Genomic DNA, 57671 nt, shown 5'->3' with positions numbered 1-57671 from the left:
TGGTCGCGTAGCCAAATTGGTCGGCTGGGTAGGATGCCGGCAAGGCTTCAGCCGCGGATTTCAATTCAGAAATGATGAATGCACGAAGCTCTTCATAGGAGTTTTTACCTACATAGGCTTCTTCCAAGGTTTGAAATTCCGTAATCAAGGGAGCATCCTCATAGTGAACCGCCAAATTGAAATAGAACAGTGCTCTAAGAAACTTGGCTTGACCGATCAATGCAGCTTTGGACTGAGGGGTGATATTAGCCTCTGGAATATTGTTGATGTTTTCAATTGCAATATTTGCTCTTGCAATTCCCCTGTACAAAGAGTTCCAAAAAGAACTGAAATAACTGAACGCAGGATCTGCTCTACCCTCCACAAAGTTTCCCGGACCTTCAAATTTGTAATTGTTGAAAGCGTTGTCCGCAAAACCATCGTGCTGAGGAATACCTGCGATGTTATTCAAATTGCCACCATACAAAACCCGGTCCTGCAAGGCATCATAGATCCCGTTGATTCCCAACAAGGCATCCTTTTCATTTTGCCAGAAATTATTTTCTGAAAGCTGGGTCAGGGATCCTCTTTCCAGATAATCTTCCGAGCAAGAGGCCAAAACCAGGATACTGAGTATATATATTAACTTCTTCATCTTGATTAAAATTTAATGTTGACACCTGCGGAAACGACCTTGTAAAGCGGCGCAGTCTGATCTGTACCTCCTCCTCTTTGTCTCTCCGGATCAAAATTATTCACTTTGGTAAAGGTCAGGAGGTTCTGTCCACTGATGAAAACCCGAGCCTTTTGCATGAGTGCCTTTTGAGAAATGCTCAACGGAAGGGTATAGCCAATTTCCAGGTTTCTCAGTCTCAGGTAAGACATGTCCTCGATGTAGAATGAGGAAATGACCGCGTTGTTCACCCCACCCAATCTTGGTAGCGTTTCGGAAGGATTTTCCGGAGTCCATCTGTTGATCCAATAGGACAAGGCATTGTTTCTGTCTCCTTCCATCGGTGTTTGACCATTGCTGTTCAGCAGACGGTCGATTTTACCAACTCCCTGGAACACCACGTTCATATCAAATCCTTTGAACTGGAAATTTGCGTTCATGCCATAAATCCACTTCGGGAACGGATTACCGATCACGGTTCGGTCAAAGGCATTGATTACCCCGTCAGGAGTACCCTCAGGACCGGAAAGATCCGCATACTTCAAATCACCCGCTGCTGTCAAGTTGCTGCCAAACTGCTTTGGAGAACTGTCAACTTCTTCTTTGGACTGGAAAACCCCAATTGCCTGATAGCCATAGTAGGCATTGAATGGAACACCGATTCGGATGATCGTACTGTTACCGATCGTCTCAATACCTCCAGGTCCCAAGTCGGTTACGACGTTGTCGGCCATTTTGGTAACGTTACCGGAAAGGTTCATTACCAACTTCCCGATCGTGTGACGGTAGTTAAGCGAAAGCTCCAATCCGCTGTTTTCCATTCCCGCAGCATTGACAGCAGCCAAGTTGGTCACCCCGATAGAGCTGGGGATTGGGAAATTGGTATACAAAATATCAGAGCTGATTCGCTTGAAGTAGTCCGCAGTCAAGCTCAGCTTGCTGCTGAAAAACGATGCATCCACACCGATGTCATACTGCTCAATGGTCTCCCAGGTGATGAACGGGTTTGCCAAAGAAGTCAGGGCAACAGCAGGTACAATGACACCATTGCCCAAGGTATAGTCGAGACCGGTGTTGTAGGTTTGTTCGTAGATGTAATTACCGATTCGGTCATTACCGCTGACTCCCCAGCTGGCTCTCAATTTCAAATCGGTCAAGGTCTCAGATCCATCCAAGAATCCTTCCCTGGCGATATTCCAACCGGCAGATAGGGAAGGGAATGTACCGTAGCGATTGTTAGAACCGAATTTGGAAGATCCGTCTCTTCTGACGTTGGCTTCAAAGAGGTATTTCTCCTCGTAGTTGTAATTCACTCTGGCAAAGAAAGACTGCCAAGCTTCTTCAGCTGCGCCTCCACTTACTGAAGGATTAACTACTCCTCCACCATTAAACTCCTGAATGGCATCAGAGGGGAAGCCCTGAAGTGATCCTGAAAATCCGTCGGTCTTATCATAGATGACCGAGTAACCTAGAATGAAGCTCAGGTTGTGCACATCCTTGAGGGTCGTAGAATACCTCAGGATGTTTTCATTCATTAAGCGGTAGTTGTAATCCAGCGTGTTGGTCAAGCTGTTCAGGTCATTCTTTGCAACCACATTACCAGCCCAATCTCTGGTGGTCAGGGTAGGTCGGAAATTTGAAATGTTTGCATAATTGATGATTACACTTCCACTGGTCTCGAAAAATAAGCCGTCCAAGATTTTGGCACTCAATCCGATTCGCTCACTGAGGTTGATGTTGTCACTGTTGTAATCTCCATAATATCCGGTCTGCAATACGTTATTGATCGGATAAGAGAAGTTCACTTTTTGATAAGCGCCATCCACAATTCCCAATTCTCCATTAGAATAGTAAACCGGCACTACCGGAGAAGAGCGCTGGAACTGATTGATAATTCCGGTCTCGCCGGTAATTGCAGAAGCACCTCCACTGGGTCCTTCAAATCTGGACCAGAATCCATTGGTCACGTTAGTTACCGTCAACCAATCATTTGGTTTGATGCTTAGGTTGATACCAAGGTTATATCGGTCAGTTTTGAATTTTCCTTTTACTACCGCATCCTGGGTTAAAAATCCCAGGGAGATTCTATAGGTGGTCTCATTTGTCCCACCGGAGAAGGACAGGTAATGGTTTTGAATTGGGGCATCCTGAAGCGCCACATTTGACCACTTGGTATTTGACCATTGATCCGGATTGGTGCCGTTTCGGATTGCTTCAATATCTGCTTCAGAGAATCTAATTGCAGTATTTGGGCCGTTTACGTTTCGGTCACGCTCGTTTCTCAAAAGCGCATAGTTTACAGCATCAAGATACTCAGGAATCACAGTGACCCGCTGCATACCGAAGTAGTTGTTGTAATCTGCTGAAAACTTACCCTTGGTTCCTTTTTTGGTAGTTACCACCAAAACCCCATTGGCACCTCTTGCTCCATAGATGGCAGAAGCGGAAGCATCCTTCAAAACCGAAATACTTTCGATATCAGAGGGCGCCAAGTTGTTGAATTCTGATAATCCATCGTATTGGATATTGTCAATCACCACCAAAGGATTGGTGCCGCCGAATGTCCCGATTCCTCGGATGGTAATCGCGGAACCATCGGCTCCCGGGAGACCGGAGGACTGAGTTAATTGAACCCCGGAAAACTTACCGTACATCAGTTGTGCGGAGTTGGTTACTGGCTGGTTTACTGCCTCGTCAAATTTTAGGGTTTCGACAGATCCGGTTAGGTTCAGTTTTTTCTGCTCGCCATAACCCACCACCACAACTTCCTGCAGCAGGGATTCGGACTCAGATAGATTCACATTGATGACGGATTGATTCCCTACCTGGATTTCCTGTGTGGTAAATCCCACCAGGCTGAACACCAAAATTGATTCTGACGACTTCACCGAAATGGAAAAACTTCCATCCAAATCAGTCACCTTACCATTGGTCGTACCTTTTTCCAACACCACTACACCGGGAAGTGCTTCCCCATCGAGAGATGTCACTTTGCCCGTGACGCCGACAGCCGATTGCCAGGCCCAGGAAAAGCCCATTGCATGGAAAAACAGCAATCCCAGCAAGAGCATTTTTTTCTGAGATAGGATTAGGCATTTCACCCTATCAAGCGTGTATCCTTTTCCAATTTTAATGTTCATGAAAGGAAGATTTTGAGTTATTGATAATTTTCTTTTGACCAAAATTGATGGCTATTGAATGATTTTGCGGGGGGTGAATCGGGCATGATGCGGGGTAAATCAGCCATAAATAAAAAAAGCACCCCATTGGAGGTGCTTTTTAGGGGAGTTGGAAAGCTATTCGGTTCGCTCCAGAATTTTCGCCTTGTATTCGGAAGGCAGACATCCAAATTGCTGCTGGAAGGACTTTTTGAAATGTTTGTAATCATTGAAGCCCACTTCCAGCGCAACCTGGCTCAGTTTCATATTGGTCTGAAGAATCATCTGGGCAGCATGCTTGAGACGTACGGATCGGATAAATCCTGTGATCGATAAACCAGTCAGAGATTTGATTTTTCGGAAAAGCGTTGACTGACTCATAAACAGCTTGTCTACCATGATTTCAATTCCAAAACTTTCATCCTGCAGATTTTCATTGACCAACTGAATAGCCTTTTCGATAAACTGAGCATCCATATCAGACTCCTGAACTTGCTGGGAATCGGGTTCAAACCGCACTTTGTTCAGGAAGTATTCCCGAAGTTTGGAGCGGTTTTCCAGGATGTTGGATACACGGGTTTTTACAATACCCGGATTGAATGGCTTGGTGATGTAATCTTCTGCACCGGTCTTCAACCCTTCCATTTCATAGGCCATGGAAGCTCGGGCCGTAAGCAGGATGACTGGAATATGAGAGGTAGTAATTTGATTTTTAATCGCTTCGCAAAGTTTGATCCCATCCATTTTTGGCATCATCACATCGCTGATGACCACATCCGGCAGCTCTCGGTTGATCAAATCCAAGGCGGCAAGCCCATCTTCGGCTTCGAGAATGTAGTACTCATCTTCTAGCAAATTCCGGAGATACTTCCGGATGTCATCATTGTCATCTGCTATCAAAATGGTGGCCCCCTTTTGTTCCCGCTCCATATTGACGGCTTTGCCTTGCTCAAGGATATCCTCATTGAAAAAGTCAAGACTCATTTCTTCCTTTTGAACTTCATCCGGATTTCGTCCTTGGATTTCGTCCAACGGGAATAAAATCTTTACCACCGTACCCACATCCTTTGTGCTGTGGATTTTGATTTCCCCTTGGTGCAAATCCACGATATTCTTTGAAAACGCCAAACCTATTCCGCTCCCGGATAGATTGGCTGTCTCGGCATTTTGCACCTGATAGAAGCGGTCAAACACTTTCTCTGATTCTTCAGGGGTCATTCCTATTCCAGTATCCGAAACGGAAACCGACAGGTAGCCCTGATCACTTTGAATTTTCAGGGATATTTTCCCCTTCTGACGCGTGTATTTGAAGGCATTGGAAAGCAGGTTGTACAGCACGATTTCCATCTGATTGCGGTCAAACTCCATGGGAAAAGACTCTACCTCCGACTCAAAATGGTAGTCAATATGCTTTTTGGCAGCCATGTTTTGGAAACTGACAAAGACCTCCTTGGCAAAACCTATAAAATCCGAGTAGGTCTTATTCAACTTCAACAGCCCATGTTCTGACTTTCTGAAGTCCAAAAGTTGATTGATCAGTCGGAGCATGCGCTTACTGTTTGACTCCACCAACCGGAGCTTTTCACGTACAGACTCGCTAAAATCAAACTGTTCCAACAGCTCTGTCACCGGACTCAAAATCAAGGTGAGCGGTGTACGGAACTCATGGGAGATATTGGTGAAAAAGTTGATTTTGGCCTCGTTGAGCTGGTGTTCCTTTTCTTTTTCGATCTGGATAATCTGGAGCTCTGCCCGAAGTTTGGCCTGACGGATCGAGATGTATCGGAACAAAAACAAAATCCCTCCGAGTACCAACAAATAAATCAGGAAAGCATACCAGGAGAGCCAAGGTGGCGCCTGAATCTGAATCAGCAGACTTCGCGCGGGACTCCAGTCCTGATTGTTGCGGCTGGCACGGATCAGCAGCTCGTATTCACCCCAAGGCAAGCCCGTGAAACTAATCTGATTGAGACGGCCGAGGTTCACCCATTCCTCATTCAGCCCTTTGAGCATGTAGGAATAGACGATGTTTTCCGGGCCGAGGTAGTCGTTGGCCGAAAAGGACAAAGACAGGTGGTTTTGGGAATAGTCCAGTACAATTTTCTCCGTTTTTTGGATGGAATTTTGAAGGATTACCTCCCCGTTTACCTCATCTCCTACCTGCAGCACCTGATTGTTGACGATCAGCTTGCTCAACACGACCTGAGGCACATGAAATTCCTCGCTGATTTGGTCAGGCTCAAAAGAAACCATCCCATTGGATCCACCAAAATAGATCTTCCCTTGGGGATCCTGAAACGAGGACGCGACGTGAAAGGAGTTGATCAACACCCCGTCTTCACGATCGTAATTGATGAAATTTTGCTGTCCCTTCTTAAACTTGGTAATCGAAGTCGTGGTGCTCAGCCAGATATTTCCGGCAATATCCGGCTCAATGGCACAGATGAAATCATTGATCAAGCCATCCTTTTTGTCAAAAAATCTTTTCATGATAAGGTGGCTTCCATCCACTTCAAGTTCAGCCAGTCCATTTGGGGTACCCAAATACATGAAATCTCCTGCCAAAAGTAGGTCATTGATGATCAGACTGTTTAGCTTATCTCCCAACAAGTCCTTGTGGGAAAGTATCCGATTTTGCTTCTCATCAAAACGATTGATTCCTGAATACGTGCCGATCCAGATTTCGCCTGATTTTCCTTCTCTGATCTTGCTGATTCGGTTGTTTTCCAGTGGATTTTCCAAACTTCCTTCCTCAAAAATCTTCCAGTTTTTAAGAGTTGGGTAGGTAGTAAAATCCACCATTTTCAAACCTGACTGTTGGGTACCTACCCAAAGTCGGTTTTTGGAATCGTGCAGGATAGCTGTGATTTTCTGACTGGGAAAATAGCGTTGGGCAGAACCGAAATTTCCGTTTTTCACCACATAGAGACCGTTTCCAGTCCCAACAAATAAGAATTCTCCCTTCTCATACAGGGTATGGATTTTGGATTTGAAGACCTGATTTTCTCCTTGGAAATCACTCCCAGAAGTTCCTGAATACAATCCTTCCACCAGGGTTCCCAGGTAGGTTTTACCCGACTGTGAAATCAGCAGGGAGGTGATGTTTTTGTCGGAAATGGTTTGCTTGGCAGAAAGTGAGGCAAATGAAAAACCCTTGTTGGGGTACAGGATCAGAACACCTCCATGAGAAGTTCCCAACCAGGCAATGCCATTTTCATCGAAATCAATGCTGAGGATGATCGAATAGTTGATGTTGTCTTCCGTGACTCCCTGCGGGTTGGTATTGACCCGGCGGAAATTCTGGAGATTTTCGTCGCTGATAAAAAGCCCGTCCCCCCAACTGCCTATCCATAACCTTCCCTGCTTATCCAAGCCGAGACTAAGTATATACCTTGCCTCGAAATTGGTTGGTTTGCGCTCAATTTTCTGGGTTTCAAAGTCGAATCCCGTGAGAACTGTTTTCAGCCCCTCATTTCCAATCATCCAGATCTTGTTTCGAACGGGATCTTCGATGAGGTTGTAGTGCACTCTTCCCGTCTGAAATCGGATCAATCTGCCCTCGGATGGATCAAATTTCATGAGTTCGATCCCAGTCAGAAACCAGATGTTGCTGAATCTGTCGCGGATGATATTGAAGACGGGTTGCTTGAAAGGAAAATGTTTTTCGACTTTCTCGGTGACAGGATCAAGCAAAAAGATCCCATCACTCCAGGTTCCAACCCAAATATTACCATCGGTTCCCTGGTTGATGGAAATAACCCGAAGCGCACTTTCTGAATATTCCTCAAAAGCAGCATTCAGGGATTTAATGGTGTTTTTTCCAGGGTCCAACACAGAGAGTCCCCCGCCTTTGGTCCCGATCCAGATCAGATTGCTCTGGCCCTTAAAAAGTGTTTCGATGTTTTCATTTTTCAGACCTGGGTATTCCGGCCCCGGCCTGTATTCGGAAAAGTCGTACCCGTCGTATTTGGTGATTCCTCCTTCGGTGGCAAAGTACTTGGTGTTGAATTCATCGTTGACCACCCGAGTCACGTAATTGCTGAGCAATCCTTTCCTGACATTGAGTACATCAATGGAAAAATCCTCCTCCATCTTTCCTTGAAAGGAAAATAGCGGGCCAGAAACCAGAAAGAATACCAGGGAAACACTGAAAATCCGCATGACTTCAGGTAGGTTATTTGGGTATGGGAATAAGTTATGGCTTTTTCAAAAGCCACGCTTCAAAGACTGGGTGAGCTGCAATTTGCCAAGCAAATTTCAATCACCATAATCTGTTTGATGCGAGGTAAATTAAGCTTCCCAAAAGCAGTTTATAGGGGTGAAATCGGTCAGCTTTCTTGACGAATCAGTCAGGGTTTTTTCACCTCAGGTCAAAAATGATCAAAAAAAGAGGGCTGATCCAAGACCAGCCCTCCAACAATTGAAACAGGTGATTAACTACTGCACTATCAACTTTTTACTTTGCCAAATCTGACCTTGCTGAACCAGGACAATGTACATGCCTCTTGCCAAACTTTTGGTCAGCCCAAGTTCCTCGATGGAGCCATCGGAAATAACCTGGGAGTGAATCACCTTTCCGGTCAGGTCAGTGATTTGAACCTGTGCTGCTCCCGGCTGATCAAATAGTGTGGGAATTTCCAATGTAATTGGGTTGCCCGCCTGAACAGGATTGGGATAAACTCTGAATTCTCTTGCTTTTTGCTCTGCTTGAATAGCAGTAGGAGAATCAAATACGCGGAGATTTTGTCCGTCTGTTGTTTCTTTGATCACGATTTTGTCCAGGAAAGGTGCATCAGTTCCAGTAGGTCTAAACTCAAGGGTATTGTTCCCCATCTTGAGGTCCATTTCGTAGGTTTTTACAGCGGTAACTCCACCATTAGAACACCATTCCCCTGAATCCGTGAAAGTTTCTGTTACAAAACCTGCCCCATTTAAGGCGTATCGAATACTACGATCAACTGCGGACATGTAGTGAACCTCCACCAGGTATTTGCCAGCAAACGGCACATTGATTCCGCTGAATTTCACTCCATTGGAAGTTGCTTTTAACATGTTGATCATTTGACCATTGGAAGAGGTGCCACAAGTGACCAACGTATTAGCACCAATCTGTTCCGCCAATTCCGCTTCAAAGGAAAGTCCTACAAACGGTGCTTTTTCCAGCTTGATTTTGTCAATAAACGGCGCGTCCCCAATGAATGGAGTGATGTCTATCGAATTTAGCCCTTCCTTTAGAGTGACCTCCACTTTGTAGACACCCGGTACACCATTATTAAAACACCAAGCCCCAGACGATTGGACGGTTTTTTGCCCTTGAGCCACACCATTGACCAAGAGACGAAAGCTTCGGATTACCGCACTCATGTATGAAATATTCAGCACATAAGTGCCGGCTTCCTGCGCCACAATTTGGTCAAAGCGAATACCATTCGTATTTATGTTTCGCATGTTGACCTGCTTTCCATTAGAAGAAGTACCACAATCCACGACGAATGCCGTTCCTAAAAGCGTGGCATGCTCTGCCTCAAACTCCAGCTTTTCCTTCACCAAAATCACATTGGGATCGATGGATTCGGGAAGCTTTCCTTTGCTGGCAATTGCGATTCGATCTATGGGCACATTTCCACTTGAGGAAGCCAGTCGAATCTGATGTGAACCCGCGGTCAGGTAGTAGGAGAATTTGCGCTGCTCGCCTTCGTAGCTGTGATACACCTTTTTCCAGTACCATTCAAAAAGTTCATTCCCAAGGCCCTCCCACTTACGGAATGGCTCCCCGTCCACAGATACCCAGAGGCTGTATTCTTCCGCTTCGTATCCCTGCACTTTAGCCCAAAGCTCATATTCATCCGCTTCTTCCACAGTCACATTGAAGGTCAAAACGCCTTTGCTCCCTGTCGGAGGATTGACAGATTCCTGATCATCAAGCGGGCTGGAGAAAAGTCCACCTTGGGCTTTTGCCCCTGCCAAAATCTCCCAACCAGGACCTTGCTGAGCCATTTCAGCTTCATAGAAGTCAAGGATGTCGGTTTTTACCAAGCCCCAAGTGATCGCAGAAGGGGTACATGCTCCGAATTCCTGCACGAAAGACTCCAAGTCGGTCGGTCCGGTGGTAATCACTACCTGATCAATTAGAATATTGGCATTGGGGAATTCCAAAGTCAAGCGGTGAGTTCCTTTGCCCAAATCAAAAAACCGGGGAATTTGGAACCAGGTGAAAGCACCACTGGTCAGAGGAGTAATTTGGGCCAAATCATTTCCATCCATTCCAATCCGGATAGAACCAGCCCCGATGGATTTGGCTCTAATCCAAACCCGATATTGACTTCCTTCAGTCAGATCAAACTCGAAATGGACTTGTTTGGCAATCGTGCTTGCTCCTGTTTTACTAGTATTTCCTCGGATGTATTGACCATTGGAGGCGGTCTCATCCGCCAAGACATCCCACTGATTTCCCAAATACTTGCCGCATTCCGCTTCAAAAGCCAAGGAATTCACCGGCTTCTGAATAAAGGGTTGATCCATTCCTTCCAGGTTATTTGGAGCGGCATAAGTAGCCATTGGTATGGAAGGAGTAGACTCATGGTCCAGAAACAACTGCCCAATTACCGTCAAATTACCAGCATCATCCAGATAATCAGACTTTCCAGGATTGTTTGCCGGATTGGCATTATTTGGATTAGGCTGGAAATACGCATAGCGCTCCACATAATCCAAGCTTTCCAGATATGGTAAAGCCAATTTCAAAAATGCCTCCTGAGTGGCAGTGCTCCGGTTAGGATTCGCGTTGAATTCGGTGATCCAGATCGGCAACTGGTAAATGCGGTACACATTCGCCAAGTACGCTTTGAATCGGTTGAAAATCTCCTGTGCGCTGGCATTGGGTGTATTTGCAGGACCACTTCCCCAATCATACCAGTGAACCGCCACAAAGTCAAAACGTACGTCCCGCTGCTTGGCGATGCGGTTAAATTCCAACAACCAGCCTGTCGGACCTTCTTCTCTAGGTGCCGGGGAACCCAAACGAACACCGGTCCCCATCAACGCTTCGTAGTATGCCACTGCAACAGCCGGCTGACAAAGGTTGTTGAACTGACCGGATTCCCCGTTACAGTTGTCCGATTCATTAAATCCCAAAACATGTGTGGTGGTTTTTTTACCGATAATCTGATTAATACCAGCAGGCAAAGCAGCACCAGATCCCCAAGTCATCGGAACATAATCATAATTCGGAGTAGGAACACCGGTCGCACTCCAGCTGTAAAACCAGCCTGCATCCAATTGAGGATAGATTCCTCCGGTACCTTTCTTGGTCACCCAGTTCCAGGGCACAACACGGATAAAGCTCACATTTCCCTGCAAAGCGGCAGGCAAAGCTCCCACTTCCATGTCTTCCTCTGAGGCAATGTATACCTTACTTTTCCCTGTACCGTCCGGATTATTGGCAAAAGTGGCCATAAATCCACGCTTCAGGACAAATGACTGAACCGAATTGTCGCCGGTGGGAATCGCTGCGCCGCGATGAATTACATCTTCAGTCACATTCGCAGATGCACTCTGCAAATCCATTTCGGAAAACACCTGAAGCGGAGCAAAAGAGGCGTCCAAAGGACGAATAATCGCACCTTTCTGATAGTATTGGTTAATTCTGAAATTCACGCCAAGCGTACCGGAAGTATGGGACAAATGGAATTGAGTCAATTGGGATTGCAATTCCTGAGGATTCACCTGCTTCAGATATACCCAGGAGGCTGCATCCAGAAAGTTGAATGTTACTGTGGAAGAAAAATCCTCCCCACCCACATGAACAGTACTTTCGCCATCTAGTGAAACTACCCCTTGGGAAATTTCACCTTGCTGAGCATCCAGGGTAGAATTGACCAGTGTCAGCCCTTTTTCCGCACAACCAAATACAATCGCTCCAGTGGCGGAAACCTTCGCATCGGAAATGATTAGATTCATTCCGATCGCTTTTCCGGGATCTAGGGTTCCCGCGCTGGGCTTTTTGTCCTTGCTTAAATCAGGCACATTCGGACAAATGGTGTAAGGCTGTTTGTTGGCCCCAGGCAAGCAAACCGGATTGGATTCGCCAGCCTGACCTGGAGAAGTTGGGATCTGATTGGTCTCCCTCCAGTTGTTTTCATTGAAAAAGTCATCATTTTCTTCCCCCGTCCAATAGAGGTATTGGGTGGAAGAATTGCAGGGGTTAGCTTGGGGCTGCGGCTTGACCTCTCCACTTTTTCCCTGAAAAGAAAAAGCGGACAGCACCAACCCCAAGTAAGACAGAAGAAAAAGTCCTGTCTTGAGTTTTGGGTAAAGTTTTTTCATGGTCCCTTTGGGTTAGTTTAAGGATTTTCAACAGTCCCAAATCTAGTTCCCACTTATCCTCTACTCTGGGCCAAATCATTCAACTCACTTGTCTAATCTGTCTATCACCAGTCAAGGAATCTTCTTCTTAAGCCCTCCGGAAAGAAAGGGATTCTCCGGCCTAGGGGTGAATTCATTCAAAAGGGGGCCTAGATCATTCAGATTGCCCCTCCATTTCGTTTACCATTAGGCATTTAAAAAAAGTCAAAGTAGTATTCGGAAAACAAGACCCTGAGCAGAAATGAAATTTATCCAGTCCTTTGGTATCAGTTTGCTTTTGATAATGCTATCCTGGCAAATCCAGGCCCAATCCGACACCCGTCCCAATGTGGTGTTCTTCCTTGTGGATGATTTAGGTTGGACAGATCTGGGGAGTTTTGGAAGTGAATTTTACGAAACTCCAAATTTGGATCGATTGGTCAAGTCGGGGATCAAATTCACCCAAGCCTATACAGCCTCTCCGGTTTGCTCCCCTACCCGCGCGAGCATTATGACCGGAAAATACCCTTCCAAGATGTATAATACGGATTGGTTTGGCGCACCTCAGCCAGACGAGATTCAGGGGCATTGGACCAAAAACAAACCACTCAAGCCTGCACACTACGAGCCCAATTTGACTTTGGAAGAAATCACGATGGCTGAGGCATTCAAGGCATCTGGCTATGCTACCTTTTTCGCAGGAAAATGGCATTTGGGTGAAGAGGAAAGTCATTGGCCCGAGCATCAGGGCTTCGACATCAACAAAGGCGGAACCGACAAAGGGGCTCCATCCACTGGAAACAAATACTTTTCCCCCTACAACAACCCGAGACTGGAAAACGGACCCGATGGCGAATACCTTCCGGAAAGATTGGCTGCTGAGACCTCTCAGTTTATACGCGAAAACAAGTCCAAGCCTTTTTTCGCCATGCTTTCGTTCTACTCAGTCCATACTCCTTTGATGACGACCAAAGCACTGGAGGAAAAATACCTAAAAAAACGGGCCGCGATGGGATTGGAAGACAAGTTCGAACCAGAAGGAGCCAACAAAAACCGCATTACTCAAGCCCATGCCATCTATGCAGGAATGGTCGAAGCCATGGACCAAGCCGTTGGGAAAGTGGTGGATGAAATCGAAGCTCAAGGTCTGACTGAGAAAACCATCATCGTATTCTTCTCCGACAACGGCGGCCTCTCCACGGCAGAGGGAAGTCCAACTTCTAATTTGCCACTGCGTGCTGGTAAAGGATGGCTTTACGAAGGCGGCATCCGGGTACCTATGATCCTATCTTGGAAAGGAACAGTGCCAGCAGGTAAGGAAATCCACGCTATGGTGATCTCCAATGACTTTCTGCCGACTTTTTTGGATCTAAGTGGAAACGGAAAAGCCTTGGAAACCATTCCGAATCTGGATGGTAAAAGTCTAAAGACCTGGATAATGGATCCGGAAAAGGAGATTAAACGAGAAGCACTCTTTTGGCATTATCCACACTATGGAAATCAGGGAGGAAATCCGGGTTCGGTGATCCGTGAAGGAGACTGGAAATTGATCTACTTCTATGAAAGTCAGAACGTCGAGCTCTACAACCTGAAAGAAGACATCGGCGAGCGAAACAATTTAGCTGCTACCCAACCGGAACTGGCCGAGAAGATGAAGACCATGCTGTTTGATTGGTTGGTGAGCACCAAGGCAGCTTTCCCAAGGCCTAATGAGGCTAAGGCAAAATGAAAGTTGAATTTTAAAGAAAGGCTAAAATCTGAATTTGGCGAACTCCCCCTTCTCAAGGGGGCGGGGGGATTTCCGCTTTACTGATTTTCCGAAAGCAGCATTTTCCTTATCCTCTATATCTTCCAGCTTTTGGAGAAGCAGGACAACTTGCCAGAAAGTTAAACCTCCAACACCGTTTCCCACAACACCAAACCATTTGCCGGGGCAGGAGCGATTTTCTCGCATCCCTCAGGATTTTTGAGCCGTTGACTTAGCTGTTCCAGGGTGATTTCTCCTCTTCCGGCTTTCCAGATCGCATTCATCATGATCCTGACCTGATGGTGAAGAAAGCCATTGCCAGTGACTTCGAAATAGAAAATCTCTTTCGGAAAGTACTGCCCCTGAAACTCATTCGACGGATAAATCCCTGCGGAAAAAATCTCCCGGAAGTAATCCGTTTTATTTGGAGAGGGAGTGCAAAAGGCTTTGAAATCATGAAGACCGACAAAAAGCTGAGTCGCCTCTTTCAGTTTTTCCAAATCCAACTTTCCTGGAATGCGTACCAAATAAGCCGAAGCAAAAGGGTGAAAATCATCCGAGTTGGAGAAGTAATACCGGTAGGTTTTCCTTTTCACGGCTTGGATCAAATTGAACTCTCGAGGAACTTCCTGCACTGAATCCAACCGAATCTCTCCGCCTAGATGAAGGTTGAAATCGGGCAGAAGCCCTTCCAAATCCACTTTTTCCCGGAGGAAAATCTGAACAAATCCAGAGCGGCAACTTACCCCGGCATCCGTTCGGCTGGATCCCAGAATCTGAAAATCCTCGTGACCAAAAACAAACCGCAGGACTTTTTCAAGTTTCCCCTGCACAGTGGGTTGCCCCGGCTGGACCGCCCAACCCTTAAACCTCGCCCCGAAATAGCTGATTGAAAACAAGAAAGTGAACGAACGGGATTGCATGGATAGGCTGAAAAGAAGTGGGTGCTTTGAATCCCCTCTTAGGTTGAGTATCTTGAGGGAACCCAAAAATAAGAACCATGAAGATACTACTTTGCCTTTTGGTAACTTTTACCAGTTTTCAGGCATTTTCCCAATCCGCACCTTCCAAAGAAATTCAAATCAAAATGGCCCTCTTGGCAGCTCCGGAAGATCAGCGAGCTGCCGCAACCGTGTATGGCTATGATGCAAAAGGTGAAGTCATTTTACTCCGTCAAGGCACTAACCAAACCGTCTGCCTCGCAGATGAATCCAGCCGAGCGGGTCTGGGCGTGTCCTGTTACCACAAGAGTTTGCAACCTTTTATGGCCCGAGGTTGGCAACTGAGAAAGGAAGGGAAAACTGCGGATGAGATTTTCAAGATTCGGGAGGCTGAAGCGAAAAGTGGCAAACTCAAAATGGGAGACCCCGGTAGCTTACTCAATGCATTGACTGCGGAAGAAGCAGATGTCAATTGGACTACCGGAGAGGCAAAAAACACCTATACGCGCTCAGTTGTCTACATTCCTTGGGCGACAGCGGAAAGCACCGGATTGCCCTTGAAACCTGCCGGACCTGGCTTGCCTTGGATTATGGATCCGGGCACGCATCGGGCGCATATTATGATCAATCCGGCGAGGGACTAATGCCTACAATACTTTATATACTTGGTTGGAGGCTTTTCTTTTATTCCAATGAAGGTAATGAACCAATTCACGTTCATGCCCAAAAGGGTGATATGGAATGTAAGTTCTGGATTGATGAAGAAATTATGGATATTCGGGAAGAGATTGGTTATAATTTGACTCCAAAAGCCAGAAAAGAAATAAGAAAAATAATTTTCCAAAACTTCGATTTAATCGTTCAATCTTGGAAAGAATACTTCAAAAAGTAAAATCATGGTAGATGCGCACCAAATTTCTGACATCAGGTTTGAGGAAAACAAAATGATCATTTTGTTAGATCACAGGGTGTTAAAAGTAAATTTAGAGGAAGTTTCATCGAAGCTACTTTTGGCATCTGATGTAGAAAGAGCTTTTTACAAAATTTCTCCATCGGGCTATGGAATTCACTGGCCTCTGATTGATGAAGATTTATCTGTTAAAGGATTAATGCAAAAAGTGAATGATCCTAAATGACTTAAATCCAAGAAAAAGTTAGGCGACAACACCTCACACGTTGAAAATGTCCGAACTCAGGTTTTCATATTTTTTATACTCTTCTCTACAGTGATTGAAATATATGTTTGCTTTCTTTTAAAGAAGAAAAGGAAAAAAGGGGTACATCAAAATCTGGTACTTGAAATCGAGTCCATTCTAAAGTCAATAAAAAAACCACCTCATCCCTGAGGTGGTTTCTTCGTTTATAGACGGGAAAATTATCCCAAAATCTTGGCTGCCAGCCAATCCCCAACTTCGGAGGTCTTGTAGGCTTTGCCACCTTCGGCAATATCTTCGGTCACGATTCCTTCTGCTAAAGAAAGATTGACCACGTCGCTGATAAGTTTGGCTTCCTCAGCCAATCCAAAGGCATAATCAAACATCATGGCTGCGGAAAGAACTGTTCCAAGCGGATTGGCGATATCCTTGCCTGCTGCCTGAGGATAGGAACCGTGAATCGGTTCGAAAAGCTTCACCTTTGACCCCAAGGACGCGGAAGGCATCAAGCCCATGGAACCCGAAATCACGGATGCCTCGTCAGTCAGGATGTCGCCGAATAGGTTTTCGGTAATGAGGACATCGTATGCCTTTGGCCATTGGATCAGTCGCATCGCTACAGCATCGACAAACTCATATTCCACTTTGACATCAGGATATTCCGGAGCCAATTCCTGTACGGTTTCTCTCCAAAGTCTGGAAGTCGCCATCACGTTGGCTTTGTCAACACAGGTCAGGAGTTTTCTTCTCCTTTGCGCAGCTTCAAAACCCATTCTGGCCAATCGAACGATCTCCTCCTTGCTGTACACATTGGTATCAAAAGCTTTGGTACCTTGTTCGTTTCTGCCTCTTGGCTCACCGAAGTAAATACCTCCGGTCAATTCCCTGAAAAAGACCAAATCCACCCCATCTACTCGGTCAAGCTTCAACGGAGACTTATGAACCAAAGAAGGGAAAGTGAAAGTGGGTCTGACATTGGCAAAAAGTCCAAGCTTTTGTCTCATTCTGAGCAAACCTTGCTCGGGGCGGACTTTGGCTTTGGGATCGTTGTCATACTTAGGGTCACCAATCGCTCCGAAGAGAACTGCATCAGAAGCGGCACATATCTCATGCGTGGCATTGGGATAAGGGTCTCCTGTAGCATCAATGGCACAAGCACCAACTAAGCCTTCTTTGAACGTGATTTTGTGACCGAACTTTTGGCCGATGGCCTTTACTACTTTAACTGCCTGAGCAATGACTTCAGGACCGATGCCGTCACCCGGCAGCAGTGCGATATTCATTTCCATAATAAGCGGATTCTTCTTTCGTGGGAATTTTGTTAAACGATTCGACGATGTTGAGCATTTTCTCTGTGGCCATCATCGCAGCCACGGTTTGATCAGGGTCGAGCCCTTTGGTCTTAAATATCTTGCCATAATCCCAGGTAATCACCGTCTCCACAAAGGCATCGGTTTTCCCGCCGGGAGGAATGGAAACATGGTAATCTATCAGCTTGGGAAGTTCCTTTTTGAGGGATTTGTAGATTTTTTTCACAGCCCTCATGAACGAATCATACTGCCCGTCTCCGGTAGCGGTGGCATCGTACGACTTCCCATGCACGTTGAGTCTTAGTTGAACAGAAGGCTTCAATCCCTTGGAATGAGTCATGTGATAGCCTTCGATGCTAATGTATTTGGAAATCGAGTTGTTTTGCAGGACATCGGAGATGATGTAAGGGAGGTCCTCGGTCGTCACTCGCTCTTTTTTGTCCCCCAATTCGATGATTCGCTGGGTCACCCGGGTGAGTTCGTCTTTTTCCAGAGAGATGCCCAACTCCTCCAGATTCTTCAGGATATTGGCTTTGCCTGAGGTTTTCCCCAAGGCATATTTTCGTTGCCTACCAAATCTCTCAGGAAGCAAATCATTGAAATAGAGGTTCTTTTTGTTGTCTCCGTCGGCATGGATACCGGCAGTTTGGGTGAAAACATTTTCTCCAACGACAGGCTTGTTTGCAGGAATATGCTGCCCTGAAAATTGCTCTACCAGCTTGGAAACCCGGAAAATCTTTTGCTCCTGCACCCCGATTTCCAACTTGGTGAAATCCTTGATCACCGCAATGACCGATTCCAAAGGTGCATTTCCAGCCCTTTCACCCAGTCCATTAACGGTGGTGTGAATACCGGATGCACCATGCAAAATCGCCTCCATGACATTGGCCACGGAGAGATCGTAATCATTGTGAGCATGAAAATCGAAATGAATCCCGGGAAACTTGGCTACGATGAGATCAAAGTAATCCTTTACCTCATCCGGAGAAAGCAACCCCAAGGTATCCGGAAGCATAATCCGCTTCACCGGCTGGTGGGTTAAAAACTCAATCAGACCTAGGGTGTATTCCGGAGAATTGCGCATGCCATTGGACCAGTCTTCCAAGTACACATTTACAGCTATGCCGTTTTGCTGCGCAAAGGCGATGCTTTTGGCAATTTCCGCATAATGCTGCTCGGGCGTTTTTTTCAGCTGGTGAACGAGGTGATTGAGAGAGCCCTTGGTAAGCAGGTTCAGAACTTTTGCTCCTGCTTCTACAATCCAATTAACAGAAACCGGAGTATCCACAAATCCCAACACCTCCACACGTTCCAAATAGCCCTTTTGAGCTGCCCACTGGGTGATCTTTTGCACGCCTTCGAGTTCTCCTTCAGAAACCCGTGCAGAAGCCACTTCGATGCGGTCCACTTTCAGTTCTTCCAAAAGCAACTTGGCAATCTGAAGCTTTTCAGAAGGCAAAAAGGAAACGCCAGAGGTCTGTTCTCCATCCCTCAGGGTCGTATCCATGATTTCTATGCGACGATTCTCAAGGCCCTTAGAGGGCTGACCCGCATGATTTCTGTTTGCCTCCATTTTTTTAAAGTGGATTACCTGGATGCTGCAAAGGCATCGATTTCAGAAGACATATTCAGCAAATAGTCGATGTCATCGAAGCCATTTTGCATGTTGTCTTTTTTGTATTCATTGATGTCAAAAGACTCAAACTCACCTGTGGAAAGCAATTTGATCTTTTGTTCAGGTAAGTTTACTTCGATCTCAGTTTTGGGATCAGCCTGAATGGCGTCAAATAGTTTTTCAGCGAATTCTGCAGATACCGTCACCGGAAGTACTCCGATGTTCAGACAGTTATTTTTGAAGATGTCTGCAAAAAAGCTGGAAACCACACATCGAAATCCATAATCGTAGATTGCCCAAACGGCATGCTCGCGGCTGGAACCCGAACCGAAGTTTTTGCCTGCAACGAGGATTTTTCCGGTATAGGTAGGATCATTAAGGACAAAATCTTTCTTGGGATTGCCTTCGACATCATATCTCCAGTCACGGAACAAGTTGTCTCCAAAACCTTCTCGCTCAGTTGCCTTAAGGAAACGGGCAGGAATAATTTGATCGGTGTCCACGTTTTCAGTCGGCAAAGGAACCGCAGTGCTTCGCAGTACAGTAAATTTATCGTAAGCCATTTTTTTCGAATTGTAAAATTGAAAGATTGGAAGATTGAAAAATTAATTCTCAAATACTTCCCGCGGATCGGTGATTTTGCCGGTGATCGCCACTGCTGCCACTGTCAAAGGAGAGGCAAGCATGGTGCGGGCACCTGGCCCCTGACGGCCTTCGAAGTTTCTGTTGGAGGTTGAAACGGCATATTTCCCGGAAGGAATCTTGTCGTCATTCATCGCAAGACAAGCTGAACAGCCTGGCTGACGAAGTTCAAATCCAGCATCTTCTAGGATTTTCACCAAGCCTTCTTCATGAGCCATTTTCTCCACTTCCCGAGAACCCGGAACGATCCATGCGGTGATGTTATCGGCTTTTTTGTGGCCTTTGACAAACTGAGCTACGGAACGGATGTCTTCGATTCGGCCATTGGTACAAGAACCCACGAACACGTAGTCCACAAGCTTTCCTTTGACCGGTTCACCTGGCTTGAAACCCATGTAATCCAAGGATTTGAGGTAAGAAGTTTTATTGGATCCTTCCATTCCTTCGGTGGTAGGGATATTTCCAATCACCTTGATTCCCATACCGGGGTTGGTTCCGTAAGTAATCATCGGCTCGATATCGGCAGCATCGAAAACCAATTCCTTGTCGAAAGTTGCCCCTTCGTCAGTTTTCAAGGTTTTCCAATAAGCAACCGCCTTGTCCCAATCGGCACCTTTTGGAGCATATTGCTTTCCTTTCAGGTAGTTGAAGGTCGTCTCGTCGGGTGCTATCAGACCACCACGTGCGCCCATTTCGATGGACATGTTGCAGATGGTCATCCGGGCTTCCATGGATAGGCTCTGGATCGCAGAACCGGCATATTCCACAAAGTACCCGGTAGCACCGGCTGCTGAGATTTTTGAAATGATGTAGAGAATGATGTCCTTGGAAGTCACCCCTTTTCCCAGGGTTCCATTGACAGAGATTCTCATTTTTTTCGGCTTGGACTGCATGATACACTGTGTAGCAAGTACCATTTCCACTTCCGAAGTACCGATACCAAAAGCAATGGCACCGAAAGCACCGTGAGTGGAAGTGTGGGAGTCCCCGCACACGATCGTCATTCCCGGCTGAGTTACACCCAGTTCGGGACCGATCACGTGGACGATTCCGTGGTGAGCAGAACCCAAGTCATGAAGTTCGATTCCGTATTTTTTGCAGTTTTCGCGGAGTTTTTCCACCTGCATTCGGGAAAGCTTATCCTTGATGGTCTTATCCTGATCTACCGTTGGGACGTTGTGATCCGGTGTAGCAATAGTCCGGTGAGGATATTTCACTCCGATACCACGGGTTTCCAGATTAAGGAAAGCGACCGGGGATGTCACTTCATGAATAAAATGCTTATCGATGAAGAATACATCCGGACCTGCCGGGACGGATTTCACAACGTGCGAATCCCAGATTTTATCAAATAATGTTGTCTTTTCCATAATTAAGCAGTCACGTATTCTTTGACTGGAATTTTGTTAAGTGCATCGACAAAAGCCTGCGCTGAGGCTAGTACGATGTCTTTGTTTGATGCAAAACCGTAATAGGGTTTGTCGGATTTGATGAGGCGCATGTGGACTTTGGCCACATCGTCACTGCCATGGGTAATGGCCTGAATCAGGAATTCCTCCAAATCCACCTGCGGCTTCACAATTTTTTCGATGGCTTTCAAAACAGCATCCACCGGACCAACTCCTGAAGAAGCAGCCACGTGGGACTCATTGCCAACTTTCAATTTCACCTCTGCGTTTACTGACCCGTTGGATGAATAGCTGACATTTTCCAATTCAATGAAGTGGGATTCATCAAGGTATTTGCCCACCAGCTCAAGTAGATCTTTTCTCCCGATATCGCGCTTGGAATCTGCCAAAAGCAAGAAGGCTTCGTAAACCTCTCTCAGCTCCTCTCCTTCCAATTCCACTCCCAAAGCATCCAAATGGTGTTTCAAAGCTGCACGGCCGGACCTTGCTGTCAAGACGATGGAAGACTCCTCCACCCCAACTTCCTTTGGATCAATGATTTCGTAGTTTTCACGGTGCTTGAGCACTCCATCCTGATGGATTCCGGAAGAGTGGGCGAAAGCATTTCTACCCACGATCGCCTTATTCGGCTGCACCGGCATATTCATCAGCTTGGAAACCAAGCGGCTGGTCTGGTAAATTCTTGGGGTAACAATATTGGTATACACCGGAATAGTCTTATGGCATTTGATTGCCATTACGACCTCTTCCATGGAAGTATTTCCGGCACGTTCCCCTATTCCATTGATGGTGACTTCCACTTGTCTTGCGCCATGCTGCACTCCGGCGATGGTATTGGCAGTGGCCATTCCCAGGTCGTTGTGGCAATGGGTTGCAATTATTGCCTTGTCAATGTTTGGAACATTGTTTTTCAAGTTCGCAATGATGGCCCCATATTGCTCCGGGAGACAATAGCCCGTGGTATCCGGGATATTGACTACTGTAGCGCCGGCTTTGATTACCTCCTCGATGATTTTGCAGAGGAAATCCGGTTCAGAGCGACCTGCGTCCTCAGCATAGAATTCCACATCCTCCACAAAACGCTTGGCAAACTTCACCGCAGCTACCCCACGGGCAATGATATCGTCGGGAGTAGAGCGAAGTTTGAATTGGATATGGTACGGGGAAACCCCGATCCCGGTATGAATTCGCCCCTTTTTGGCATATTTGAGCGCTGCTGCAGCTACTTCGATATCTTTTTCAACAGCACGGGAAAGTGCGCAAATGATCGGATTGGAGACTGCTTTTGAAATTTCAACTACCGAATTGAAATCACCCGGACTGGAAATCGGAAAGCCTGCCTCGATTATATCCACACCAAGTGCTTCGAGGGCCTGGGCCACCACGATTTTTTCCTGGGTGTTCAGCTGACACCCGGGCACTTGCTCCCCATCTCTCAGGGTTGTATCAAAAATCCACAGCTTGTCACTCATCGTATTTGGGGGTTTGGGGATTAATTATTTTCTGGTCTCAACTGACGGACGACCGCACCGGCCTGCCACATTTCAGACTCACGCAATTCCTTCAATTCAGCTTCCAACTTTTCTCTGTAGTCAGGTTTGGAATTGGAATCGATTGATTTCTGCGCTTCCACACCGGTTTTTACAGAGTTGTAAAGCGCTTCGAATACTGGCTTGGTCGCATCGCGGAAAGGCTTCCACCAATCCAAGGCGCCACGCTGAGCAGTAGTTGAACAGTTGGCATACATCCAGTCCATTCCGTTTTCAGCCACCAAAGGCATCAAAGACTGAGTCAATTCTTCCACGGTTTCGTTGAAAGCCTCGGATGGCGTATGGCCATTTGCTCTCAATACTTCGTACTGAGCCGCAAAAATTCCTTGAATAGCACCCATCAAGGTTCCTCTTTCTCCGGTCAAGTCAGACGTCACTTCTCTATAGAAATCGGTCTCGAACAAGTATCCTGAGCCTACTCCAATGCCCAAAGCAACTACGCGATCTTTTGCCTTGCCGGTAGCATCCTGATAGATGGCAAAAGAGGAGTTCAAGCCACGTCCTTCCACAAACATTCTTCTCAAAGAAGTACCTGAACCTTTTGGAGCAACCAAAATCACATCCACATCTGCCGGAGGAATGATTCCGGTTTTTTCCTTATAAGTCACTCCGAAACCATGGGAGAAGTAAAGTGCTTTCCCAGGAGTCAGGTGTTTTTTCACAGTTGGCCAAAGGGCAATCTGTCCAGCATCAGAGAGCAAAAACTGAAGAATTGTGCCTCTTTCACAAGCCTCTTCCAAATCAAAAAGTGTCACACCAGGAACCCATCCGTCAGAAACGGCTTTGTCCCAGGTCTTGGAACCTTTACGCTGTCCTACAATCACGTTGAATCCATTGTCCTTCAGGTTTAGTGCCTGACCTGGACCCTGAACGCCGTAGCCCAAAACCGCAATTACTTCGTTTTTGAGTACTTCTCTGGCTTTTTCGAGAGGGAATTCGTCTCTGGTTACTACGTTTTCTTCAACTGTGCCGAATTTTAATTTCATGATCTTAGATTTAATAGTTTGTTATTGCTTGGGTTGAGATTTTACTTGACGTAACTGTCGATGGTGAGCATCCGCTTGGCTACAGCCACGCGGCCTGACCGGGCAAATTCCAAAAGCCCATAGCCTTTGAGAATTTCCAGCAACTCCTGAGTTTGCTCTTTGTGCCCCGTGAGTTCGAGGACGACAAAATCCGGCTCTGCTGCGATGATTTTCGCATTATGCTGTCGGATGATTTTCTCCAAGCCTCCGTCCAATCGGGAAACAGGGATTTTGTAAAGGGCAATCTCCTGATACACTACCCCTTCATCTTCGTGATAGAAAGCCTTAATCACATCAATGATTTTCTCAATCTGATTTACCAGCTGAATGACGGTATCCTCATTGACTGTAACCTCGATAGTGATCCGATGAATCCCCGGAATCCGACTTTCGGAGGCGGTCAGCGCATCAATGTTGATTCCACGACGGGTAAAAATGATCGTGATCCGGTTGAGAATTCCAATGAAATTCTCAGTAATGACGAAAATGGTGTAACGTTTCATCTGTTTATAAGTGTTTTTTAAGGTCAAATAGAATCTCCAATGGCTGATAATCTACCCACTGTGTGAGACTCCTACTCACCCTCGATTTCATAGGTTTGAGTTAACTAAGTCTGACCTCCTCTACCGAACAGCCGGTGGCGATCATTGGGAATACATTGTCTTCTTTTTCGACAACCACCTCCAGAAAGAACGGTCCGTCATGAATCAACATGTCTTCGATGGCTTCCTGTAGGTCAACTCGTTCGGTTACTTTTTGAGATTTGATGTTGTAGGCTTCCGCGATTTTGATAAAATCCGGATTGTCCAATTCGGTGAAAGAGTATCGTTTGTCAAAGAACATTTGCTGCCACTGACGCACCATGCCCAGGTAATTGTTGTTCAACAGGACAATTTTCACCGGTGCTTTTGTCTGCATGATGGTGCCCAACTCCTGAATGGTCATCTGGATTCCCCCATCTCCTACCACGCAAATTACTTGACGGGAATAGTCATGCAGTTGAGCTCCGAGAGCTGCAGGCAATGCAAATCCCATCGTTCCCAAACCTCCGGATGTCACCTGAGTTCTTGGCTTTTTGTAATTGAAATATCTCCAGGCGATCATTTGATGCTGACCTACATCGGTCACCAAAATGGCGTCATCTGCCTTGTATTGATTGATCTGGTGAATGACTTCACCCATAGTCAGACCGGCTTTGGTTGGCGTAAGGTCGTGCTGAACCACAGCTGCTTTTTCCTGCTGCTCCAATTCCCTGAATCGAGCCATCCAATCGTCATGCTTTTTGGCTTCTATTGCCTCGGTAAGCATGGCAAGACTCTCCCGACAATCCCCTTGAACTGCTACTGTGGCCTTCACATTTTTGTTGATTTCGGCAGCATCCAATTCTAAGTGGATTACTTTGGCCTGCTTTGCATAGCGCTTCAAGTCTCCGGTAACCCGATCATCAAATCGCATCCCAACAGCAATCAAAACATCGCACTGATTGGTCAAAAGATTTGGGGCATAATTTCCATGCATACCAAGCTTTCCGACATAGTTGGGGTGGTCCTGTGTCAAAGCTCCTGAACCCAAAAGTGTGGAAGCGGCCGGAATGCCTGATTTATCGAGGAAAAACTTCAGCTCAGCTTCTGCTTTTCCCAAAATTACTCCCTGACCGAAAAGCAAGTAGGGACGCTCAGCCTTGTTAATCAACTCAGCGGCTTGCTTCACCTGTGTGGTTTCAACTGGAATGTGCGTTTTATAGGATCTGAATCCCAAGCATGGCACATAATTGAACTCGCCGAAATCCGTTTGGGCATTTTTTGTAATGTCAATCAAAACTGGCCCGGGTCTTCCTGAACGGGCGATGTAAAATCCCTTTGCGATGGCCGGAGCAATGTCCTCTACTCTGCGAACCTGAATATTCCACTTCGTTCCTGGCATGGAAATACCTACCACGTCAGTTTCCTGAAATGCATCCGTGCCCAACAAGTGAGCCGCCACTTGACCTGTGATGCACACCAATGGAGTGCTGTCGATCTGGGCGTCCGCAAGTCCAGTAATCAAATTGGTTGCTCCCGGACCGGATGTAGCGATGCAGACTCCGACTTTGCCGGAAACGCGCGCATAGCCCTGTGCTGCATGGATCGCTCCTTGCTCATGACGGGTTAGAACGTGCCTTACCTGATCATGATAATCATACAAGGCATCGTACACCGGCATGATTGCACCGCCTGGATAGCCAAATATGATTTCTGCCTGCTCCGCGATCAGTGAACGAACCACGATGTCCGCTCCTCTTATCATCATGTCCTTCATAGGCTTAGAATTTATCGGTTACGCAACCTTCAGATGCGGTCGCCACGAGTTTATTATATTTTTTGAGAGTCCCCTGAAGCCCTTCGATGACTTTGGGAGACCAGGATTTTTTCCGTTCCGCAAATTCTTCCTCACTCACTTGCACGCTCAGCCCTTGATTGTCTGTGTCGATGGTGATTAGGTCTCCATCTTTAAGCAATCCAATAGGGCCTCCACACCAAGCTTCAGGAGTCACATGTCCGACCACAAACCCATGAGTACCTCCCGAGAATCGACCATCTGTAATCAATGCCACATCTGAGCCTAAACCTGCACCGATAATCATTGAGGTTGGCTTGAGCATTTCAGGCATACCAGGAGCTCCTTTTGGACCGACATTTCGGATTACCACCACATCGCCAGCTTTGACTTGGTGGTCGCGGATGGCATTGTTTGCCTCCAATTCGGAATCAAAAACCCGAGCTGGCCCAGTAAATAAGCGTCCTTCTTTTCCGGTGATTTTGGCTACTGCGCCTTCCGGAGCAAGATTGCCGGAAAGGATACACAAATGACCTGTTTCCTTGATCGGTGATTCAATGGGATGGATCACATTGACTTTGGAAGGGACAATCGGTTGGATATTTTGAAGATTCTCAGCCACGGTTTTACCGGTCACTGTCATACAGTCTCCGTGTAGGTAGCCTTTGTCCAGAAAGTATTTCATAAACGCAGGCAAACCTCCCTGCTCATGAAGATCCTCCATGAGGTATTTGCCGGAAGGCTTGAAATCTCCGATCATCGGAGTCTTTGAATTCAGCTCTTTGAAATCCTGAAGAGTAAAATCCACTCCAGCGGTGCGTGAAATCGCCAGGATATGAAGTACGGCATTGGTACTTCCTCCCAAAGCAATGGCCACCCTAACTGCATTTTCTATGCTTTTCCGAGTGATGATATCTTTGGGTTTGATATCCTTTTCCAGGAGAATTCGAATGTATTGGTTGACTTCTCTGCATTCCCGGAGCTTTTCAGGAGAATTGGCAGGAAAAGAAGCCGAATATGGCAAAGACATTCCCATCGCCTCAATTGCCGATGACATGGTGTTGGCGGTGTACATTCCACCACATGCTCCAGCACCTGGACAAGCATTTCGGATCACTCCGTCATAGTCTTCTTCAGTGATGGTTCCTTGGATTTTCTTTCCAAAGGCTTCGAAAGCAGAAACGATATTGAGTTTTTCTCCTTTGTAAAGGCCAGATGCAATTGTACCCCCATAGACCATGATCGCAGGCCGGTTGATTCGAAGCATTCCGATGATGGCACCGGGCATATTCTTGTCGCAACCCGCCACAGCAATACAGGAGTCAAAAGAATGGCCTAAAATGAATGATTCGATAGAGTCTGCGATGATCTCTCTGGATACCAATGAATAGCGCATTCCGAGCGTTCCCATGGAGGTTCCGTCAGAAATACCGATGGTATTAAAAACCAAACCGGTCAGATCATATTCCTGGGAGGATTGTTTGATCAGACCGGCAAGGTCATTTAGGTGCATATTGCAGGGATTACTTTCATAGCCGCAACTCGCTATCCCTACAAAAGGCTGTTTCATCTTTTTATCGCTCATACCTGTGGCGTAAAGCATGGCTTTACCCGCTGGATGTTCGTCGTTGTCGCTGATTTCCCAACTGTACTTTTTAAGATTGTTCTGGGTCATAGTGCTGGTAAATAAAAAAAGTGCCTCAGTTCAGTGAGGCACTTTAGATTTTATATACTGGATTATAATGGTCTAGTGCCTCACTTCGAAAATCCGATGAGAATAATAAAGCTTAGCAGGACGACCAATGGATACATAGCGTGGTTTGAGAGTAGATGCTTCGGTGTCGAATCACATGACAATATTAAAGCTCAAACCTGAGACTTACAATATTTAATTCTATCCAAAGACTCCAATACAGATAATAAAATTGGATAAAAATATTTTTTGCAATACTTTATTCTTTTTTTTCAAATAATTCAAAATCAATTTTTTAAAAACTGATCTTTTTGACACACTTTCCGAAATTTTGTATTGATTTTTGCTTCATTCAAATTTTTTCAAAAATTATTCTCTTTTATTTAAGAAAAAAAATGATATGCTGCCATAATTTTAAAATTCATGAGATTCATTAGGGATTTTTCAAAGTGAGCTTAAGAATTTCTACTGAGCAGAATTCACTTAATTTTGTCAAAATACATCCGAATTAATGCTCTCCTTCCCCAACGCAAAAATCAACCTCGGTCTTCATATCACTTCCAAACGGAAAGACGGATATCACGAAATTGAAACTTGCATGGTGCCCATCCCACTTTGTGATGCCTTAGAAATGATCTTGGATAAAAAGCCTTCGTGGAATTCCACAGGATTGGAAATCCCCGGGGACCCTAAAGACAACCTGATCCTGAAAGCTGAAAAGGTTTTGAAGAAGGACTTTCCCGGTCTGCCTAATTTGGCCATTCACCTTCACAAAAATATCCCAATGGGAGCAGGATTGGGCGGCGGCTCATCGGATGGTGCTTTTGCCCTCAAGTTGATGAACAATCTTTTTGACTTGCACTTGGATGATTTTTTCCTAGAGGAATATGCCGCTCAGTTGGGTAGTGACTGTCCGTTTTTCATCGAAAACACCCCGAAAATCGCCCGAGGCAGAGGTGAAATTTTGGATCCCATATCTCTTGATTTAAAAGGAACTTGGATCATTCTTATCAATCCGGGAATCCACGTTGGCACCAAAGAGGCCTACTCCGGAGTCACTCCTTCTGCACCGAAAGGAAATCTTGAAGAAATACTTCAGGACAGAAACCGTTGGAAAGCAGAGTTAGTAAATGACTTCGAACCGAGCATTTTCAAAAACCATCCGGAAATCGCCCAAATCAAGGCAAAGATGTATGAAGCGGGTTCGTATTACTCAGCCATGTCCGGTTCTGGCTCATCTGTTTTTGGACTTTTTGATCAAAAGCCGGAACCTATCACTTGGAAAGATTCCTATTTTGTCTTTGAATCTGAGCTCTGAAAAAAGAACTCAATCAATTGTACGAATTGCTTTCCTTCGCTTGTTCCAATAATTCAACACCGGATAAATAAGCACGGATATCAGGATGATCAGCGTGCCCAAATAAAACTGGGGCGTCATTTTTTCCTTTTCCCCAAAAATCAATACCGCCAAAACTATCCCGTAAACAGGCTCCAAATTGATTGTCAGATTCAAGGTGAAAACACTCAATCGCTTCATTAGCTCCACTGATACTGAAAAGGCATAAACAGTACAAACACCACTCAAGATCAGCATCCAAAACCAATCATTCCCTTTCCAAGCCCATTGGATAGGTTGCCCATCAGTCAGAAATTCCGCATAAATCGGCATAAACAGGAGCGCAAAAAGACTCGCCGCACCCATTTCATAAAAGGTAATTTGATAGGGATTGTGGCGCAATGTTAGACGGCCATTGAAGACCGAAAACAAGGCGCTTAGCAATGCCGAGATCAATGCCATGGACAATCCCAACCAATATCCCGTCTCAAACTGGAAAATGACCAGAAGACCAGATATCACCATCAGTCCCAAAGCCACCTCATACCACTTGATTTTGGTCTTGTTGATCATGGGCTCCACAAAGGCTGTCCAGAGTGAAGTGGTCGCCATTCCAGCAAGGCAAACCGAAGCTGTGGACACTCGTGCCGACCAAAAAAAGAATATCCAATGAAGAGAAATCAGAACTCCCACTCCCAGGATTTTCAGCAACTCCGGGAAGGAAACCACCAGTTCCTTTTTCCTAAAAAAAGCAACTAAGGCGACTCCTATTGCAGCAATCAAGGTCCTGTAAAAAACCAATTCCAAGGCCGGGAGGCTTATCAACAAACCCAAGATGGCAGTGATTCCCCAAATCATAACTATGAAATGAAGCATCAGGTAATCCCGGACAGTTCCTTGATTTTGCATCTATCGGGGAACGGTTTTGTAAAGCACCAAACCAGTCAGCGCAAAAACAATGTTGGGTATCCAAACCGCCAAAATCGGGAAAGATGACCCATTTTCGGCAAAAGTTCGGGATAGAATAAACATCAGGATATAAAAGAACGCAAGCAAAAATCCCATCGCAATCTGGAATCCTGAACCACCCCGAGTTTTCCGGGCAGACATGATCACCCCGATGAAAGTCAAAATCAAAGCGGCAAACGGCGACATAAATCGCACATAGCGCTCAATTCGATAAAAGCTGACATTATCAGCTCCCCGCTCCTCCAAAATTTTGATCTGTTTACTCAGTTCGGGGAGTTTGAGCGTTTCGTGATGATTGACAGGCAGGTCAAAATCTGCTGGAGTAATGGAAAGGATGGTGTCCAGTTCACTTCCTACGGTATACTCCTCCCCTTTTTCATGAATTTTTCTAAGCCTCCAATTTTCGAGTCTCCAGACATTTTTTGTGGTATCCCATTGGATTCGGTCTGAAGAAAGCTTGGACAAAAGCTGACCATCCCGGATTTCTTCCAAGGTAAAATCGTATCCCGTGTTACTGAATTTATAAAAGCGCTTTAGATACGCGTAGGCATCTGGGCCCACTTTGATGTGAATATTGGGGTCAGTGGATGCCTGTCCCTTGTCCAGGTAGGTAATTCGGAACTGAGTTACTCCTGCAGTGGCCACCGGAAGGACCCAGCCATTAAGCAGAAAACTGACTGCCCCGATCATCGCCGCCGCAAAAAGAAAAGGCCTAAGCAGTCGCATAAAACTCACCCCAGAGCTCAGAATTGCAATGATCTCCGTTCTTCCAGCCATTTTGGAAGTGATAAAAATGACCGCGATAAAGACCGTAATAGGCGTCAACAGGTTGTTGAGATACAAGCCATAATTCCCCATGTATTTGAGAATTTCCATGGCGGGGACGTCATTCCGGATGTATGCGTCATTTTTCTCTGTAAAATCCAATACCAACACAATCAGGATCAGCATGACCACTACGAAAAAGTAGGTCTTCAGAAATTCCTTTATGATCAGTTTGTCGAGAATCTTCATATCAGAGTCGGGTGCTCACTTTTTTGACCATGTGGTCTTTCCATACGCCAAAGTCACCCGCAAGGATATGTTCCCGTGCCTGTCCTACCAGCCAAAGGTAAAAGGCAAGGTTGTGAATACTTGCAATCTGTGCGGCGAGGATCTCTTTGGATATGGTCAAGTGCCGTAAATATGCCTTGGAATAAAAGGTACTGGCGTAATTTCCAATCGCCGGATCGATGGGATTGAAATCATCCTTCCATTTTTCATTCCGAATGTTGATGATTCCCTCAGAGGTGAAAAGCATTCCATTCCGAGCATTGCGGGTAGGCATCACACAGTCAAACATGTCCACGCCTAAGGCAATACACTCCAAAATGTTGGCTGGAGTTCCGACTCCCATCAGGTAGCGCGGTTTGTCAGAAGGTAAAATATCCGTCACCAGTTCGGTCATTTCATACATCATTTCGGCAGGTTCGCCAACAGACAGACCGCCTATCGCGTTGCCTTCCCGGTCACAGGAAGCAATGAATTCTGCACTTTGCTTTCGCAAATCCTTGTAGACGGAACCCTGAACGATGGGAAAGAGCGTTTGACTGTAACCATATTTGCCTTCTGTGGTATCGAACCGATTAATACACCGCTTTAACCAACGATGGGTTAATTCCATGGAATTGCGGGCATAACCGTACTCACAGGGATATGGGGTGCACTCGTCAAACGCCATGATGATATCTGCCCCGATGGTGCGCTGGATATCCATGACATTTTCGGGAGTAAACTCATGCTTGGAGCCATCAATATGTGACTTGAACATGACTCCCTCTTCTTTGATTTTGCGGGTTCCGGCAAGGGAAAAAACCTGGTATCCCCCGCTGTCAGTCAAAATCGGTCTATCCCAGCCATTAAATTTATGAAGTCCACCAGCTTTTTCCAGAATATCCAACCCCGGACGGAGATACAAGTGATAGGTATTGCCTAAGATGATTTGAGCTTTGATATCGTCTTTTAGTTCACGCTGATGAACGGCTTTTACTGTAGCTGCTGTGCCGACTGGCATAAAAATCGGGGTTTGAATGTCCCCATGGTCAGTAATGAGTGTGCCTGTCCGGGCTTTGGTTTGGGTATCTTTTTTACCTAAAGTAAACTTCATAGTTAAAATCAGGGCTTGTAGCAATCAGCTACAAATTGCCCGGTTTAGCCTGCAAAAATATCCACTTATTCTTAAATGACTTGCTGAAATTGATTTTATATTTGCCCAGCAAATCGACCTATGGGCCTATTTTTACTCTGGTTTTTCTTTGGCATCGGCGTTATCATTCAGGGAGTTTATCTCCTGGTGATTTTCGGGCGAACCGCCTGGTTTAAATCTTCCGGCAAGTCTTCCAAAACCAACATCCCTGAGGAGGGAGTGACTGTTCTTGTTGCTGCCCATAACGAATTTCAAAACCTCAAAGTACTCATCCCCAAACTCTTCGAACAGGATTACCCGAAATTTGACGTTATGATCGTCAATGACCGCAGCACTGATCGGACCAAGCGACTGCTCGAAGAAATGATGGAAATCTATCCCAAACTCCGATCTGTAACGGTCAAATACACTCCCAATCACGTCACTCCGAAAAAATTTGCGATGACGCTTGGTATCAAAGTGGCCAAAAATGACGTCATCCTGTTAACTGACGCTGACTGCATGCCTTCTTCTGACCAATGGATCCGAAAAATGACCGCTCCGATTCGCGAGGATGGGAAAACTTTCTCCATTGGCTATTCCGGTTATCAGACCAAATCGGGCTTATTAAACAAATGGATTCAATTTGAAACCGTCCTGACTGCTCTTTTTTACCTGTCTTTTGGATTATGGAAGGCCCCATTTATGGGAGTTGGGAGAAATTTATGCTATCGGAAAAGCTTTTTCCTGGAAGCCAAAGCCTTTAAAGGATTCTGGCACTTGGAAGGCGGCGACGATGATTTGTTTGTCAACAATTACGCTACCGGAAAAAATTCCGCCATCGTAATCGACCCGGAAGCCACTACAGTTTCTATTCCAAAAGAAACCTGGAAAGAGTACTTGGTCCAGAAAAAACGCCACCTACATGCCGGAAAATATTACAGGGGAGAGGACAAACGAAAAATCGGACTTTTCTCACTTTCCCATGCTCTATTTTGGATAGGTGGCCTCGGATTGCTGATTTATTTCGGAATCGGGCAGCAATGGGAACAATTTTTAATCGTTTTCGGTATTATTCTTCTACGGTCCATCTTCGTTTGGAATATCTTTAGTGCTGCCGCTAAAAAGATCCAAGGAAGTACTCCTCCCATGAATGTGCTGGTGAATGATTTTCTTTATCTGGCGTATTTTTGGGTTCTTGGATCCGTATCGTATCAGTCAAAAGACATCCAATGGAAATAAACGAGCGAGGTTTTTCGAACAAGGCATTAGAAGATTTTGATCTGATCGACAAAGCTGTAAATGAAAAAGACCAACAGGCCTATGCTACCCTGATGAAGCGGTACAAAAAGGCCGTTTATTTCATGATCCTCAAGATGATCCGGGATGCAGATGATGCTGAAGATCTCACCATGGAAGCCTTTGCCAAAGCCTTCCGGAATCTGGAGCGTTTCAAAAAAGACTACACATTCAGTACCTGGCTTTTCAGGATTGCCACCAACAATACCATCGACTTTATCCGTAAAAAGAAGCTCAAAACCATGAGCCTTAATAATACGCTTTCTGATGACAGTGGCAACGCCGTTACCATTGATGTGGAAGACGATGACAATAATCCACAGGATGAATTCATCAAGTCACAACGGATCGAAATGGTCCGGATTTTTGTAGACAAACTGCCTGCTAAATACCGCAAACTAGTGCAGCTACGCTATTTTGACGAGTTATCCTACGAGGAAATTGCGGTGGAATTGGACAAGCCGCTTGGAACCGTCAAAGCCCAATTGCACCGATCCAGAGAATTGCTTTACGAAATCGCATCCGGAAAAGAAAATCACATCTGATGAATCCCGGAACAGCCTTGATCCTTTCTTATTTTCCTGATTTAAGCGAAACTCAACTCGCACAGTTTGATCGTTTGGAGGAACTTTACACTGATTGGAACTCCAAAATCAATGTAATCAGCCGAAAGGACATGGATCAGTTTTACATCCACCATGTGCTTCATTCATTGGGAATTGCCAAAGTGATGAAGTTCCAACCCGGAACCAAAGTATTGGACATTGGTACCGGTGGAGGATTCCCTGGGATTCCTTTAGCGATCTTGTTTCCTGACACGCATTTTCACATGGTGGATTCTATTGGTAAGAAAATTACCGTTGTCAAAGACGTAGCCAAGCAACTCAAATTGGCAAATGTGGAAGCACAACAAGCGCGCGCAGAAGAATTGGTTCGGAAATATGACTTCGTCATCAGCCGTGCAGTGACCCGCATGATCAATTTTTACCCTTGGGTCAAAGGAAAAATCAAAAAAGAGGACTTCAACGAATTCCAAAACGGCATCCTTTATCTGAAAGGCGGCGATGTGGATGAGGAGATGGAAGAACTCGACAAGTCCTACATCACCTATCACCTGAGCGACTACTTCAAGGAAGACTTTTTTGAGACCAAAAAGGTCGTGTATATGCCTTGGGAGGACAAGAGATAGCAGGTTGCATATTTAAAAGGTACGGCTTGGAATGGAAAGTGTATTTCCGAAAATACAGATTTGAAATTCATCACCTTTCCCGGAGAAACTTGAAATTGGCTTCGAATAAAGCGATTGATGTTTTAGCCTCGATTTTAACCCTTAAATGTGGTACGGTCTCAAAATAAAGCCTGTTCAATTTCAAAACGGAACATCAACTAACCGCTGATTTTCAGTTACTTAACATTAATTCAAAGAGTCTCAGATTCTTACATTTTTATTTCCGACAATTCCCGACAATCAATTTTTTGCTTAGGCATAATACCCTAATTTGAAGCCTCATTTCCCACCAAAGTATGTACATCATTTTTGATACCGAGACCACCGGTTTGCCCCGGGACTACAATGCCCCCATGTCCGATGTGGACAATTGGCCACGCTTAGTCCAGATTGCCTGGCAGCTCCATGATGCCAAGGGCAAACTTCTCTCGAACCATAATTACATCATCCGCCCTGAGGGATTTACCATTCCCTACAATGCCGAAAAAGTCCATGGCATTTCCACCAAACGAGCTTTGGCTGAGGGACATGACTTGAAAGAAATCCTTCAAGTCTTCCGGGAAGACGTGATTCAGGCAAAATACCTGGTTGGCCATAATATCGGATTCGACATCAATGTCGTGGGATCAGAATACCTACGTGCGGCATTGGTGATGCCATTAGGTGAAAAAAAGGAACTCGACACTAAAGACATCTCAACGGAATTCTGTGCTCTACCCGGTGGAAAAGGCGGGAAGTTCAAGTGGCCAACATTGACCGAACTCCATAAAAAGCTTTTTGGAGTTGGATTTGAAGATGCCCACGATGCCGCCTATGACGTGGATGCCACGGCCCGTTGTTTCTTCGGACTGATTACTCAAGGAGTACAAAAGCCTGAAGCAGGTATCCTCTTGGAAGAGGTAATTTATGAAGCCCCAAAACTCGCAGAGGCCAATTTCGTCCAAGTAAAAAGCGAACAGAAGGCTGCTGCAAAAGATGTCCAAAAACAGACTGGAAAAACTGACATTTCCGATCTGGCTGATGTCAATTTCACCCACTTGCATGTCCATACCCAGTATTCCGTCCTTCAGGCTACCTCCGAAATCCCAGCTATTGTAGCCCGGGCAAAAGCGCTCGGAATGACCGCAATTGCCATGACTGACCATGGCAACATGATGGGAGCATTCCATTTTGTGAAAGAAGCGATGGGCAAGGAACTCAAACCCATATTGGGTTGTGAATTCAACCTTTGTCGAGACCGAAAAAACAAAGCGAACAAAGATGACGGCTATCAAACCGTACTGATCGCCAAAAACAAAGCCGGCTATCAAAATCTGGCCAAACTGGCCTCTTATGCCAATATTGAGGGTTATTACTATGTGCCCCGGATTGACAAGGAGATTTTGGTACAATACAAAGGAGACCTAATCGCAACAACCGGAGGACTTTGGGGAGAGATACCTTTTCTGATTTTGAACGTAGGAGAAACCCAAGCGGAAGAAGCTTTTGTCTGGTGGAAGGAGCAATTCGGGGAGGATTTTTATGTGGAACTCAACCGTCACGGTATTCCTGAAGAGGAAAAGGTCAACGAAGTACTGTTGGATTTTGCCCTGAAATATGATGTAAAATATTTTGCGGCAAACAACACCTATTACAATGACAAGGGAGATGCAAAGGCACACGATATTTTATTGTGTGTAAAAGACGGAGAACTGGTCGAAAAGCCAAAAAAATACATCGGCAAAAGGGGCCGTGAATTTCGATATGGCTTTCCAAACGATGAATTTTACCTCAAAAGTCCCGAGGAGATGAAAAAACTCTTTTCGGACTTACCGGAAGCCATCATTTGCACCCAGGAAATAGTAGACAAAATCGAGGCTTACAAGCTTGCCCGTGAGGTATTGCTACCCAAGTTTGACATCCCCGAAGAATTCAAAAATCTCGAAGATGAAGTGGATGGAGGAAAGCGGGGAGAAAATGCCTACCTCAGGTATTTGACTTATGAAGGGGCCAAAAAGCGTTATCCTGAAATCACGTCTGAGATTCAGGAACGCCTGGATTTCGAATTGGCTACCATCGAAAAGACCGGTTATCCGGGTTACTTTCTAATCGTTCAGGACTTCACCCGTGCCGCTCGTGAAATGGGCGTTTCTGTAGGCCCTGGTCGTGGGTCCGCTGCCGGTTCCGCAGTAGCATACTGCACTGGAATTACGAATGTGGATCCAATTGCCTATGACCTACTCTTCGAAAGATTCCTGAATCCTGACCGGGTTTCACTTCCCGATATTGATATTGACTTTGACGATGAAGGCCGCCAAAGTGTCATCGACTATGTAATCAACAAATACGGTTCGAACCAAGTCGCGCAGATCATCACCTATGGCACCATGGCTGCAAAATCGGCCATTCGGGATACCGCAAGGGTTCTAAATCTTCCCCTCGCTGATGCCGGCAGACTGGCCAATCTCGTTCCGGACATCAAACTGAAGACGCTTTTTGATCTGGCAAAAAATCGACCTGCCCTGCTGGAAAAGCTCAAAGGACAGGGAGAACTGCTTCAAAAAGCAGAGGAATTGATCCGGATTGCAGCTGGAAATGATGAAATGGCCAGAACAGTCAATCAAGCTTCCGTGCTGGAGGGATCAGTAAGAAATACCGGGATCCATGCCTGCGGGGTGATCATCACTCCAAGCGACATCACCAATTTCGTTCCTGTAGCATTGGCTAAGGATTCTGACATGGTTTGCACCCAATTTGACAACTCGGTGGTGGAATCTGCCGGCTTGCTCAAGATGGACTTTTTGGGTCTAAAAACCCTTACCCTGATCAAGGACGCCATTAAAATCGTCAGAGAGCGGCACGGAATCCAGCTTGATGCGGATGAATTCCCGATAGAAGATGTAAAAACCTACGAGCTTTTTCAGCGTGGTGAGACAGTCGGCATATTCCAGTACGAATCTGCTGGAATGCAGAAATACATGCGCGAACTTAAGCCCACCGTCTTCGCGGATTTGATTGCAATGAACGCGCTGTATCGTCCAGGACCATTGGCTTACATTCCTTCTTTTATCAAGCGAAAACACGGAACCGAGCCAATTACCTATGACTTGGACGACATGAAGGAATACCTGGAAGAAACCTACGGGATCACCGTCTATCAGGAACAGGTCATGCTTCTGTCGCAGAAACTGGCTGGCTTCACCAAGGGCGAGGCTGACGTACTGCGTAAGGCGATGGGTAAAAAGCAGAAGGACGTTTTGGACAAAATGAAACCCAAATTCGTCGAGCAAGCGGCTGCCAAAGGCCATGATCCCAAAAAGCTGGAAAAGATCTGGACGGACTGGGAAGCTTTCGCATCCTATGCCTTCAACAAGTCACACTCCACTTGCTATGCCTGGATTGCCTATCAGACCGCTTACCTGAAAGCCCACTATCCTGCCGAATACATGGCATCTGTCCTGAGCAACAACATGAATGACATCACCCAGGTGACGTTTTTCATGGAAGAATGTAAACGGATGGGTATCAAAGTAGCCGGCCCCGATGTCAATGAATCCAAAGGTGGCTTTACGGTAAACAAAGCCGGAGAAATCCGATTTGGGATGGCAGCGATCAAGGGTGCAGGCTCGGCCGCAGTGGATGAAATCATCAAAGAGCGGGAGAAAAACGGACCATATAAAAACATCTTTGACTTTGCGAAACGGGTCAATTCGAGAGCTTTGAACAAGAAAACCATGGAAGCACTTGCCATGGCAGGAGCCTTTGACAGCTTCAAAGAGCACCATCGAAGACAGTACCTGGAAGCACCTGAAGGAGACGTGACCTTGATCGAAAAGGCGACCAAATACGCTCAAAAAGTTCAGCAGGAAGAAGACAGCGCTCAAGTCAGTCTTTTTGGCGGCGGTAGCGGAAATATGCAGATCCCACTCCCTACTGTAGCTCCGATGGAGCCTTTCTCCCAGATTCAACAACTCAATATTGAAAAAGAAGTGGTGGGCCTGTTTATTTCCGGACATCCTTTGGATCAGTACAAACTTGAGATTGAGTCATTCACCAACACGCCATTGACAGCCTTGGCAGACCTGGAAAGTTTGAAGGGCAAAAATGAATTGAAGCTGGCCGGATCGGTATCAAGTTTCGCTCACCGAACAACCAAAACCGGAAAGCCATTTGGAACCCTGACTTTGGAGGATTACCACGGTTCGTTTACCTTTTTCCTTTTCGGAGAGGATTATGTGAAGTTCAAAGAGTACTTCATGACGGGCTGGTTTTTGTTTTTAACCGGCAAAGTTGAGCAGCGAAAGTGGGGAAATGAGAATGAAGTGGAATTCAAAATCACCAGCATGATGCTGTTGAGCGAAGTCCGGGGAAAAATGATCAAGGGACTTCGTGTCAATATCGACCTGGATGAGCTGACTTATGAGCTGATGGAAAAACTTGAAGCCATAACAGCCAAATACAAAGGGGAAGCAAAACTCTTTATCGATGTAATTGACCGAAAAGAGAACATCGCTTTGGAGCTTTTCTCCAAAAAATACACAATCGATCCGAGCGCAGAGATGATTCAGGAGTTGAAGGGAATTCCTGAAGTGGTTTATAAAGTGGTTTAAAGGGTGATTGAAAATTGACATAAAGGGTTCTAATTGTTTCCCTCTATGAGTCATAGACATTAATTTAAAATCGACCGGAACTTAATAAGCTTCAATCGGCTTTTGCTGATATATTTGAAAAATTGAAATCAATTAATCCAAGAATAAAATGGGAAAAGCAATAGAAATTACTGATGCAAACTTTGAGCAAGTAATCTCCGGGGACCAGCCAGTATTGGTTGACTTTTGGGCTGAATGGTGTGGACCGTGCAAAATGATTGGTCCAGTGGTGGAGCAATTGGCATCAGAATACGAAGGCAAGGCAGTAATCGGTAAAGTGGACGTGGATTCAAATCCATCCGTGGCGCAAGCTTTCGGAATCCGCTCTATCCCAACCCTGCTTTTCTTCAAAGGCGGGCAGATCGTGGACAAACAGGTCGGCGCTGTTCCAAAGGCTGTTCTGGCTCAAAAGCTGGACGCACAACTCTAATTCTTAATTACACTTAGATCAGAAAGCCGTAAAGAACTCTTTGCGGCTTTTTTTATCTTCATACCCTGAATGGCCGAACAACTGATCACACTGGAGGAATTCTGGACGCTTCGCAAGCAGTTTCCTATGATTGATGCGCGAAGCGAAGGTGAATTTGCGCAAAGCCATATTCCGGGATCATTCAACCTCCCGATTTTGAATGACCAAGAGCGGATAGTCGTAGGAACTCTTTATAAAGCAAAAGGGTCAGAGGAAGCTACAATAAAAGGGTTTGAACTGGTTGGGCCGAGATTTCACGAGATTCTGAAGGTTGCAAGAAACCAGTTTCCAGAGAAAAAAATCATCGTCTATTGCTGGCGTGGAGGAATGCGAAGCCAAATTCTCTCATGGCTTTTAACCATGGTTGGATTTCAGGTTTATCGCTTAAAGGGCGGCTACAAAACCTACCGAACTTTCACTTTTAACGAGGTTAGAAAAGAGCGGAGTCTCATCGTTTTAGGAGGAAAAACAGGAACGGCAAAAACTTTGTTGCTCAAGCTACTCCGGGAAAAAGGAGAGCAAATCCTCGACTTGGAAGGAATTGCTAACCATAAGGGCTCTTCATTTGGCTCAATCGGACAGCCTCCTCAGCCTTCTGTAGAGCAATTTGAAAACCTAATCGCTGAAGATCTGCGACTGCTTGATCCACTGCAGCACACGTGGGTGGAAAATGAAAGCCGAAAAATCGGCCGCCTGATCATTCCAGACCGTCTTTTCGAGCAAATGAGCAAAAGTCCTCTGATTGACATCCAAAAGTCCATAGATGAACGTATTGCACATATCGCTAATGAGTATGGAGATCTCCCTGAAGAAGGACTCATCGCGGCAGTTTTACGACTCAAAAAAAGACTTGGAGGCCTCCGAACCCAAGAAGCAGTGGATGCAATCAAAGCAAAAGATTCTGTTTCCTGGATATCCAACCTTTTGATCTACTACGACAAGACCTATGAGTTTGACTTGGAAAGACACACCGAAGGAAAGACCTTCCACCTTGATCTCAGCAGAAAACCACTTTCAGAGCAACTCGACCTATTACTGAAAACAAAAGACCAACTTAATGGAAACTCCTAAAACACGACTCACTGAATGGAGCGAAGGCTCAGGCTGCGGCTGCAAAATCGCTCCTGCAATCCTGGACCAAATTCTGAGTGCCAGCGGCTCTTTTTTCCAATCTGATCCTAATCTTTTGGTGGGAAACTCCCACAAGGACGATGCGGCAGTCTACCAGGTATCCGAGGATTTGGCAGTGATCAATACGGTTGATTTTTTTACCCCGATAGTGGATGACCCATTTGATTTTGGAAGAATTTCTGCAGCAAATGCCATTTCAGATGTGTACGCAATGGGAGGCAAACCAATTTTTGCCAATGCCATCCTAAGTTGGCCTGTGGAAAAAATCGCCCCGGAACTGGCAGCAAAAGTTCTAGAAGGGGCCAAAAGTATCTGTAAAGAAGCTGGAATTGAACTGGCAGGTGGACATTCCATCGCAGCCAAAGATCCGATTTTCGGACTTTCGGTAAATGGAGTCATTCATCCTCGGAAAATTAAAACCAATCAAGGAGCGAAAAGTGGAGACTTGATCTTCCTTACCAAACCGATTGGAATCGGAGTTTTGGCAACCGCATTGAAGCGGCAAAAAATAGAGGAAAAGGATTATTTCAAACTTTTGGATACTGCCTGTAAGCTAAATTCCATTGGAGGCGTTTTAGGAAATCATGAAGAGGTCCATGCCATGACAGATGTAACAGGCTTTGGACTCTTGGGCCACTTGATTGAAATGGCGGAAGGAGCATCACTTTCTGCAGAAATTGAACTGGACAAAGTTCCGTTGATTGAAGGGATTCAGGAGTATATCAATCAGTTCATCTTTCCCGATAACACCTACCGAAACTGGAATGCATTCAACACCAAAACCAAAGGAGTGAAAGGTATGGATTTGGTGAAGCTTTGTGATCCCCAAACGAGCGGTGGACTATTGATTGCCATTTCCCCTGAGAACCAGAATTGGTTTTTGGATACTATGAAGGTGGAAAACCAACCGGTTTGGGAGATTGGGAAATTTGTGACTGGAGGTGACTTTGTGGTTGAAGTAATTTAAGCCTCCAAAGGAGATACCCCTCCAGAAACCATAAACTTCATCACATCTGAGCTTTTCACTCCTTTTAGTGGTTTAATTTTTTCTTTTTTTACCAAAAAAACATTTCCAGACACATTATAACTGTGAGGGAAGTAGACAGCCACCAAATCGTCTTCACCAATTACCTCCATGCTTTCCTGGGTAATAAATCCCAGCCTAGACATGGAATCACTTAACTGAACAATAACCGGGGAACTGAATTTCTTCTTTTCCCCGACAAAAGCCCCCATTAGATCTTTGATGCTTGTATAAAGCAGATTGACCAAAGGGATTTTAAAAACTCCTCGCTCAAACCATTCAAAAAACGGTTTGGTGAAGAACAGACTAGCCAAATAACCCACAAAAGTTATCAAACCCAATACCATCAATATCCCAATTCCGGGAAAGGGAACAGGGATCAACCCATCCAGAAAAATAAAAATGGCATAGATCACATATCCGGTGACAGCCAAAGGTGTCAAAACCAATAGGCCTCTGAAGAAATAAGATAAAATTCGGTGGTAGGTGTGTCGCATAAAAGAATGTTACATGAAGAACTCAAAAAAAATGCTCAATCGAAAGACCAGGCATTTTATTGTTCAATAACGTAAATAAAATCAATCCAGGATTTTCACTTTTACACTTCGATAATAAATCACGCTCTCTGGATCATGGGCCTGAAGGGCGATTGTCCCGTGATCAAATTTCTTCTCTCCTGCATTTGCTGGACGGTTTGTATCAGCTGATTCATCATATTCCATCACTACCTTCTTATTAATCTTCACAGTAGCTTGGTCCCCATTGACAATGATATGATAGGTATACCATTCGCCATCCTTTACGTACACGTCTTTCACATCATTAAAAGAATACAAGCTTCCTGACTTTCTCCAATCTCCATGGGATTGGTTCACCTGCACTTCATAGCCTTTGTTTGGCCAGCCGGTCTCTTGATACATGGTATGGATAAAAATTCCTGAGTTTGCTTTTGGCATCGTTTTAACCTCAACCATTAGCTCGAAATTTTTGAAGTCGTGGTTTCCCACAGATCCGTCATAAAAGGCGTGAGCACGTGGACCATCCACTTTTATGGTACCATCCACCACTGAAAAGGATGCAGGATTTTCTGAGATTTTCCATCCGTCAAGGTTTTTGCCATTAAAAAGCTCCACCCACTTTCCTTTTTGAGGAAAAGCAGCGAAAGAAATTGAAAATAAAACGAGTAAGGCAATTAGTTTTTTCATGGTTATGGGGTTTATGGTTAGTAAGTCTTGGCTAATAGATTTCATAAGTTAAGAGGTTCAGGCAAAAAGAACCTAACCGTTAAAAAGAAAAAGGCTCTGAAATAAAATTTCAGAGCCTTTTTCTAGAATAGGAAATCTATTAAAGATTGATTCCCATGAAGGACATAAAAGCAATTCCCATCAGACCCGTCAAAAGCATGGTGATGCCTAGGCCTTTCAAACCATTTGGTACATGAGAATATTTCAACCGTTCACGGATTGCAGCCAGCAATACAATTGCGAGCATGAAACCAAAGCCAGAACCAAATCCATAAACTGCTGATTCCGCTAGGGTATAATCACGTTGTGCCATGAATAGACAGCCTCCAAGAATCGCGCAGTTTACAGCAATCAAGGGAAGGAAGATACCCAACTGACCGTAAAGTGCTGGAGAGAACTTTTCTACCACCATTTCAACCAACTGAACAATACCTGCGATGATTGCAATGAACATGATAAACCTTAGGAATGACAAATCGATTGCTGCCAAATCCGCAGAAATCCAAGTTAATGCCCCTTCCTTCAACACAAACTCATTCAGAATCCAGTTGAAAGGAACCGTTACTCCAAGTACGAAAACTACAGCAGCGCCAAGTCCCATAGCAGTACTCACTTTCTTTGAAACGGCAAGGAAAGAGCACATTCCCAAGAAGTAAGCGAAAATCATGTTGTCGATAAAAATCGACCGAATACCTAAACTAAATAATTCCATTTTCTGAGGAAGTTAATTAATGTTCAACATAACCAGTTTTGGTCCGCTGGACCCAAACAATCAAGCCAAGGATGATGAATGCCCCTACAGGAGTTACCATTAGACCATTTTTAGCAAGATTAAAATCGTCTCCAAATAATCCGGAGATGTAATCAAAAACTGGAATCCCGAAAACTGAACCAGAACCCCAGAGTTCACGGAAGAACGCAACGGTCAAAATAATCCAGGAATACCCCAAGGCAGAGCCAAGACCATCCAACATGGAATCATAAGGTTTGTTACCCATGGCAAAAGCCTCCAATCGACCCATTACAATACAGTTGGTGATGATCAATCCGATAAATACGGAAAGCTCCTTATACATATCGTAAGCAAATGCCTTAAGGATTTCACTAACAATAGTTACCAATGTAGCTACTACTGCCAACTGAACGATAATCCGAACACGTGAAGGGATAGTGTTTCTCATCAAAGAGATCACAAAGTTCGACAAGGCAACTACGAAGATTACAGAGATAGCCATTACTAAAGTAGGCTGCATCTGAGTAGTTACTGCCAATGAGGAACAAATTCCCAACACCTGAACAGTCACCGGATTATCATCTATAAGAGGATCCGTGATTAGTTTTTTTCTCCTTTTGGAAAGTAAAGGCTCTGCTGGCTTAACCAATGCCTTTTCTAATGTTTCAGCACTCATAATGTTTTATTTGTGAGTTGATTAAGAATTATAGACCAGCTACTGCTTTTTGGGAAGACTTTGCTTTGATGTAAGCCTCATAATGTCCCATGTAGGCTTTAAGCATATTGTTCACACCGTTGCCTGTGATAGTAGCTCCAGACATACCGTCAACTTTATGAGGATCAGAAGAATAATCTTTTCCTTCTCCCTTTTGCATCTGAACGGCCATCAAAGCGCCTGATTCATCAAAGATTTTTTTCCCGACATATCTAGCTTGTACTTCACTCTCAGTGATTCTTGCGCCCAATCCTGGAGTTTCAGCCGCGTGAGCCAAAGTTATACCTCCGATAGTATTCATATCTGTTTCCAAGGATAGATATCCCCAAATAGCATCCCAAAGTCCAGCTCCGTAAAGCGGGAAAATATAGGACTCAACATCTTCTGGATTACCCTCAGCATGATAAATAAAAACAGGATAAAGTCTCTGATCTGCCGGCTTTTTGTAATCCTTGGCAATCTCAACCTTTTCAGCGGAAACGCCTCCTTCTGTGATTTCTTTACCTGTAATATCAACCACTGTAGAAGAGATTCGGGCCGCATAGAACTCATTAACCTGCTCTGGAGTCATAGCCGCAATTTCTTCGGCATTGATCACAGCTCCCAAAATTTGCTTTTTCTTATCTAAAGCTATGGCTTCCTGCTGCCATGGTCCTAAGACCTGAGCTGATCCTGAGAGCAAAAGTCCCAAGATGATAGTCAAAACAGCAGAATATACGATGATGTAAGTATTAGACTGTTGCACGTTGTAGCCTCCTTGTTTTATTAGCTTTAACTACATAATAATCGATCAATGGTGCCACGACATTCATGAACAACACAGCCAACATAATTCCTTCTGGATATGCCGGGTTGGTTACTCGGATAATGATCGTCAAAACACCAATTAAGAAACCGTAAATCCATTTACCAGTCTCTGTTTGCGCAGCGGATACGGGGTCAGTAGCCATAAAGACAATACCGAAAGCCAAACCACCCATTACCCAATGGTAATGCGCCGGAAGGGCCATGTATTCATTAACTGCGAGTAGGTTCATAATAAAAGCCATAACATACGCTCCTGCAAATCCTGAAACAATAATTTTCCAACTTCCCACACCGGTGCCAATTAAAATTGCTGCACCAACCAAACACATCAAGGTAGAAGTCTCACCGATTGATCCCGGAATCCAACCCATGAACATATTGTAGAAACTGAAAATACCATCACCCAGGACGGAGTTATGGTTATTAAGTGCCTCTACAGCATTTACATTCTGTACACCGGCATCATAAACTACTGACAAAGCAGTAGCTCCAGAGAAACCGTCTACTGCAGCTTTTTCACCTAAATAAGTCCAAACTTGATCACCTGAAATCTGTGCAGGATACGCGAAATACAAAAATGCTCTTGCAGTCATCGCGACATTCAGAATGTTCATTCCTGTACCTCCAAACACCTCTTTTGCAATCACAACTGCAAATACCGTGGCCATGGCAACTTGCCAAAGCGGTGTAGTTGCTGGAATTACGAGAGGAATCAACATCCCTGTCACCAGAAATCCTTCATTGATAGGATGCTTTCGGATCACAGCGAAAGTCGCCTCCACCAAACCACCGGCCGCATAGGCTACGATGATGATAGGAAGTACTAACTGAATACCGATCAAAGCTTTGTCTCCAAAGTTATCCCACAAACCAGCAGTTTGACCTGTTGCCAAAAGACTCTGATGACCTGTGTTGTAAATGCCAAAAAGCAAAGCTGGAATCATGGCAATCACCACTGTGATCATCATTCGCTTCAAGTCAATTGCATCTTTTACCTGGGCACCTTTGATACCGGTAGTATGATTCGGGGAAAAGAGGAAAGTCTCTCCCGCTTCAAATGCGTAAAAGAACTTTTCAAACTTGCCACCCTTTTCAAACATCGGGCGCTGTTTGTCCATTAAATCTCTTAGAAACTTCATATGGATTAACTGTATTGGATTAATTCTATACCTTTTCTTACCAACTCCTGCACAGGATGCTTGGACACGTCTACAAACTCGCAGAGTGCCAAATCCTCTTCAACAATTTCATAGATTCCCAGCTCCTCCATTTCATCGAAGTCTTCTGCCATGATGGCTTTCAATAAATACATAGGAAGGATGTCCATCGGAGTAACCGCTTCGAAAACACCTGTTTGCACGAAGGCTCTTTCTTCGCCTCTGCAGTTGGAGTCAAGCACAAATTCTTTCTTTGGGTTAAGGAAAGAAAACAGCCCCAATGCTCTATGGTAGCTCAGCTTGCTTGTTGTCGGTTTGGCCCAACCGAGAAATTCGTAATAATCACCCTCTGGAATTACAGTGATCTGATTGCTGTAGAAGCCAAGATGACCTTCCAGGTTGATTTTCTCACCTGTCAACACGTTACCTGAAATCACTCGAACATGTCCGGAGTTAAGATTTCCCTTAACAAAAGTAGAAACACTGGCTCCGACATACGTCTTAGTATAGGCTGATTTAGTCAACTCTGAACCTGTCACAGCAATCACTTTGGAAGCATCATAAACTCCTTCCAAAACTGCCTTTCCGATCTGAACGACGCCTACAGGATTAACGGTCCAAGCAATTTCTCCTTTGTTGATAGGGTCCAAATGATGAATCTGAATACCAACATTTCCCGCGGGATGAGGACCTGAGAATTGATTGACCTGGGCGTTTTTCACTCCTGAGAATACCGCAGGAACAGGCTTGGAGCCATCCACATTTACGTGAACTTTCCCTTTTGTCAGCTTTGCAAGGGCATCGATACCTGCCTGAAAGTACTTTTCCTCGCCCTGAAGGGTAAACCCATAATCAGGTGCTAGGGGATGCGTATCAAATGCAGATATGAAAATCGCCTTCGGAGAATCTGCAGGATTTGCCACAATTCCATAAGGTCTCTGGATGATGTTTGGCCATACCCCAGTGGAAGCCAATTTAGCTGCCAAGGCATTTCGGTCTTGGTTCAGGTCAATTTTTCCAAAATTTTCATGAGTGATGGTTTTGTCAGCCAGAATTTTGATTTCCAGAAGCTTTCGCTTGTCTCCGCGCTTGACCTCAACGATCTCACCGGAAACTGGGGCTGCGTAGATGACCTGATCAAGGGCTTTATCGATCAGGATGGGAGTACCGGCCTTGACCGTATCTCCTTCATTGACAAGGACTTTAGGACGCTGAAGTCCCACGAAGTCTGTCGGCTTAATTGCGAAGGTTTGAGCTGGAGCGAAATTAGCAATCTCTTTCGATGCCTTTCCTGCCAGATTTATGTCAAAACCTTTCTTAAGCTTCACTATTTTAGACATATCTGTTTTTGAACTATGAGCTTGTGAAAAACGCCCCAAATCTAAAGAAAAACCTTTTGATAAGAAGCTAATGTCACTTTAATTGTTCGAACTTTTACTTATGAGTACCAAAGGTTATTTTCATGCCTGAAGCATATTTTCTTCCAAAGTTTCTACGTAGGCCTTAACCTGTTCCATTAGCCACATTGGGGTGGATGTTGCGCCACAGATTCCTACCCGGTCTCCAGGATGAAACCAGTCAGGGTCCAACTCTGTTTCGTTTTCTATAAAATAACTTCTGGGGTTCTCTGTCAGGCAAACTTGGTAAAGGGCTTTTCCATTGGAGCTTTTTTTCCCTGATACAAAAAGAACGACATCATTTTCCTGCGCAAACTTTTGCAGTTGAGGCTCCCGGTTAGAAACCTGCCTACAAATTGAATCATTGGCATTGAAGTCAACTTCCGTCAACTCACCTTTTGCGTCTTTTATCCGATCCTCAATTTTGTGTGAAAGCTCATAAAATCCTTTTGTACTCTTCGTAGTCTGGCTAAAAAGTGTGACTGGGCGGTTGTAGTCAATCTTGTCAAGGTCTGCGTCTTCCATCACTACAATGGCCTTTTCCAAGGTCTGCCCGGTAAGCCCAATTACTTCGGCATGACCTTTCTTGCCATAAATAACGATCTGACCATTCTCCTTTTCCATCTTGTCGAAGGCATTTTTCACCCGGTGCTGCAGCTTCAACACTACCGGACAGGAGGCATCGATAAGTTCAATATTGTTTTCGATGGCTGTTTTATAGGTTTCAGGCGGTTCGCCATGTGCCCGGATCAAAACCTTGCAATTGCTCAATTCCTGCAGTTTTTCCCGATCAATGACAATTAGTCCCTTTTCTCGAAGTCGCTTCACCTCCATGTCATTGTGGACAATGTCTCCGAGGCAGTACAACTGATCGGTGTTTTCCATTTCGTCTTCGGCCATTTTGATGGCAAATTCGACTCCGAAACAGTAGCCTGAATTTTTATCAATGGTTACCTGCATAATCCTTTTCTTTTTCAATAACGGCTTTGGCTAACTGCACGATCTGTGCCACCTGCCCATCAAAAGTCAAATTACTTGTATCTATCTCTACCGCATCAGGAGTTTTGATCAAGGGGCTTTCGACTCGGGATGAATCGATTCGATCCCTCTCAGCCAGATTGGTTTTAATCTCCTCCAAGTCCACCATTTCCCCCTTATCCAATAATTCCTGTTGTCTTCTGGCAGCACGGGTTTCCAGGTCTGCTGTCATGAACACTTTCAATTCTGCATCCGGAAAAACTACCGAGCCAATATCCCGTCCATCCATGACCACTCCTTTCCTTTTTCCCAGCCGCTGTTGCTTTGCCACCAATTCCTTTCGGATTTGTTTGACTGTAGCGACTTCACTTACACGTTCTGAAACTTTCATGGTTCGGATTTGATCCTCCACGTTCAGTCCGTTTAGGTAGGTTTCCTGCTTTTGGGTATCAGGATTGATTTGAAAAGAAATCTCCAAAGACTTCAGACCTTTTTCTACGTCGTTTGGATTGGAAGGGGATAGAAAATGATTCAAAAAATGCAGCGTAGCAGCCCGATACATTGCCCCCGAATCGATATAGGTAAATCCCAATGCCTTGGCCACTGCTTTTGCAGTCGAACTCTTCCCACATCCTGAATAACCATCAATGGCTATGACGATTTTGCCCATCAAAAAACCTGTCTTGGTTTGCTGCTTAAATTTTGCGCAAATATAGTAGTTTTAATCTTAACCAATCCCGAAAGAGTAGAAGGCTGTGACTCAAATAGCCTTGAAATTCATTGATTTTTATCAACATTCTCATGATAATCCAAGCCAACCTGATTGACCTCCACAACCGTCGGATTTTTCCGGCTGAATTAAGATTTGAAGGAGAGAAAATCACCCATATCCGGGAAGTCCAGCCGATTCCCAATCTTCCTTTTCTCCTGCCTGGATTCATTGATGCACACGTCCATGTGGAGTCTTCGATGTTGGTTCCTTCCGAATTTGCTCGCTTAGCCGTGGTCCATGGCACAGTGGCTACTATTTCCGACCCACACGAGATCGCAAATGTTTGCGGCATGGAAGGTGTCGACTATATGATTGAAAATGGCAAGCAGGTTCCTTTTCATTTTTTCTTTGGAGCACCTTCCTGCGTTCCAGCGACCCCATTCGAAACGGCAGGAGGAGAAATCAACTCCTCAGACATCGAAAATCTGATGAGCCGACCGGAAATCCCCTACCTCGCCGAAATGATGAACTGGCCGGGAACAGTAAATCGGGATCCCATAGTCATGGAAAAAATCCGGATTGCACAAAAATACGGCAAACCCGTCGACGGACATGCGCCGGGCCTTTTGGGAGAATTGGCCGAAAAATACGTCTCTGCCGGACCAAGCACTGATCATGAATGCTTCACTTACGAGGAAGCTTTGGGAAAAATCAAACTGGGAATGAAAATCTCCATCCGGGAAGGGTCGGCTGCCAAAAACTTTGAAGCCTTGATCGACTTGATGAATGACTATCCCGAAATGATCATGTTTTGCTCTGACGACAAGCATCCTGACAACCTGGCCATCAGTCATATCAATGAACTCGTCGCCCGAGCGGTGGCAAAAGGAAAGGATTTGTTTGAGGTACTTCGAGCCGCGTGTCTTAATCCGATTTATCACTATTCCTTACCTGTCGGTCAACTTCGGGAAGGAGATCTTGCTGATTTTATCTTGGTCAAAGACTTGAAAAAATTTGAAGTTCTGTCGACATATATCCGAGGGCAGAAAGTCGCCGAAAACGGAAAGACCCTGATTCCCAGGATTAAAAATGAGGTCATCAATAAGTTCAACACCTCACTCAAAAAGCCGGAAGATTTCCGACTTTCCGCTCAAGGAACTCAAGTGAGAGTGATCGAAGCCCTGGACGGGCAATTGATCACTCCTGAGATCATGGGAGAAATTTTGGTTCGGGATGGCTTTGCGGAATCCAACCCTGAAAAGGACATTCTGAAAATCACTGTAGTCAACCGGTACCAGGAAGCGCCTCCGGCAGTGGCGTTTATCAAAAACTTTGGACTGAAATCAGGAGCCATTGCTTCGTCCGTCGGGCATGATTCCCACAACATCATCTCAGTCGGAGTGGATGATGAATCGATTTGCAAAGCAGTCAATCTATTGATCCAAGCCAAAGGCGGTGTATCTGCCGTTTGGGGAGAGAAGGAAGAGCTACTTCCTCTTCCGGTAGGTGGCATTATGTCTCCTGAGGATGGCTATCTAGTCGCCGAGGCATATACCCGCATCGACCGGATGGCGAAGGAAATGGGCTCCACCCTGAATTCTCCTTTTATGACATTAAGCTTTATGGCCTTACTGGTAATCCCGGACTTGAAATTGAGTGATATGGGCTTGTTTGATGGAAAGAAATTTGAATTCACAAAAGTATTTTTATAAAAAACCCTCCGGATTTCGAAATCCAGAGGGTTTTTGCTTATAACTCCGAAGTAAAGTGAAACTCAATCTCAGGGTAGTTGTCCTGCACCATCTGTAGCCAGGATTTGGACTCCGCCATAAAAACCAGCTTGTCGTCTTTGTCCCGAGCGATGTAGCGGTTTTTGGATCGGACAAATTCATCGAGCTGCTTTTTGTCGGTGCTGCTGATCCAACAGGCCTTGTAAAGGTTCATCGGATGAAACTCCACCGTGGCGTTGTATTCGTTTTTGAGTCGGAACTGGATCACTTCAAACTGAAGTTGACCGACTGTCCCAACCACTTTTCTTGCGCCCATCTCAAAAGTAAACAGCTGGGCAACGCCTTCTTCCATCAATTGCTTGAGACCCTTTTCGAGCTGCTTGGTTTTCATGGCGTCTTTATTGACCACTTCTCTGAATATCTCCGGAGAAAAGCTCGGAATCCCGGTGAAAACCATGTTTTCGCCTTCCGTCAAGGTGTCACCGATTTTGAGATTACCGGTATCGTAAAGTCCTACAATATCACCTGGAAAAGCCTCATCAATGATTTCCTTGTCCTGAGCCATAAATTGGGTCACGTTGGAAAAGCGAAGTGGCTTGGGACCTCGGACGTGATTGTAAGGCTTATTCCGCTCAAATTTCCCGGAACAGATCCGTAAAAAGGCGATCCGGTTTCGGTGATTGGGATCCATGTTAGCGTGGATCTTGAAGACAAAGCCGGAAAATTTGGGTTCATCGGGCTTCACCTCCCGCACGTCGGTTTCCCTGCTTTTGGGAGATGGGGCGATTTTTATAAAAGTGTCTAGCATCTCGTTTACACCAAAGTTATTCACTGCAGAACCGAAAAAAACTGGGGCAATTTTTCCTTCCAGATAGTCATTAACGTCAAAATCCGGATACACTCCTTCAATCAAATCCACATCTTCCCTCAGTTGCTTGGCATTACCGGGGCCGATCAGTGCATCCAACTGGGGATCATCGAGATTCTCAAAGACTTGCCGGTCGTCGCTTAGTTTTCGCTGTGAAGGCGTGAACAGGTTGAGCTTTTTCTCATAAAGGTTATAAACTCCCTTGAACCCTTTCCCCATACCGATCGGCCAAGAAAGTGGACGAACCTTGATATTGAGTTTGGACTCCACCTCATCCAGCAAGTCGTAAGGATCTCGACCTTCCCGGTCAAGCTTATTGATAAAGCAAATCACCGGAGTATTTCTCATCCGGCAGACCTCCATAAGTTTTTCGGTCTGGATCTCGACCCCTTTCACACAGTCGATCACCATGATGACCGAGTCCACTGCTGTCAGCGTGCGGTACGTATCTTCAGCAAAATCCTGGTGACCCGGCGTATCGAGAAGGTTGATTTTGACATCCTTGTATTCAAAACCCATGACCGAAGTCGCTACGGAGATACCCCGTTGCTTCTCGATTTCCATCCAGTCAGACTTGGTGGCTGTGTCGATTTTGTTGGATTTGACCGCTCCGGCCGTCTGGATTGCCCCTCCGAAAAGGAGCAATTTCTCAGTCAGTGTGGTCTTTCCGGCATCGGGGTGGGCAATGATGGCAAAGGTTCTTCGCTTTTTGATTTCCTCAGTCAAACTCATGGGTAGTGAAATTCAGGGGGCAAAGGTAGGGAAAATGAACGAATGGAATTTTAATTCTACCATTCCCAACTTCGGTATTCGATGTTCAGCGTTCGACATTCAAAATTCAAAGGATTAATATCGAACACCAAATGTGAAATTTCGAATAATGAAGATTCTAACTCATCTCGAACTTTATCAATACTCCAAAATCCCCTCCGTAATAAACTGGGATGCATCTTCCAGATTGCCTAGGAGCATAATCCGGAAGGTCGTGCCTTTTCCCACTTCCGAGTTTTTCACAAAAATCTTCCCCCCGTGGTAACCCTCCACGATCCGCTTCGCAAGGGTCAATCCCAATCCCCAACCCCGCTGCCGGGTAGAGAAACCGGGATTAAACACTTTTCTGAAGTTCTTTTTTTCAATACCCTTGCCGGTATCGGTGATGTCCACGATCACATATTTGTCACTGTCCTGAAGCACATCGATCGTGATGGTCCCTTTCCCCTTCATCGCATCCACGGCATTTTTGCAGATGTTTTCGATCACCCATTCAAAAAGCGGCTTGTTCATCATTGCGTCCAGATCTTTGGAGTCGGCATTGATGTGCATCTCCACCTTGGTGGAAATCCTGGGTCGGAGGTAATTTATAGTCTCTTCGATGACACCGTATAGGTTTTCCGGCTGGATCACAGGCTTGCTCCCGATGCTGCTAAATCGCTCCGTGACCATTCGAAGTTTGACCACATCCTTGTCCATTTCCTGAATAATTTCCTTGTTTTCTTCCCAAACGGGGGAATTTCGCAAGTAATCAATCCAAGCCATAAGGGACGCGATTGGAGTTCCAAGTTGATGGGCTGTTTCCTTGGTAAGCCCTGCCCAAACCCGGTTTTGCTCGGCAATTTTACTTTGGTTGAAGAGTGCATAAGCAAGAGCCCCGAAGATCAAAATCACCGCAAGTTGGATGTAGGGGTAATACCGAAGGTTTGTCAACAATTCTGAATTCCTGTAAAATACCCGGATATCTGCCTCCTGGAGGTAAATCGGCTCATATTCTTCCTGCATTTCCAAAAGCTCCTTGTCCAGAGTTTTCACAGAGTCCTGTGCAGTGGCTGATTTCTTGAAGCGGATATTCCTAAACTCCAGCGGATTTCCTTCAGAATCCACCATGATGATGGGAATAGAATAATTCTGCTGGATGATTTCCTGATTGATAAAAGTGAGATTTTCCGAGGTCGTGGCGGCATATTCCAATGCAGAGGAAAGCAACTGAATCTGTCTGCTTTCCCGTTCCCTCAATTCATCCACCAAAAGGCTGGTATACCAGATCGACCCTGACCCGATCAGGAAAGAAACCAGAAAAACCAGCCACTTGACTTGTTTTTTGTTTTGGTAAAAGTCGATTGAGGTAATGTCCTGGAAGCGGTTTTTCATTCAGATTGTGGGCAATTATTAACTATTAACTCCCGTGGATCAAGGATAGTATACAAGAATGGCGATAAGTCATTTCTTTTAGCATGATCGATTTGGGTAAAATTAGACCAATTCAATCAGGAAAAAATAGAGAAAAATTGAATGACAAACAGGATCTCATCCAGCTTGAACAAAAAAAATCCCGATTAAAAACCGGGATCATATTTTATTGACTTGCTTTAATCCATTTCCAAAGAATCCTGTACGTTGGCTTGGTACCGTGCATCAGGATACCAATTCGGTAGATTTTTCCTGCAAGCCAAGTGGTAAACAAAAAGCCAAGCACCAAAAGCCCCATGGAAAGGGCCAATTCCCAAAAAGGTACTCCATAGCTGATCCTTCCCATCATCGCAATTGGAGAGGTCAGGGGGATTATGGATAACCAAAATGAGGCTGAACTTGTCGGGTCCTGAAGCACAAAAACGAAAAGCCCCATGTACGCCACAATTAAGGGGATTGTGATCGGAAACATAAATTGCTGGGCGTCGGACGGTGCATCCACTGCAGAACCAACCGCTGCAAACAAGGCTCCGTAAAGCAAATACCCTCCGAGAAAATAAATGATAAAGCTGAAAACCAGAGTCACAAAATCAATCCCGTTGATCACTTGCAATATGGTAGCGACCTCACCGGCATCGGGAGTGGCCTGGGCAAATTCAGGATTTGCTAATTCCATTGCCTGCTGCTGTGGCATCTGCATGCCTAACACGCCCATCACAACGGTAGAAAGGGTGCCGATCAGCAGTACCCAAATCAAAAACTGGGTGAGTCCCACTGCTCCGATTCCCACGATTTTACCCATCATTAATTGGAAGGGTTTCAAAGAGGAAACTAAAATCTCAACAATACGACTCGATTTTTCTTCGATCACACCCTGCATAATCTGATTCCCATAGACAAAAATGAAAACGTAAATCAAAATCCCTGAGATAAAACCCAATGCATAATTGACGGTCGCGTCATTTACTTTTTCCTCTCCCTGCTCCCCCAAAGTGATGGACTGAATCGAAATATCCGTGCGGATTTCCTTAAGCACTTTCGGATCAATCCCTAGCTGATACAATTTTTGGTCTTCAATTTTCCGCTTCAGGGCACTTTCCAGATATCCCATCAGACTCAAGCTTGGATTTTCAACTCCATAAAATTGAATCCCCTGAGGATTGGCCAGGTCAATTTTCGGGATGTGCAAAAACCCGTACCGATCTCCCTCCTGCACCATTTGCTTCGCTTCTTCCGGATCATCGACCGAGGAAGTGAAGGCATATTGCTCTGAACTTTCCATGAAGAACAGATCCGTCTCATCAATCACCTCGATGATTCTCAAAGATTGGTTTTCCTTTTCGCTCATAGCAATCCACACAAAAACGCCCATGATTGCCGGAAAAATCAAAGGGGTAAGCAGTGTGGCAATCAAAAAGGATTTCTTTTTGACTCTGGACAAATACTCCCGTTGAATCACAAGAAAAATTTTATTCATGGGAAGTGGATTTGACTTGGTGTATAAAAATCTCTTCCATACTTGGAATTTGCTCCCTGAATTCCATCACCTCTCCAAATTCCATTAATTCGTTAAGAAGCTGATTTGGCATCCTTCCTGAGAGTGGAAGTGTGAAATCCCAAATATCTCCCTGGTTGTTGGCAATCCATTCCATTGGCAAATCCCGCTTTATTCTGGCTAAAGAAATCTGGAAGACCTCGGGGCGGAAACTTGATTTCACTTCCCGGATCGTTCCGTCGAGGATTTTTCTTGACCTGTTGATCATGGCAATCTGATCACAGAGTAATTCCACAGACTCCATTCGATGTGTGCTCAAAATGACAGTTGTGCCATTTTTCTTCAATTCCAAAATTTCATTTTTGATGATCTCGGCATTAACCGGGTCAAATCCTGAAAAAGGCTCATCCAATATCAATAGCGAAGGTCGATGGACTACTGTGGAGATAAACTGAATTTTTTGAGCCATCCCCTTCGAGAGGTCTTCGATCTTTTTGTCTCTCCAGGAAGCTATTTCCAGTTTTTCCAGCCAGCTTTTTATTTGGCGCTTGGCTTCGTCTTGGCTCAGCCCTTTCAACCTTGCAAAGTAGACCAACTGATCCCAGACTTTCATTTTCTTGTAAAGTCCACGCTCTTCGGGAAGGTATCCTATTTTCTTGATATCCTCGGGGGAAAGCGGCTTTCCATCCAGTTCAACAGTTCCGCTATCCTGCTCAATTATTTGATTTATAATACGGATCAGGGTGGTTTTTCCCGCGCCATTTGGACCTAAAAGTCCAAAAATCACTCCTTTTGGAACAGAAAGGCTCACATCTGTAAGTGCCTTGTGATTTTCGTAAGATTTATTAAGCTGAGTTATCTGAAGCATTTTTACGCTTATTCGATGGTCACTGAGCCAACGCCCACGTCAATAATTAGCTCCAATAATCGAGGATCGGAAGCTTTGTAGCCTCGGGTCACATAAGTTTCCTTATCGAGAGATTTGAGATACTTTGGCAAAGAAGTCCGGCACATTGGTGTGGTTTTTATCCTGATTTTCACCGGATTGGTGTCAGGTGGGAGTTTCAAATGTACGCTCCCGCCGCTGACCGCAGCGATGACCTGACAGGACCTTGCCAATCCATCACTGTAATTCAGATCAATCTTTCCATAGTTGACCTCCAAAATCATCTTTCTGGCATTGGTGAAATTGGCGTTTTGGACCTCCACAGTTCCCATGTTCAAGGTTACCAATAGCGTGTCCATTTCGATTTGATTGGGAACTTCGGTCCCATAATGGATCAAAACGTCTGAACTAGCACTCTTTATTTTTAGTTGGGAAATGGGAATCTGGGCCAGATCAAAATCTGCTCTGCCAAGACCTAGATTGAAATCCAGATGATACAGATAATTGGAGCCGAGGCCTAAATCCCAGGAATGATCAAAGTCTGCATCATCCGAAAAAAGTTTGGAGGTTATGCTTTTGCCCAAATTGTCGGCTTCGACATTCTTATGTTCCAAACTCGCATCGAGCCGGTTGTGGTGGACACTGTATTTAAAATCCGGAAGGATATTGGACTTCAGCAAATGTCCATGAATGTAAATTGGATCTTGAGTTTTAACCCGCTTGAGCTGAGTCAGACTTTTATAAGATGAAAAATTGAGGTATACCATCTCGAAGCCTTTTCGCTCCGTCACCTTATACTCTCTTACAAATTGCGCCTGACCGGGAATTACCCCCACCACGATCCAAATTATGAGTAGACCCAGTTTTTTCAGCATACGGATAGGTTACGCGGGGACTTTGAAAAGGTTTTTTAAAAATATAAAAAAAGCCAGAATTGCTTCCGGCTTTCAATTTTTTAGAAA

Annotated in this window: 45 protein-coding genes (2 of these 45 cut by a window edge); 13 read left to right on the top strand and 32 right to left on the bottom strand. The window is 45.2% G+C overall.

Features of this window, described 5'->3' with window-relative positions:
* The 4 genes from D0X99_RS08830 to D0X99_RS08815 all read right to left on the bottom strand — a co-directional run.
* Positions 1–634, bottom strand: the 5' end (the start) of a protein-coding gene (locus D0X99_RS08830) for a RagB/SusD family nutrient uptake outer membrane protein (RefSeq protein WP_119477308.1). Its footprint begins 902 nt before the window's first position; the window shows 634 of its 1536 coding nt (coding positions 1–634); the start codon lies at positions 632–634; its stop codon lies beyond the left edge, outside the window.
* Positions 635–639: 5 nt separating this feature from the next.
* Complete coding sequence (locus D0X99_RS08825; protein WP_119477307.1) at positions 640–3792, bottom strand: SusC/RagA family TonB-linked outer membrane protein; 3153 nt, start codon at positions 3790–3792, stop codon at positions 640–642.
* Between the two features lie 156 nt (positions 3793–3948).
* The gene (locus D0X99_RS08820) at positions 3949–7971 is read right to left on the bottom strand and encodes a hybrid sensor histidine kinase/response regulator transcription factor (protein ID WP_119477306.1); all 4023 of its coding nucleotides are present in this window, start codon (positions 7969–7971) and stop codon (positions 3949–3951) included.
* A gap of 276 nt (positions 7972–8247) precedes the next feature.
* A complete protein-coding gene (locus tag D0X99_RS08815; RefSeq protein WP_119477305.1) occupies positions 8248–12135 on the bottom strand; it encodes a glycosyl hydrolase in 3888 nt (1295 codons plus the stop codon).
* Positions 12136–12415: 280 nt separating this feature from the next.
* On the opposite strand from D0X99_RS08815, the gene D0X99_RS08810 reads away from it, so the two are divergent.
* Entirely contained in the window at positions 12416–13882 is a 1467-nt protein-coding gene (locus D0X99_RS08810) for a sulfatase (RefSeq protein WP_119477304.1), read from the top strand.
* 158 nt (positions 13883–14040) lie between these two features.
* Here D0X99_RS08810 and truA read toward each other — a convergent pair whose 3' ends face one another.
* Positions 14041–14823, bottom strand: a complete 783-nt coding sequence (gene truA, locus D0X99_RS08805; RefSeq protein ID WP_119477303.1) for a tRNA pseudouridine(38-40) synthase TruA — start codon at positions 14821–14823, stop codon at positions 14041–14043.
* Positions 14824–14900: 77 nt separating this feature from the next.
* On the opposite strand from truA, the gene D0X99_RS08800 reads away from it, so the two are divergent.
* Genes D0X99_RS08800 through D0X99_RS08790 form a run of 3 tightly spaced genes read left to right on the top strand, consistent with a single transcriptional unit; the run spans position 14901 to position 15977 of the window.
* Entirely contained in the window at positions 14901–15485 is a 585-nt protein-coding gene (locus D0X99_RS08800; protein ID WP_119477302.1) for a hypothetical protein, read from the top strand.
* Entirely contained in the window at positions 15485–15733 is a 249-nt protein-coding gene (locus D0X99_RS08795) for a DUF4160 domain-containing protein (protein ID WP_119477301.1), read from the top strand. Before D0X99_RS08800 ends, D0X99_RS08795 begins: the two co-directional genes overlap by 1 nt.
* Before the next feature lie 4 nt (positions 15734–15737).
* Positions 15738–15977, top strand: a complete 240-nt coding sequence (locus tag D0X99_RS08790; protein ID WP_119477300.1) for a DUF2442 domain-containing protein — start codon at positions 15738–15740, stop codon at positions 15975–15977.
* A gap of 239 nt (positions 15978–16216) precedes the next feature.
* On the opposite strand, the gene leuB is transcribed toward D0X99_RS08790, so the two are convergent.
* The 9 genes from leuB to ilvD all read right to left on the bottom strand — a co-directional run bounded on the left by leuB (position 16217) and on the right by ilvD (position 27537).
* Positions 16217–17284: a 3-isopropylmalate dehydrogenase gene (leuB, locus tag D0X99_RS08785; RefSeq protein WP_119477299.1), complete on the bottom strand. Its 1068-nt coding sequence runs from the start codon at positions 17282–17284 to the stop codon at positions 16217–16219.
* A complete protein-coding gene (locus D0X99_RS08780; protein ID WP_119477344.1) occupies positions 17253–18812 on the bottom strand; it encodes an alpha-isopropylmalate synthase regulatory domain-containing protein in 1560 nt (519 codons plus the stop codon). Before D0X99_RS08780 ends, leuB begins: the two co-directional genes overlap by 32 nt.
* Before the next feature lie 80 nt (positions 18813–18892).
* Positions 18893–19483 carry a 3-isopropylmalate dehydratase small subunit gene (gene leuD / locus D0X99_RS08775; protein WP_119477298.1) on the bottom strand — a complete coding sequence of 197 codons (591 nt, stop codon included), beginning with the start codon at positions 19481–19483 and terminating at the stop codon, positions 18893–18895.
* Positions 19484–19525: 42 nt separating this feature from the next.
* On the bottom strand, positions 19526–20932 hold the full coding sequence (gene leuC, locus D0X99_RS08770; protein WP_119477297.1) for a 3-isopropylmalate dehydratase large subunit: 1407 nt from the start codon (positions 20930–20932) through the stop codon (positions 19526–19528).
* Between the two features lie 2 nt (positions 20933–20934).
* Positions 20935–22443, bottom strand: coding sequence for a 2-isopropylmalate synthase (locus D0X99_RS08765; protein ID WP_119477296.1), 1509 nt, complete (start codon positions 22441–22443; stop codon positions 20935–20937).
* Positions 22444–22463: 20 nt separating this feature from the next.
* Positions 22464–23507 carry a ketol-acid reductoisomerase gene (gene ilvC / locus D0X99_RS08760; RefSeq protein WP_119477295.1) on the bottom strand — a complete coding sequence of 348 codons (1044 nt, stop codon included), beginning with the start codon at positions 23505–23507 and terminating at the stop codon, positions 22464–22466.
* A 41-nt stretch (positions 23508–23548) separates the two neighbouring features.
* Positions 23549–24049 carry an acetolactate synthase small subunit gene (ilvN, locus tag D0X99_RS08755; RefSeq protein ID WP_119477294.1) on the bottom strand — a complete coding sequence of 167 codons (501 nt, stop codon included), beginning with the start codon at positions 24047–24049 and terminating at the stop codon, positions 23549–23551.
* Between the two features lie 100 nt (positions 24050–24149).
* Positions 24150–25844 carry a biosynthetic-type acetolactate synthase large subunit gene (gene ilvB, locus D0X99_RS08750; RefSeq protein WP_233553682.1) on the bottom strand — a complete coding sequence of 565 codons (1695 nt, stop codon included), beginning with the start codon at positions 25842–25844 and terminating at the stop codon, positions 24150–24152.
* A gap of 4 nt (positions 25845–25848) precedes the next feature.
* Positions 25849–27537 carry a dihydroxy-acid dehydratase gene (ilvD, locus tag D0X99_RS08745; RefSeq protein WP_119477293.1) on the bottom strand — a complete coding sequence of 563 codons (1689 nt, stop codon included), beginning with the start codon at positions 27535–27537 and terminating at the stop codon, positions 25849–25851.
* A 529-nt stretch (positions 27538–28066) separates the two neighbouring features.
* On the opposite strand from ilvD, the gene ispE reads away from it, so the two are divergent.
* On the top strand, positions 28067–28873 hold the full coding sequence (gene ispE, locus D0X99_RS08740) for a 4-(cytidine 5'-diphospho)-2-C-methyl-D-erythritol kinase (protein WP_119477292.1): 807 nt from the start codon (positions 28067–28069) through the stop codon (positions 28871–28873).
* Between the two features lie 9 nt (positions 28874–28882).
* On the opposite strand, the gene D0X99_RS08735 is transcribed toward ispE, so the two are convergent.
* The 3 genes from D0X99_RS08735 to tgt are packed head-to-tail and all read right to left on the bottom strand — an operon-like array spanning position 28883 to position 32006.
* Complete coding sequence (locus D0X99_RS08735; RefSeq protein ID WP_119477291.1) at positions 28883–29800, bottom strand: DMT family transporter; 918 nt, start codon at positions 29798–29800, stop codon at positions 28883–28885.
* Positions 29801–30874, bottom strand: coding sequence for an LptF/LptG family permease (locus D0X99_RS08730; protein WP_119477290.1), 1074 nt, complete (start codon positions 30872–30874; stop codon positions 29801–29803).
* Position 30875: 1 nt separating this feature from the next.
* Positions 30876–32006 carry a tRNA guanosine(34) transglycosylase Tgt gene (tgt, locus tag D0X99_RS08725; protein WP_119477289.1) on the bottom strand — a complete coding sequence of 377 codons (1131 nt, stop codon included), beginning with the start codon at positions 32004–32006 and terminating at the stop codon, positions 30876–30878.
* Between the two features lie 120 nt (positions 32007–32126).
* Here tgt and D0X99_RS08720 point away from each other — a divergent pair, with 120 nt between their 5' ends.
* The 7 genes from D0X99_RS08720 (at position 32127) to selD (ending at position 41746) form a co-directional block, all read left to right on the top strand.
* Positions 32127–33266, top strand: coding sequence for a glycosyltransferase (locus D0X99_RS08720; protein ID WP_119477288.1), 1140 nt, complete (start codon positions 32127–32129; stop codon positions 33264–33266).
* On the top strand, positions 33257–33868 hold the full coding sequence (locus tag D0X99_RS08715; protein ID WP_119477287.1) for an RNA polymerase sigma factor: 612 nt from the start codon (positions 33257–33259) through the stop codon (positions 33866–33868). The genes D0X99_RS08720 and D0X99_RS08715 overlap by 10 nt, the downstream gene beginning before the upstream one ends.
* A complete protein-coding gene (rsmG, locus tag D0X99_RS08710; protein ID WP_119477286.1) occupies positions 33868–34512 on the top strand; it encodes a 16S rRNA (guanine(527)-N(7))-methyltransferase RsmG in 645 nt (214 codons plus the stop codon). The genes D0X99_RS08715 and rsmG overlap by 1 nt, the downstream gene beginning before the upstream one ends.
* A gap of 335 nt (positions 34513–34847) precedes the next feature.
* Complete coding sequence (gene dnaE / locus D0X99_RS08705; protein ID WP_119477285.1) at positions 34848–39140, top strand: DNA polymerase III subunit alpha; 4293 nt, start codon at positions 34848–34850, stop codon at positions 39138–39140.
* Between the two features lie 148 nt (positions 39141–39288).
* A complete protein-coding gene (gene trxA / locus D0X99_RS08700; RefSeq protein ID WP_119477284.1) occupies positions 39289–39609 on the top strand; it encodes a thioredoxin in 321 nt (106 codons plus the stop codon).
* 69 nt (positions 39610–39678) lie between these two features.
* On the top strand, positions 39679–40719 hold the full coding sequence (gene mnmH / locus D0X99_RS08695) for a tRNA 2-selenouridine(34) synthase MnmH (RefSeq protein ID WP_119477283.1): 1041 nt from the start codon (positions 39679–39681) through the stop codon (positions 40717–40719).
* On the top strand, positions 40706–41746 hold the full coding sequence (gene selD / locus D0X99_RS08690) for a selenide, water dikinase SelD (RefSeq protein WP_119477282.1): 1041 nt from the start codon (positions 40706–40708) through the stop codon (positions 41744–41746). Before mnmH ends, selD begins: the two co-directional genes overlap by 14 nt.
* Here selD and D0X99_RS08685 read toward each other — a convergent pair.
* From D0X99_RS08685 to cmk, 9 genes are all read right to left on the bottom strand, one after another.
* Positions 41743–42300, bottom strand: a complete 558-nt coding sequence (locus D0X99_RS08685; RefSeq protein ID WP_119477281.1) for a DUF502 domain-containing protein — start codon at positions 42298–42300, stop codon at positions 41743–41745. The genes selD and D0X99_RS08685 overlap by 4 nt on opposite strands.
* Positions 42301–42381: 81 nt before the next feature.
* Positions 42382–43008 (bottom strand): 3-keto-disaccharide hydrolase, encoded by a 627-nt coding sequence (locus D0X99_RS08680; RefSeq protein ID WP_119477280.1) that lies wholly within the window; start codon positions 43006–43008, stop codon positions 42382–42384.
* Between the two features lie 139 nt (positions 43009–43147).
* Positions 43148–43759 (bottom strand): NADH:ubiquinone reductase (Na(+)-transporting) subunit E, encoded by a 612-nt coding sequence (nqrE, locus tag D0X99_RS08675; protein WP_119477279.1) that lies wholly within the window; start codon positions 43757–43759, stop codon positions 43148–43150.
* A 16-nt stretch (positions 43760–43775) separates the two neighbouring features.
* Positions 43776–44456: an NADH:ubiquinone reductase (Na(+)-transporting) subunit D gene (locus D0X99_RS08670; protein ID WP_119477278.1), complete on the bottom strand. Its 681-nt coding sequence runs from the start codon at positions 44454–44456 to the stop codon at positions 43776–43778.
* Between the two features lie 28 nt (positions 44457–44484).
* The gene (gene nqrC / locus D0X99_RS08665) at positions 44485–45240 is read right to left on the bottom strand and encodes an NADH:ubiquinone reductase (Na(+)-transporting) subunit C (RefSeq protein WP_119477277.1); all 756 of its coding nucleotides are present in this window, start codon (positions 45238–45240) and stop codon (positions 44485–44487) included.
* Entirely contained in the window at positions 45227–46441 is a 1215-nt protein-coding gene (locus D0X99_RS08660; RefSeq protein ID WP_119477276.1) for an NADH:ubiquinone reductase (Na(+)-transporting) subunit B, read from the bottom strand. The genes nqrC and D0X99_RS08660 overlap by 14 nt, the downstream gene beginning before the upstream one ends.
* A 5-nt stretch (positions 46442–46446) precedes the next feature.
* Complete coding sequence (locus tag D0X99_RS08655) at positions 46447–47799, bottom strand: Na(+)-translocating NADH-quinone reductase subunit A (protein ID WP_119477275.1); 1353 nt, start codon at positions 47797–47799, stop codon at positions 46447–46449.
* A 120-nt stretch (positions 47800–47919) separates the two neighbouring features.
* On the bottom strand, positions 47920–48816 hold the full coding sequence (locus D0X99_RS08650; RefSeq protein ID WP_119477274.1) for a 4-hydroxy-3-methylbut-2-enyl diphosphate reductase: 897 nt from the start codon (positions 48814–48816) through the stop codon (positions 47920–47922).
* Positions 48800–49504 (bottom strand): (d)CMP kinase, encoded by a 705-nt coding sequence (gene cmk / locus D0X99_RS08645; RefSeq protein WP_119477273.1) that lies wholly within the window; start codon positions 49502–49504, stop codon positions 48800–48802. Before cmk ends, D0X99_RS08650 begins: the two co-directional genes overlap by 17 nt.
* A gap of 131 nt (positions 49505–49635) precedes the next feature.
* Here cmk and ade point away from each other — a divergent pair, with 131 nt between their 5' ends.
* Entirely contained in the window at positions 49636–51258 is a 1623-nt protein-coding gene (gene ade / locus D0X99_RS08640; protein ID WP_119477272.1) for an adenine deaminase, read from the top strand.
* Positions 51259–51295: 37 nt separating this feature from the next.
* Here the strand turns inward: ade and D0X99_RS08635 are convergent, their stop codons facing one another.
* The 6 genes from D0X99_RS08635 to dnaJ all read right to left on the bottom strand — a co-directional run.
* Positions 51296–52876 (bottom strand): peptide chain release factor 3, encoded by a 1581-nt coding sequence (locus D0X99_RS08635; RefSeq protein WP_119477271.1) that lies wholly within the window; start codon positions 52874–52876, stop codon positions 51296–51298.
* Positions 52877–53053: 177 nt separating this feature from the next.
* Entirely contained in the window at positions 53054–54289 is a 1236-nt protein-coding gene (locus D0X99_RS08630) for a sensor histidine kinase (protein ID WP_119477270.1), read from the bottom strand.
* Positions 54290–54494: 205 nt separating this feature from the next.
* Positions 54495–55805, bottom strand: a complete 1311-nt coding sequence (locus tag D0X99_RS08625) for an ABC transporter permease (protein ID WP_119477269.1) — start codon at positions 55803–55805, stop codon at positions 54495–54497.
* Positions 55798–56691 carry an ABC transporter ATP-binding protein gene (locus D0X99_RS08620; RefSeq protein ID WP_119477268.1) on the bottom strand — a complete coding sequence of 298 codons (894 nt, stop codon included), beginning with the start codon at positions 56689–56691 and terminating at the stop codon, positions 55798–55800. The genes D0X99_RS08625 and D0X99_RS08620 overlap by 8 nt, the downstream gene beginning before the upstream one ends.
* An 8-nt stretch (positions 56692–56699) precedes the next feature.
* Positions 56700–57584 (bottom strand): hypothetical protein, encoded by an 885-nt coding sequence (locus D0X99_RS08615; protein ID WP_119477267.1) that lies wholly within the window; start codon positions 57582–57584, stop codon positions 56700–56702.
* Positions 57585–57664: 80 nt separating this feature from the next.
* On the bottom strand, positions 57665–57671 hold the 3' end of the coding sequence (gene dnaJ / locus D0X99_RS08610; protein ID WP_119477266.1) for a molecular chaperone DnaJ. The gene runs 1103 nt beyond the window's last position; the window shows 7 of its 1110 coding nt (coding positions 1104–1110); its start codon lies beyond the right edge, outside the window; its stop codon occupies positions 57665–57667.

The organism is Algoriphagus lacus (assembly GCF_003583985.1).
Lineage (GTDB): Bacteria > Bacteroidota > Bacteroidia > Cytophagales > Cyclobacteriaceae > Algoriphagus > Algoriphagus lacus.
This window is presented reverse-complemented; position numbering and strand designations above follow the sequence as displayed.

Excerpts from the sequence above, each read along its gene's own strand:
- D0X99_RS08825 (WP_119477307.1), bottom strand. The coding sequence starts at position 3,792 with ATGAACATTAAAATTGGAAAAGGATACACGCTTGATAGGGTGAAATGC.
- D0X99_RS08820 (WP_119477306.1), bottom strand. The coding sequence starts at position 7,971 with ATGCGGATTTTCAGTGTTTCCCTGGTATTCTTTCTGGTTTCTGGCCCG.
- D0X99_RS08815 (WP_119477305.1), bottom strand. The coding sequence starts at position 12,135 with ATGAAAAAACTTTACCCAAAACTCAAGACAGGACTTTTTCTTCTGTCT.
- D0X99_RS08810 (WP_119477304.1), top strand. The coding sequence starts at position 12,416 with ATGAAATTTATCCAGTCCTTTGGTATCAGTTTGCTTTTGATAATGCTA.
- truA (WP_119477303.1), bottom strand. The coding sequence starts at position 14,823 with ATGCAATCCCGTTCGTTCACTTTCTTGTTTTCAATCAGCTATTTCGGG.
- D0X99_RS08800 (WP_119477302.1), top strand. The coding sequence starts at position 14,901 with ATGAAGATACTACTTTGCCTTTTGGTAACTTTTACCAGTTTTCAGGCA.
- D0X99_RS08795 (WP_119477301.1), top strand. The coding sequence starts at position 15,485 with ATGCCTACAATACTTTATATACTTGGTTGGAGGCTTTTCTTTTATTCC.
- D0X99_RS08790 (WP_119477300.1), top strand. The coding sequence starts at position 15,738 with ATGGTAGATGCGCACCAAATTTCTGACATCAGGTTTGAGGAAAACAAA.
- leuB (WP_119477299.1), bottom strand. The coding sequence starts at position 17,284 with ATGGAAATGAATATCGCACTGCTGCCGGGTGACGGCATCGGTCCTGAA.
- D0X99_RS08780 (WP_119477344.1), bottom strand. The coding sequence starts at position 18,812 with ATGGATACGACCCTGAGGGATGGAGAACAGACCTCTGGCGTTTCCTTT.
- leuD (WP_119477298.1), bottom strand. The coding sequence starts at position 19,483 with ATGGCTTACGATAAATTTACTGTACTGCGAAGCACTGCGGTTCCTTTG.
- leuC (WP_119477297.1), bottom strand. The coding sequence starts at position 20,932 with ATGGAAAAGACAACATTATTTGATAAAATCTGGGATTCGCACGTTGTG.
- D0X99_RS08765 (WP_119477296.1), bottom strand. The coding sequence starts at position 22,443 with ATGAGTGACAAGCTGTGGATTTTTGATACAACCCTGAGAGATGGGGAG.
- ilvC (WP_119477295.1), bottom strand. The coding sequence starts at position 23,507 with ATGAAATTAAAATTCGGCACAGTTGAAGAAAACGTAGTAACCAGAGAC.
- ilvN (WP_119477294.1), bottom strand. The coding sequence starts at position 24,049 with ATGAAACGTTACACCATTTTCGTCATTACTGAGAATTTCATTGGAATT.
- ilvB (WP_233553682.1), bottom strand. The coding sequence starts at position 25,844 with ATGAAGGACATGATGATAAGAGGAGCGGACATCGTGGTTCGTTCACTG.
- ilvD (WP_119477293.1), bottom strand. The coding sequence starts at position 27,537 with ATGACCCAGAACAATCTTAAAAAGTACAGTTGGGAAATCAGCGACAAC.
- ispE (WP_119477292.1), top strand. The coding sequence starts at position 28,067 with ATGCTCTCCTTCCCCAACGCAAAAATCAACCTCGGTCTTCATATCACT.
- D0X99_RS08735 (WP_119477291.1), bottom strand. The coding sequence starts at position 29,800 with ATGCAAAATCAAGGAACTGTCCGGGATTACCTGATGCTTCATTTCATA.
- D0X99_RS08730 (WP_119477290.1), bottom strand. The coding sequence starts at position 30,874 with ATGAAGATTCTCGACAAACTGATCATAAAGGAATTTCTGAAGACCTAC.
- tgt (WP_119477289.1), bottom strand. The coding sequence starts at position 32,006 with ATGAAGTTTACTTTAGGTAAAAAAGATACCCAAACCAAAGCCCGGACA.
- D0X99_RS08720 (WP_119477288.1), top strand. The coding sequence starts at position 32,127 with ATGGGCCTATTTTTACTCTGGTTTTTCTTTGGCATCGGCGTTATCATT.
- D0X99_RS08715 (WP_119477287.1), top strand. The coding sequence starts at position 33,257 with ATGGAAATAAACGAGCGAGGTTTTTCGAACAAGGCATTAGAAGATTTT.
- rsmG (WP_119477286.1), top strand. The coding sequence starts at position 33,868 with ATGAATCCCGGAACAGCCTTGATCCTTTCTTATTTTCCTGATTTAAGC.
- dnaE (WP_119477285.1), top strand. The coding sequence starts at position 34,848 with ATGTACATCATTTTTGATACCGAGACCACCGGTTTGCCCCGGGACTAC.
- trxA (WP_119477284.1), top strand. The coding sequence starts at position 39,289 with ATGGGAAAAGCAATAGAAATTACTGATGCAAACTTTGAGCAAGTAATC.
- mnmH (WP_119477283.1), top strand. The coding sequence starts at position 39,679 with ATGGCCGAACAACTGATCACACTGGAGGAATTCTGGACGCTTCGCAAG.
- selD (WP_119477282.1), top strand. The coding sequence starts at position 40,706 with ATGGAAACTCCTAAAACACGACTCACTGAATGGAGCGAAGGCTCAGGC.
- D0X99_RS08685 (WP_119477281.1), bottom strand. The coding sequence starts at position 42,300 with ATGCGACACACCTACCACCGAATTTTATCTTATTTCTTCAGAGGCCTA.
- D0X99_RS08680 (WP_119477280.1), bottom strand. The coding sequence starts at position 43,008 with ATGAAAAAACTAATTGCCTTACTCGTTTTATTTTCAATTTCTTTCGCT.
- nqrE (WP_119477279.1), bottom strand. The coding sequence starts at position 43,759 with ATGGAATTATTTAGTTTAGGTATTCGGTCGATTTTTATCGACAACATG.
- D0X99_RS08670 (WP_119477278.1), bottom strand. The coding sequence starts at position 44,456 with ATGAGTGCTGAAACATTAGAAAAGGCATTGGTTAAGCCAGCAGAGCCT.
- D0X99_RS08660 (WP_119477276.1), bottom strand. The coding sequence starts at position 46,441 with ATGAAGTTTCTAAGAGATTTAATGGACAAACAGCGCCCGATGTTTGAA.
- D0X99_RS08655 (WP_119477275.1), bottom strand. The coding sequence starts at position 47,799 with ATGTCTAAAATAGTGAAGCTTAAGAAAGGTTTTGACATAAATCTGGCA.
- D0X99_RS08650 (WP_119477274.1), bottom strand. The coding sequence starts at position 48,816 with ATGCAGGTAACCATTGATAAAAATTCAGGCTACTGTTTCGGAGTCGAA.
- cmk (WP_119477273.1), bottom strand. The coding sequence starts at position 49,504 with ATGGGCAAAATCGTCATAGCCATTGATGGTTATTCAGGATGTGGGAAG.
- ade (WP_119477272.1), top strand. The coding sequence starts at position 49,636 with ATGATAATCCAAGCCAACCTGATTGACCTCCACAACCGTCGGATTTTT.
- D0X99_RS08635 (WP_119477271.1), bottom strand. The coding sequence starts at position 52,876 with ATGAGTTTGACTGAGGAAATCAAAAAGCGAAGAACCTTTGCCATCATT.
- D0X99_RS08630 (WP_119477270.1), bottom strand. The coding sequence starts at position 54,289 with ATGAAAAACCGCTTCCAGGACATTACCTCAATCGACTTTTACCAAAAC.
- D0X99_RS08625 (WP_119477269.1), bottom strand. The coding sequence starts at position 55,805 with ATGAATAAAATTTTTCTTGTGATTCAACGGGAGTATTTGTCCAGAGTC.
- D0X99_RS08620 (WP_119477268.1), bottom strand. The coding sequence starts at position 56,691 with ATGCTTCAGATAACTCAGCTTAATAAATCTTACGAAAATCACAAGGCA.
- D0X99_RS08615 (WP_119477267.1), bottom strand. The coding sequence starts at position 57,584 with ATGCTGAAAAAACTGGGTCTACTCATAATTTGGATCGTGGTGGGGGTA.